This window comes from Caballeronia sp. EK, from assembly GCF_014384845.1.
GTDB classification, from domain to species: domain Bacteria; phylum Pseudomonadota; class Gammaproteobacteria; order Burkholderiales; family Burkholderiaceae; genus Caballeronia; species Caballeronia jiangsuensis.
In genome coordinates this window covers 619,949-676,995 of sequence record NZ_JACSUE010000004.1, presented here as the reverse complement: position 1 = coordinate 676,995, position 57,047 = coordinate 619,949, and the positions used below count along the sequence as shown (strand labels likewise).

At 63.4% G+C, this 57,047-nt stretch carries 51 protein-coding genes, 1 tRNA gene and 1 pseudogene (2 of these 53 running past the window's edge); 15 read left to right on the top strand and 38 right to left on the bottom strand.

The genetic code is table 11. From position 1 onward, the window contains the following. The 14 genes from IAG25_RS15350 to IAG25_RS15285 all read right to left on the bottom strand — a co-directional run. Positions 1–530 carry the 5' portion of a 3-hydroxyacyl-CoA dehydrogenase gene (locus tag IAG25_RS15350; protein ID WP_187605592.1) on the bottom strand. 415 nt of this gene lie to the left of the window's left edge, so 530 of the gene's 945 nt are visible here — the first part of the coding sequence; its start codon is at positions 528–530; its stop codon lies beyond the left edge, outside the window. A gap of 27 nt (positions 531–557) precedes the next feature. Beyond that, positions 558–2,657 carry an ABC transporter permease subunit gene (locus IAG25_RS15345; RefSeq protein WP_035510630.1) on the bottom strand — a complete coding sequence of 700 codons (2,100 nt, stop codon included), beginning with the start codon at positions 2,655–2,657 and terminating at the stop codon, positions 558–560. Positions 2,658–2,667: 10 nt separating this feature from the next. Further along, positions 2,668–4,179, bottom strand: a complete 1,512-nt coding sequence (locus IAG25_RS15340; RefSeq protein ID WP_187605591.1) for a sugar ABC transporter ATP-binding protein — start codon at positions 4,177–4,179, stop codon at positions 2,668–2,670. A 21-nt stretch (positions 4,180–4,200) separates the two neighbouring features. Beyond that, on the bottom strand, positions 4,201–5,328 hold the full coding sequence (locus tag IAG25_RS15335; protein WP_035510627.1) for a sugar ABC transporter substrate-binding protein: 1,128 nt from the start codon (positions 5,326–5,328) through the stop codon (positions 4,201–4,203). A gap of 43 nt (positions 5,329–5,371) precedes the next feature. After that, entirely contained in the window at positions 5,372–6,142 is a 771-nt protein-coding gene (locus tag IAG25_RS15330) for an N-acyl homoserine lactonase family protein (protein ID WP_187605590.1), read from the bottom strand. A 14-nt stretch (positions 6,143–6,156) separates the two neighbouring features. Next, a complete protein-coding gene (locus tag IAG25_RS15325) occupies positions 6,157–7,089 on the bottom strand; it encodes a 3-keto-5-aminohexanoate cleavage protein (protein ID WP_187605589.1) in 933 nt (310 codons plus the stop codon). A gap of 15 nt (positions 7,090–7,104) precedes the next feature. After that, complete coding sequence (locus tag IAG25_RS15320; protein ID WP_187605588.1) at positions 7,105–7,911, bottom strand: SDR family oxidoreductase; 807 nt, start codon at positions 7,909–7,911, stop codon at positions 7,105–7,107. A gap of 36 nt (positions 7,912–7,947) precedes the next feature. Continuing rightward, complete coding sequence (locus tag IAG25_RS15315; RefSeq protein WP_035510615.1) at positions 7,948–8,661, bottom strand: GntR family transcriptional regulator; 714 nt, start codon at positions 8,659–8,661, stop codon at positions 7,948–7,950. A 181-nt stretch (positions 8,662–8,842) separates the two neighbouring features. Further along, positions 8,843–10,762, bottom strand: coding sequence for a hybrid sensor histidine kinase/response regulator (locus IAG25_RS15310; RefSeq protein ID WP_187605587.1), 1,920 nt, complete (start codon positions 10,760–10,762; stop codon positions 8,843–8,845). Next, positions 10,759–12,483, bottom strand: a complete 1,725-nt coding sequence (locus tag IAG25_RS15305) for an ATP-binding protein (protein ID WP_255503718.1) — start codon at positions 12,481–12,483, stop codon at positions 10,759–10,761. The genes IAG25_RS15310 and IAG25_RS15305 overlap by 4 nt, the downstream gene beginning before the upstream one ends. Then, positions 12,480–13,544 carry an anti-sigma regulatory factor gene (locus tag IAG25_RS15300; RefSeq protein WP_187605586.1) on the bottom strand — a complete coding sequence of 355 codons (1,065 nt, stop codon included), beginning with the start codon at positions 13,542–13,544 and terminating at the stop codon, positions 12,480–12,482. The genes IAG25_RS15305 and IAG25_RS15300 overlap by 4 nt, the downstream gene beginning before the upstream one ends. Continuing rightward, positions 13,529–13,969, bottom strand: coding sequence for an anti-sigma regulatory factor (locus IAG25_RS15295; RefSeq protein WP_035510608.1), 441 nt, complete (start codon positions 13,967–13,969; stop codon positions 13,529–13,531). Before IAG25_RS15295 ends, IAG25_RS15300 begins: the two co-directional genes overlap by 16 nt. 21 nt (positions 13,970–13,990) lie before the next feature. Further along, positions 13,991–14,350 carry an STAS domain-containing protein gene (locus IAG25_RS15290; protein WP_035510605.1) on the bottom strand — a complete coding sequence of 120 codons (360 nt, stop codon included), beginning with the start codon at positions 14,348–14,350 and terminating at the stop codon, positions 13,991–13,993. A 62-nt stretch (positions 14,351–14,412) separates the two neighbouring features. Beyond that, positions 14,413–15,330, bottom strand: coding sequence for an STAS domain-containing protein (locus tag IAG25_RS15285; protein ID WP_187605585.1), 918 nt, complete (start codon positions 15,328–15,330; stop codon positions 14,413–14,415). A 377-nt stretch (positions 15,331–15,707) separates the two neighbouring features. On the opposite strand from IAG25_RS15285, the gene IAG25_RS15280 reads away from it, so the two are divergent. Continuing rightward, positions 15,708–17,078, top strand: a complete 1,371-nt coding sequence (locus tag IAG25_RS15280; RefSeq protein WP_187605584.1) for a nucleobase:cation symporter-2 family protein — start codon at positions 15,708–15,710, stop codon at positions 17,076–17,078. 731 nt (positions 17,079–17,809) lie between these two features. Further along, entirely contained in the window at positions 17,810–18,634 is an 825-nt protein-coding gene (locus IAG25_RS15275) for an alpha/beta hydrolase (RefSeq protein WP_187605583.1), read from the top strand. Here IAG25_RS15275 and IAG25_RS15270 read toward each other — a convergent pair. Then, positions 18,631–19,449, bottom strand: a complete 819-nt coding sequence (locus tag IAG25_RS15270; RefSeq protein WP_187605582.1) for an exodeoxyribonuclease III — start codon at positions 19,447–19,449, stop codon at positions 18,631–18,633. The genes IAG25_RS15275 and IAG25_RS15270 overlap by 4 nt on opposite strands. Positions 19,450–19,563: 114 nt before the next feature. Between IAG25_RS15270 and IAG25_RS15265 the strand changes: the two genes are divergently transcribed. Further along, positions 19,564–20,769 (top strand): MFS transporter, encoded by a 1,206-nt coding sequence (locus IAG25_RS15265; protein WP_187605581.1) that lies wholly within the window; start codon positions 19,564–19,566, stop codon positions 20,767–20,769. A gap of 360 nt (positions 20,770–21,129) precedes the next feature. Here IAG25_RS15265 and IAG25_RS15260 read toward each other — a convergent pair whose 3' ends face one another. Next, positions 21,130–21,339 carry a hypothetical protein gene (locus IAG25_RS15260; protein WP_187605580.1) on the bottom strand — a complete coding sequence of 70 codons (210 nt, stop codon included), beginning with the start codon at positions 21,337–21,339 and terminating at the stop codon, positions 21,130–21,132. After that, positions 21,339–21,659: a hypothetical protein gene (locus tag IAG25_RS15255; protein WP_187605579.1), complete on the bottom strand. Its 321-nt coding sequence runs from the start codon at positions 21,657–21,659 to the stop codon at positions 21,339–21,341. The genes IAG25_RS15260 and IAG25_RS15255 overlap by 1 nt, the downstream gene beginning before the upstream one ends. A 223-nt stretch (positions 21,660–21,882) precedes the next feature. Between IAG25_RS15255 and IAG25_RS15250 the strand changes: the two genes are divergently transcribed. After that, positions 21,883–22,764, top strand: coding sequence for a tyrosine-type recombinase/integrase (locus IAG25_RS15250; protein WP_187605578.1), 882 nt, complete (start codon positions 21,883–21,885; stop codon positions 22,762–22,764). 372 nt (positions 22,765–23,136) lie between these two features. Here the strand turns inward: IAG25_RS15250 and IAG25_RS42250 are convergent, their stop codons facing one another. Beyond that, complete coding sequence (locus IAG25_RS42250) at positions 23,137–23,553, bottom strand: fimbrial protein (protein WP_375336524.1); 417 nt, start codon at positions 23,551–23,553, stop codon at positions 23,137–23,139. A 396-nt stretch (positions 23,554–23,949) separates the two neighbouring features. Continuing rightward, a complete protein-coding gene (locus tag IAG25_RS41435; protein WP_255503715.1) occupies positions 23,950–24,171 on the bottom strand; it encodes a hypothetical protein in 222 nt (73 codons plus the stop codon). A gap of 128 nt (positions 24,172–24,299) precedes the next feature. On the opposite strand from IAG25_RS41435, the gene IAG25_RS41430 reads away from it, so the two are divergent. Further along, positions 24,300–25,025 (top strand): hypothetical protein, encoded by a 726-nt coding sequence (locus IAG25_RS41430; protein ID WP_255503714.1) that lies wholly within the window; start codon positions 24,300–24,302, stop codon positions 25,023–25,025. Here IAG25_RS41430 and IAG25_RS41425 read toward each other — a convergent pair. The 3 genes and pseudogenes from IAG25_RS41425 to rpoD form a co-directional block, all read right to left on the bottom strand. Beyond that, positions 24,997–25,694: pseudogene (locus tag IAG25_RS41425) on the bottom strand (hemagglutinin repeat-containing protein). The gene IAG25_RS41430 and the pseudogene IAG25_RS41425 overlap by 29 nt on opposite strands. A gap of 814 nt (positions 25,695–26,508) precedes the next feature. Further along, positions 26,509–26,585, bottom strand: a tRNA-Ile gene (locus tag IAG25_RS15235). Positions 26,586–26,708: 123 nt separating this feature from the next. Beyond that, complete coding sequence (gene rpoD, locus IAG25_RS15230; protein ID WP_187605576.1) at positions 26,709–28,766, bottom strand: RNA polymerase sigma factor RpoD; 2,058 nt, start codon at positions 28,764–28,766, stop codon at positions 26,709–26,711. 49 nt (positions 28,767–28,815) lie between these two features. Between rpoD and IAG25_RS15225 the strand changes: the two genes are divergently transcribed. After that, positions 28,816–29,193, top strand: coding sequence for a hypothetical protein (locus IAG25_RS15225; protein WP_187605575.1), 378 nt, complete (start codon positions 28,816–28,818; stop codon positions 29,191–29,193). 38 nt (positions 29,194–29,231) lie between these two features. On the opposite strand, the gene dnaG is transcribed toward IAG25_RS15225, so the two are convergent. The 3 genes from dnaG to IAG25_RS15210 all read right to left on the bottom strand — a co-directional run bounded on the left by dnaG (position 29,232) and on the right by IAG25_RS15210 (position 33,065). After that, positions 29,232–31,112, bottom strand: coding sequence for a DNA primase (gene dnaG / locus IAG25_RS15220; RefSeq protein WP_187605574.1), 1,881 nt, complete (start codon positions 31,110–31,112; stop codon positions 29,232–29,234). 20 nt (positions 31,113–31,132) lie between these two features. Continuing rightward, positions 31,133–31,579, bottom strand: a complete 447-nt coding sequence (locus IAG25_RS15215) for a GatB/YqeY domain-containing protein (protein ID WP_035502425.1) — start codon at positions 31,577–31,579, stop codon at positions 31,133–31,135. 259 nt (positions 31,580–31,838) lie between these two features. Then, positions 31,839–33,065 (bottom strand): NAD(P)/FAD-dependent oxidoreductase, encoded by a 1,227-nt coding sequence (locus tag IAG25_RS15210; protein ID WP_187605573.1) that lies wholly within the window; start codon positions 33,063–33,065, stop codon positions 31,839–31,841. 76 nt (positions 33,066–33,141) lie between these two features. On the opposite strand from IAG25_RS15210, the gene tsaD reads away from it, so the two are divergent. Further along, positions 33,142–34,170 carry a tRNA (adenosine(37)-N6)-threonylcarbamoyltransferase complex transferase subunit TsaD gene (gene tsaD / locus IAG25_RS15205; protein ID WP_187605572.1) on the top strand — a complete coding sequence of 343 codons (1,029 nt, stop codon included), beginning with the start codon at positions 33,142–33,144 and terminating at the stop codon, positions 34,168–34,170. 4 nt (positions 34,171–34,174) lie between these two features. On the opposite strand, the gene IAG25_RS15200 is transcribed toward tsaD, so the two are convergent. Continuing rightward, positions 34,175–34,798: a glutathione S-transferase family protein gene (locus IAG25_RS15200; protein WP_187605571.1), complete on the bottom strand. Its 624-nt coding sequence runs from the start codon at positions 34,796–34,798 to the stop codon at positions 34,175–34,177. A gap of 35 nt (positions 34,799–34,833) precedes the next feature. Further along, positions 34,834–36,057, bottom strand: a complete 1,224-nt coding sequence (locus tag IAG25_RS15195; RefSeq protein ID WP_375336519.1) for an MFS transporter — start codon at positions 36,055–36,057, stop codon at positions 34,834–34,836. Between the two features lie 102 nt (positions 36,058–36,159). Here IAG25_RS15195 and IAG25_RS15190 point away from each other — a divergent pair, with 102 nt between their 5' ends. Next, positions 36,160–37,077 carry a LysR substrate-binding domain-containing protein gene (locus IAG25_RS15190; protein ID WP_187605569.1) on the top strand — a complete coding sequence of 306 codons (918 nt, stop codon included), beginning with the start codon at positions 36,160–36,162 and terminating at the stop codon, positions 37,075–37,077. An 8-nt stretch (positions 37,078–37,085) separates the two neighbouring features. Here IAG25_RS15190 and folE2 read toward each other — a convergent pair whose 3' ends face one another. From folE2 to IAG25_RS15170, 4 genes are all read right to left on the bottom strand, one after another. Beyond that, complete coding sequence (gene folE2 / locus IAG25_RS15185; RefSeq protein WP_187605568.1) at positions 37,086–37,892, bottom strand: GTP cyclohydrolase FolE2; 807 nt, start codon at positions 37,890–37,892, stop codon at positions 37,086–37,088. Positions 37,893–38,038: 146 nt separating this feature from the next. Beyond that, positions 38,039–39,955 (bottom strand): 1-deoxy-D-xylulose-5-phosphate synthase, encoded by a 1,917-nt coding sequence (dxs, locus tag IAG25_RS15180; protein WP_187605567.1) that lies wholly within the window; start codon positions 39,953–39,955, stop codon positions 38,039–38,041. An 86-nt stretch (positions 39,956–40,041) separates the two neighbouring features. Beyond that, positions 40,042–40,929, bottom strand: a complete 888-nt coding sequence (locus tag IAG25_RS15175; protein ID WP_187605566.1) for a polyprenyl synthetase family protein — start codon at positions 40,927–40,929, stop codon at positions 40,042–40,044. Continuing rightward, positions 40,926–41,258 (bottom strand): exodeoxyribonuclease VII small subunit, encoded by a 333-nt coding sequence (locus IAG25_RS15170; RefSeq protein WP_035502408.1) that lies wholly within the window; start codon positions 41,256–41,258, stop codon positions 40,926–40,928. The genes IAG25_RS15175 and IAG25_RS15170 overlap by 4 nt, the downstream gene beginning before the upstream one ends. 311 nt (positions 41,259–41,569) lie before the next feature. Here IAG25_RS15170 and IAG25_RS15165 point away from each other — a divergent pair, with 311 nt between their 5' ends. Further along, positions 41,570–42,676: an aromatic ring-hydroxylating oxygenase subunit alpha gene (locus IAG25_RS15165; protein ID WP_187605565.1), complete on the top strand. Its 1,107-nt coding sequence runs from the start codon at positions 41,570–41,572 to the stop codon at positions 42,674–42,676. 112 nt (positions 42,677–42,788) lie between these two features. Next, positions 42,789–43,658: a sulfurtransferase gene (locus IAG25_RS15160; RefSeq protein ID WP_187605564.1), complete on the top strand. Its 870-nt coding sequence runs from the start codon at positions 42,789–42,791 to the stop codon at positions 43,656–43,658. A gap of 6 nt (positions 43,659–43,664) precedes the next feature. Here the strand turns inward: IAG25_RS15160 and IAG25_RS15155 are convergent, their stop codons facing one another. The 3 genes from IAG25_RS15155 to polA all read right to left on the bottom strand — a co-directional run bounded on the left by IAG25_RS15155 (position 43,665) and on the right by polA (position 48,999). Continuing rightward, on the bottom strand, positions 43,665–44,540 hold the full coding sequence (locus IAG25_RS15155) for a dienelactone hydrolase family protein (RefSeq protein ID WP_035502403.1): 876 nt from the start codon (positions 44,538–44,540) through the stop codon (positions 43,665–43,667). A 192-nt stretch (positions 44,541–44,732) separates the two neighbouring features. Beyond that, complete coding sequence (locus IAG25_RS15150) at positions 44,733–46,097, bottom strand: NAD(P)/FAD-dependent oxidoreductase (protein ID WP_187605563.1); 1,365 nt, start codon at positions 46,095–46,097, stop codon at positions 44,733–44,735. A gap of 163 nt (positions 46,098–46,260) precedes the next feature. Then, on the bottom strand, positions 46,261–48,999 hold the full coding sequence (gene polA / locus IAG25_RS15145; RefSeq protein ID WP_187605636.1) for a DNA polymerase I: 2,739 nt from the start codon (positions 48,997–48,999) through the stop codon (positions 46,261–46,263). 1 nt (position 49,000) lies between these two features. Between polA and IAG25_RS15140 the strand changes: the two genes are divergently transcribed. Continuing rightward, entirely contained in the window at positions 49,001–49,750 is a 750-nt protein-coding gene (locus IAG25_RS15140) for an LOG family protein (RefSeq protein WP_035502399.1), read from the top strand. Positions 49,751–49,930: 180 nt separating this feature from the next. Here the strand turns inward: IAG25_RS15140 and IAG25_RS15135 are convergent, their stop codons facing one another. Further along, entirely contained in the window at positions 49,931–51,457 is a 1,527-nt protein-coding gene (locus IAG25_RS15135) for an AMP nucleosidase (protein WP_187605562.1), read from the bottom strand. A gap of 231 nt (positions 51,458–51,688) precedes the next feature. Between IAG25_RS15135 and IAG25_RS15130 the strand changes: the two genes are divergently transcribed. The 3 genes from IAG25_RS15130 (at position 51,689) to IAG25_RS15120 (ending at position 54,017) form a co-directional block, all read left to right on the top strand. Further along, positions 51,689–52,099 (top strand): hypothetical protein, encoded by a 411-nt coding sequence (locus IAG25_RS15130; RefSeq protein ID WP_187605561.1) that lies wholly within the window; start codon positions 51,689–51,691, stop codon positions 52,097–52,099. Between the two features lie 118 nt (positions 52,100–52,217). After that, positions 52,218–53,186: a homoserine kinase gene (locus IAG25_RS15125; protein WP_187605560.1), complete on the top strand. Its 969-nt coding sequence runs from the start codon at positions 52,218–52,220 to the stop codon at positions 53,184–53,186. 9 nt (positions 53,187–53,195) lie between these two features. Beyond that, on the top strand, positions 53,196–54,017 hold the full coding sequence (locus IAG25_RS15120; RefSeq protein ID WP_187605559.1) for a BPSS1780 family membrane protein: 822 nt from the start codon (positions 53,196–53,198) through the stop codon (positions 54,015–54,017). A gap of 115 nt (positions 54,018–54,132) precedes the next feature. Here the strand turns inward: IAG25_RS15120 and IAG25_RS15115 are convergent, their stop codons facing one another. Together IAG25_RS15115 and IAG25_RS15110 are read right to left on the bottom strand one after the other, a co-directional pair. Next, positions 54,133–54,306: a DUF3563 family protein gene (locus IAG25_RS15115; protein WP_187605558.1), complete on the bottom strand. Its 174-nt coding sequence runs from the start codon at positions 54,304–54,306 to the stop codon at positions 54,133–54,135. A 139-nt stretch (positions 54,307–54,445) separates the two neighbouring features. Then, the gene (locus tag IAG25_RS15110; protein ID WP_187605557.1) at positions 54,446–55,603 is read right to left on the bottom strand and encodes an extracellular catalytic domain type 1 short-chain-length polyhydroxyalkanoate depolymerase; all 1,158 of its coding nucleotides are present in this window, start codon (positions 55,601–55,603) and stop codon (positions 54,446–54,448) included. A 332-nt stretch (positions 55,604–55,935) separates the two neighbouring features. Between IAG25_RS15110 and IAG25_RS15105 the strand changes: the two genes are divergently transcribed. Continuing rightward, entirely contained in the window at positions 55,936–56,622 is a 687-nt protein-coding gene (locus IAG25_RS15105; protein WP_187605556.1) for a phosphatase PAP2 family protein, read from the top strand. Between the two features lie 28 nt (positions 56,623–56,650). Here the strand turns inward: IAG25_RS15105 and IAG25_RS15100 are convergent, their stop codons facing one another. Beyond that, positions 56,651–57,047, bottom strand: the end of a protein-coding gene (locus IAG25_RS15100; RefSeq protein WP_187605555.1) for a TOBE domain-containing protein. The gene runs 428 nt beyond the window's last position; the window shows 397 of its 825 coding nt (coding positions 429–825); the start codon falls outside the window, past its right edge; its stop codon occupies positions 56,651–56,653.

Here is a 57,047-nt window from a genome sequence, read left to right as displayed (position 1 = left end):
TTTTGTCCCGCTCGTTCGTAGATGGCGCGGGCGCGTTCCACCGTGTCATGCGAAGTCCACGGCGCACCGCACAACTCGACGAGCGGCACGAGCGACGGCGGATTGACCGGATGCGCGACGAGACAGCGCGCGCGGCCTTCGATACTTTCCGTGAAGGTCGATGCGGGCAAGCCCGACGTCGAACTCGCGAGCAGCGCATCGGGCTTCGTCAGGCGGTCCAGTTCGATGAACAACGCGCGCTTCGCCCCAACCACTTCCGCGATGTTCTCCTGCACGAGATCCGCATCGGCGACGGCATCGGCGAGGCTTTCGCATGTGGTGATGCGCGCGACGATCGCATCGACGGGTTCATCGATCAGATCGAAGGACGCGAGATCGTCCAGGCTTTCGCGGATCGACGGAATCGCACCGCCGAGCATCTCCTTCGATGCATCGTGAATCTTCACGTCGAAGCCGCTCTTCGCGAACACGATCGCCCACGCGCGGCCGATGCGGCCCGAGCCGATCACCGCAATGTTCTTCGCTTGCATCTGTGTGTGATCCTCATTCGAGTTGGTTCAGCCTTTCTTGTCCCGCAACGTGATGACAGCGGCCAGCACGACGAGCCCGTTGATGATGTCCCGCACCGCGGGCGGCACGGTGGTGCCCGCGAGCAAGGTCCCGAGCGCCGTGAGCAGCAGCGCGCCGCCGAACACGCCGAGATAGTGCCCGCGACCGCCCGTGATGAGCGCGCCGCCGACCACGACCACGGCAATCGAAGGCAACAGATAAGGGTCGCCCATGCCGAGAAACGCCTGCGAGCTGAACCCCGCGAGCAGCAGACCGACGATCGCCGAGCAAAGACCGGAGAGGCAATAGACCGCGATCAACGTCGTGCCCACGCGCACGCCCGAGAGCTTCGCGGCGACAGGCGAATTGCCGACCGCATACACACGACGCCCGAACGGCGTGCGATGCAGCAGCACCAGCGCGATGACGAGAAACACCGGCACGCTCCACGCCGCGAGCGACAGCGGCCCGACTCGTCCGTTGGTGAATTCGCTGATCGCCGAGGGCGACCATCCTTGCGGCGAACCGTTGCAATAGATCAGCGTGAGACCCTGCAGCAAGCCGTTCGCGGCAAGCGTGACGACGATGGGCGGCAAGCCGAGCATCACGACGCCCACGCCGTTGAACACGCCGACGAGCAGGCCGACGAGCAGCACCACCGGCACCGCCCACGCGGCCGCGCCGTTCATGCCGTGCGTGAGCCCCGTCAACAGCACGCCGGATAGCGTGATGAGCCAGGGCATCGAAAGATCGAGTCCGCCCGTCAGAATCACCGCGCCCTGCCCCAGGCCGAGAATCGCGAGAAACAAGGTCAGCGTGAGCAGGCTCGTGTAGAAGTTCGCGCTGACGAGCACGCCGGGGCCGTAGACGAAGCCCGTGATGATCACCACCGCGAAGAACAGCAGATACGCCGGAACGACATACTTGACCCATTCGCGATTGCGTTCGATCCAGTCCGCAATCGGGCGGCCCTTCAACTCCGTATTCTCGACCGGACGAAAGTCATCGACCTCGAACGTGACGCGTCGCGCGTGAGTGTCGTCGCGCGCGCGTGTTCCGGTTCGTATCGCCTTGAACCACTGCGCGGCGTGACGCGCGCATTCGTTCGCCGCCGATTGCTTGCCGATCGACGAACCGAGCACCGCGAGCATCAGGATCACGGCTTCCGCGATCGTCGTGAAAAACGCCGACACGTTCAGCACGAGCAGGATGTTCACGGTGATCATGAGCGTCATCGCGGCGAACACGGTGCCGACGCAGCCGCCGCGCCCGCCGCCGAGCAGCGTGCCGCCGAGCACGACGGCGGTGAACATCGAAAGCAGCAAGGGACGGCCGACGAGCGGATCGGCGGAACCTGTCTGCGCCGATACATACAGGCCCGCCGCCGCGTAGAACATGCCCGCGAGCGCGTAGGTAGAGATGCGATAGCGCGTGACCGGCATGCCGTTCGCGTATGCGCCGTCCGGATCGCTGCCGAGCGCATAGAGACCCACGCCGAAGCGGGTGCGCTTGATGAACGACCAGATCAGCAACGCGAGAATCAGCAGGGCCGCGGACATCGGCATCTTGTCGGGGATCAGATCGGCCGTGAGCACCGCGCCGAACTGGTCGCCGACGCTGCCGCCCGGCTTGTTCTGGATCAGCAGCGTGAGGCCCTGCACCATGAACATCGTCGCGAGCGTGACGACGATCGATTGCAGCCGAAACCATGCGATCAGCGCGCCGTTCACGAGGCCGATGCCGCCGCCTATCGCGAGAATCAGCGCGGCGCCCGCCCATTGCTCGACGGGCGATCCCTGCACGAAGCGCACCGCGAGCACGTTGGCGAGCGACACGACCGCCGACGCCGACAGATCGAAACCGCCCGACAACACGACGATCGTCTGACCGATCGCCGCGAGCGCGAGCGTGGTCGCGCTCGAAATCACCGAGCCGATGTCGTAGAGCCCGACGGGCGTCGCGGACAGCGCGACCCATCCGGCGAGCATCGCGAGCAACGCGCTGATCGCGATGATGAGCCCGCGATGATGATCGATGCGCGCGCCCCAACCCACGCGCGCGCCCGGCCGCACGACCTCGCTATCGGGCGACGCAACGGCTATCTTCATGAGCAACCTCTCAACTGGAAAGCATCTTGCGCATCACGTTCTCTTCGGTGAGCGCGTCGCCGGTCAGTTCGCCGACATTGCGGCCGCGATACATCACCGCGACGCGGTCGCATACGTTGACGAGTTCGGGCACATCGGTCGAATAGAACAGCACGGAGCCGCCCGCCGCCGCGAACGCGCGCATCAACACGAAGATCTGATGCTTGGTGCCGACGTCGATGCCGCGCGTCGGATCGAACATGAGCCACACGCGGCTTTGCGTGAGCAGCCACTTCGCCATCGCGATCTTCTGCTGATTGCCGCCCGAGAACGACAGACAAGGCTTGTAGAGCGCGCGCGGATTCACCTCCATCTGCGCGAGCGAGCGGCGTATCGCGGTCTGCTCGCGCTTTCGATCGATGAGGCCGAAGCGCGAATAGCGGCCGATCACCGGCAGCGACACGTTCTCGCCGCCGGGCAGGCGCAGAAACAGCCCTTCGGTCTTGCGATCCTCCGGCAGGAAGCTCGTCGATACGCCGGCCTTCAGCGAATCCGCCGTGCAGGTGAGCGTGACCGGCTTGCCGTCGATGCGTATTTCGCCATCGTCGATATAGGTCGCGCCGAAAAGCGCCTCGAACAATTCGCGCTGCCCCATGCCCTGCAGTGCCGCGATGCCGTGCACTTCGCCGGGCTTTACGGCGAGATCGAAATCGGTCACCACACCATCGACGCGAACATTGCGCGTCTCGATCGCCGGCGTCGCGTCGCTTATCGCGGATGCGACCTTCGGCGGATACTTCGCCTCCATCGAGCGGCCGATGACGAGGCGGATCACTTCGTCATCGGAGATATCGGCGGCGTCGAATGCGCCCACGTCGCGGCCATTGCGATACACCGTGAGGCTGTCGCAGAACTCGCGCACTTCCTGCATGCGATGCGAGATGAACACGAAGGTCACGTCGCTCGCCTTCAGTTCGTCGATGCGCCTCGAAAGCCACGCGACATCGCGGCCCGACAGCGCCGAAGTCGGTTCGTCGAGCAGCAGCACTTTCGGGCGGCGCACGATCGCCTTCGCAATCTCGATCTTCTGCCGCACCGGCAAGGAAAGATCGCGGATATACGCGCCCGGACGCACATCCGGCAGTTCGAGCCTGTCGAGCCATTCCGCCGCCTGCCGCTGCGCGTCGCGCTGTTTGATGCGCCCGAGAAAGCCCGTCGGCTCATACGACATCAACAGGTTTTGCGCGACCGTGAGATCGCGCACGAGCGTCATCTCCTGAAACGCCGTCTGCACGCCCGCGCGATGCGCGTCCTTCGGGCTCTTCATCGTTACATCGTTGCCCATTACGCGGATGCTGCCCGCGTCGGGCTGCATCAACCCCGACAACAGCTTGACCGTAGTGGACTTGCCCGCGCCGTTCTCGCCGAGCAGCGCATGCACCGCGCCGCGTTTCACCGAGAACGACGCGCCATCGAGCGCGACGGTCGCTCCGAAGCGCTTCGTCACCTTCGACAGATCGATCGCCAATGATGCGTCGTTCATCGTCATGCCTCGATCCCGGTCTCAGTCCTGATTACCCGTCAGCGCCGCGTTGAAGCCCACTTCCTTCGTGTCTTCCGAGTAGATGTCCGCGAACCAGCCCGGCGGCACCTTATCCGGCGGGAACGCGGTGCAGCCCGCCTTCAGTTCGTCGATGCTGCCGGTCTTGCAAAGCTTCGACTCCGAGGTCAGCACGAGCGGAAGCTTCAGTGTCACGCGCGCCGGAAAGTCGCCGCCGTCGAGCTTCTTCACGGCCATCTTGAGCGCCATCGCGCCGGAGTACGGCGGCGCGCCGTAAGAGATCGAGCGATAGCCGATCGAGCGATAGCCGCCCTGTCCCTTCACCTCACCCGGCGGCAGCATCTGCACGCGATGCCCGTTCGACGATTCGCCCGCGCACGGCTTGATCTTGTCGTCGGCGATACCGGCTTCGAGCTGCATCGACGCCGCCGTGAAGCAGCCCACCTGCATCCACAGGCCGTCGATCTTGTCCCAGCTATTCGTCGCGAGAATCTTCGAAAGCTCGGTCTTCGCGGTCGCCTGGCTCCACATGCCCGTGCCTTCCGCGACGATCTTGATGCCGGGGAACTTCGCGAACACGGCCTTCGCCGCTTCGGTGCGCGCGCGGTCCACGGACGTGCCCGGCACGCCCGTGATCATCACCACGTTGCCTTTGCCGTTGAGCGTCTTGGCGAGCCATTCGGCGGTAACGGTGCCGGCCTGATGCTGATCGATCGTCACGTTGTGCGCGCACGGCTCGGTCACCTCGCCGTCATACGCCGCGACGACGACGCCCTTCGAACACGCATTCTTGATCGCGCGATTGAGCGCCGTCGGCGAGATCGGATAGATGACGATGGCCTTCGCTCCGGCCTGCACCATCGAGTTGATCTGCTGGATCTGCTTCTGCGCATCGGTGCCCGCGACCTGCACTTCGAGATCGACCTTGTCCTTGAGGGCGGGCGTATTGGCCATCGCCTTGACCATGTTCGCGGCTTCCGTCTGCCAGTCGTTGCCGACATAGCTCATCGACAAGAAGATCTTGTACTTGCCGGCCGCGTGCGCCTGGCCCGAGACGGCGAGCGCCGCCGCGAACGCGAGGCCGAGCGCGGCCCGTCCCGCATGACGAATCGACTGCGTCAATGCTTTCATGTCTTCCTCCGGTCTTCGTATGGTTATGAAGCGGGCGCTTCCATCAACGGACGTGCGGCAGACGAGCGCTCGCGGGCAAGGCAATGCCTGCACTGCCGGGCACGACGTTCGGGTCGTGTCCGGGTATGACGAAATCGGCGATCTGGCGAATGCGCGAAAGCGAGCCGATCTCCGCGAGCGTTTCGTGCACGATGCCCACCGGCACGAGATCGACGATGTTCTCCATGCAGTTCGCGCAATCGCCCGCGATCAGCACGACGCCGTATTCCGTATCGACCGCGACGGACTGATGTCCCGGCGTATGGCCCGGGGTCGGCACGACGCGCACGCCGGGCACGATATCGGTCACGCCATTCACGAACTGCCAGCGAAAATACGCGAGCGGCTCGCGGCCGATCAGGAACTCCTGGTAATACGTGGCCTGCGTCGGCAGCGGATGGCCCGCGTATTCCCACTCCGCCGCCTGCACGATGAAGCGCGCATTCTTGAAGAGCGTATTGCCGCCGGAATGGTCGTAATGCAGATGCGTGTTGATGACGATATCGACGTCGTCCGCGCTCCAGCCGACATACTCCTTCAATGCGCGTTCGAGCTTTTCTTCCGGCGCCTGATCGCATGGGCACACGAAGTTCGAGACCCAGCCCGGATCGTGAATGCCGGTATCGACGACTATCTTCTTCTGCGCGCCGACGATCGCCGTCGACCACACGGGCACCTTAATCTGCTGGCCGAAGTAGCGGCCATACACCTGCGACGAGCGATCGACGGTGAGCCAGCCCGTCGGCATCGCGACTACTTTCAGCCTCGCGTTCACGATGCCCTCCGTCGTCAGAAGTTGGTGTCGCTCGCGCCTTTCAGCTTGAGCATCTCGCGCGCTTCGGCGGGCGTTGCGATATCGAGCGACAACCCTTCGATCACCTGGCGAATCTTCTTCACTTGCGCCGCGCTCGATTCGGCGAGTTTGCCGGGCTCGATCCACAGCGAGTCTTCGAGACCGACACGCACGTTCGATCCCTGCGCCACGCCGATCGAACCGAGCGGAATCTGGTTGCGGCCCGCGCCGAGAATCGACCACACGTAGTCCTTGCCGAAGAGTCGATCCGCGGTGCGTCTCATATGCGCGAGGTCTTCGGGATGCGGCCCGATGCCGCCCAGCAGGCCGAACACGCTCTGCACGAAGAACGGCGGCTTCGCGAGCCCGCGATCGACGAAGTGCGCGAGGTTGTAGAGATGCGAGATGTCGTAGCACTCGTACTCGAAGCGCGTGCCGTTCGCGCTGCACGACGTCAGGATGTACTCGATATCCGCGAACGTGTTCTTGAACACGAGATCGCGGCTGTTCTCCAGATGCTTGCGTTCCCACTCGTGCTTGAGGTCCTTGAAGCGCTCCAGCATCGGATAGAGGCCGAAGTTCATCGAGCCCATGTTGAGCGACGCGACTTCCGGTTTGAAGTGATGCGCGGGCTTCAGTCTCTCCGCGACCGTCATATGCGGACTGCCGCCCGTCGTGATGTTGATGACCGCATCGGTATTCGCCTTGATGCGCGGCAGGAACTCCTGAAACACGGCGGGATCTTGCGTCGGATGACCGTCGTTCGGATCGCGTGCGTGCAGATGCAGGATCGCGGCGCCTTCCTTCGCGGCCGCGAGCGCCGCATCGCCGATCTGTTGCGGCGTGACCGGAAGATGCGGCGACATCGACGGCGTATGGATCGCGCCCGTCGGTGCGCACGTGATGATGACCTTGCGTTTCGTTGCCATGTGATCCTCGTTGTTTTAAAGGACTTCCACGTTGCCGCACACCGAGATCGCCTGCCCCGAGATGCCACTGCCCGCGGGCGAGCACAGAAAGAGCGCGGTGGCCGCGATTTCCTCGGGCGTGGTCATGCGGCGCAGCGAAATCTTCGCGAGATACTGCTTCTCCATCTCTTCATACGGCAGGTTCAATTGCTTCGCGCGCGCGGCGATCACGCGCTCGATGCGCGGTCCTTTCACGATGCCCGGCTGTATCGCATTGACGCGTATGTTCGACGGCCCCAGTTCGATCGCGAGGCTCTTGGTCATGCCGACGACCGCCCACTTCGTCGCGGCATAAGGCGTGCGAAACGCGTAGCCGAGCCGTCCCGCGACGGACGACAGCGCGATGATCGTGCCGCCGCCATGTGCGTCGCGCAGCATCGGCACCGCGCGGCGCGCGAAGTAGAACTGCGCGTTCAGATTCACGTCGATGGTCTCTTCCCACTCATTCACGTCGAGTTCTTCGATGCCGCCCGTCGGCCCCGCGATGCCCGCGTTGTTCACGAGCACGTCGAGCCCGCCGAGTCCGCTCTGCACATCGGCGAACACGCGCTCGACTGCTTCCTTGTCCGATACATCCGCGAGCGTCGACGTGATCGCGTTGCACTCCGCGCTCGCTTCGGCTTTCGTCAGCGCATCGATCGCGTCGGGGCTCGCATCGCAGACGTGCACACGCGCGCCCGCATCGATGAACGCGCGCGCGATCACGAGGCCGATGCCCGATGCGCCGCCCGTAATGAGCACGCGCAGGCCCGCGTGCGGTTTCAGCATCTGAAGAACCGTCATGCATGTCTCCTTTTCTTGTCGTCGTTGCCGTGCAGATCAGGCGCTTGCTTCGTTCGACATGTCGCCGCCTTGCAGGCGTTCCTGCAAATCGGCGGCGGCATCGCCGATGTCTTCCTCGATGCCCGCGCGCGCGCCTTCGCCGTCGCCTTTCCAGAGCGCTTCGACGATATGGCGATGCGCGGCCATCGAGCGGCGCATATGAGGAATGTCGGGTGCGACGAGATTCAGGAACGGACCGATGCGCATCCAGAGGTTCTGGATCGTCGCAAGCGTGAGATCGCTCGCGCCATGCGTGTAGATGGCGATATGAAATTCGAAGTTGCTGCGCAGATACGCGGGCACGTCGCCGGCTTCGACATGCGCGTCCATCGTGTCGAAGATCGACTGCAAGGCTTCGAGATGCGCGCGGGTCATGCGCGACGCCGCGCGCTTCGCGACCGCCCCTTCCAGCGCGATGCGCACGTCGCGCAATTCATCGAGCAATTCGAGCGTCATCGGCGGGACCATCAGCGCGCGGCCGGGGCCATCGATCAATGCGCCTTCGGCCTGCAAACGCGTGAGCGCGGCGCGCACCGGCATGGTGGAAGAGCCGACCGCCTCCGCGACGCTGCGCAAGCTCAGCAACTGTCCGGGCGCGAAGCGGCCCGTCATGATCGCCTGCCTCAGTTGCGCATAGACGCGGCCGGCCATCGTTTCGCGTGCAACCAATTCGAGCGCGGGTAAATCCGTCGTCGAGCGTGTCGCCACCATCTTGCCTCCGTACTTTCGTTCGGCTGCCGTAAGGGTTCGGTCCGTGTGACCTGTGATCACACCGGTATGGCTAAAGTTTCGGACGCGCGACCGCGTGAGTCAACCTCGAATTGCTAGGTGAAAACGCTGATGCCGGAATCGGCAGCGCGGTGCGGCGGTGCAAGATACTTCGATATCCTGATTATGCGAACTTCGCGGACACCGCGCGCTGAATCTCCGCGAACGCGACCGGCTTCACGAGATGATGATCGAAGCCCGCTTCTTTCGAGCGCTGGCGATCGTGCGCCTGGCCGTATCCCGTCACCGCGATCAGCAAGGCGTCGGCGGTTGCGGGGCGCATGCGCATCTCGGCCGCGAGGCTATAGCCGTCCATCCCCGGCAAGCCGATGTCGAGCAGCACGATCTGCGGCACGAAGACATCGGAGAGCGCGAGCGCTTCGATCGCATCGTGGGCCGTGCGCACATCGAAGCCGTCCGCTTCGAGCAGCAGCGCCATCGCCGTGGCGGCGTCCACGCTGTCGTCGACGAGCAGCACGCGCTTGCCGCTCGCCACGCTCACCGGCGCATCGCCTACGCCCTGCACGGCCACTTGCGCATCCAGCGCGAGCGGCAGCCACACGACGAACTCGCTGCCCGTCTGCGGTCCCGCCGAGAACGCCTCGATGCGCCCGCCCTGCAATTCGACGAGCGTCTCCGCCAACGGCAGGCCGATGCCGAGCCCGCCTTCCGACCGTTCGAGCGAGGTCTCCGACTGCACGAAGAGATCGAAGATATGCGGCAGCATGTCGGGCGCGATGCCGATGCCCTTGTCGCGCACGACGATGCGCACCTCATCGCCGAACTGCTCGGTCTCGATCGCGATCTCGCCCTCTTCGGGACTGTACTTCGACGCATTCGACAGCAGATTGGCGAACACCTGCGAGAGCCGCACGTTGTCGCCGAGGATATAGAGCGGCGCATCCGGCTGCTTCACGGTCAGCGTATGGCGCTTGCGTTCGAGCGCGGGCTGCACGGTCTCGATGGCCGCCGCGATCGCCACCGCGAGATCGACCGCTTCCTGACGCAGCGTGATCTTGCCCTGCGTGATGCGCGCGACGTCGAGCAGATCGTCGACGAGACGGCTCAGATGCCGCACCTGCCTGTCGATGATCGCGCGCACGGTCGCGAAGTGCTGCACGGACGGCTCGCGATGCGGATCGAGCAAGTCCACCGCATTGCGGATCGGCGCGAGCGGATTGCGCAGTTCGTGCGCGAGCATCGCGAGAAATTCGTCCTTGCGGCGGTCCGCTTCGCGCAGCAGCAGTTCGGCGGCCTTGCGCTCGGAGATGTCGTTGACGATGCCCGCGATGCGATACGGCCGCGCCGGATGCCCCGCCGCGCCGCGCACCTGAAACGCGCGCTCCGCCACCCAGCGCGGCCCGCCGCTCGCGCGCACGATGCGATATTCGACCTGGTACGGCGTGCCGTTCGCGAGCAGTTGCCGATACGCATCGGCGACATGATCGCGGTCCAGCGGAAGAATATCGCCCGACCAGTGATCCGGTCCCGGCACGGGCGCGGGCGCGCCGCCGCCCGTATCGAAAAGATGCGTGTAGGCGGGGCTCACATACAGCAGTTCGCCGGATGCGGGATCGAGCATCCAGAACACATCGTCGATATTTTCGGCAAGCTGACGAAAGCGCTCCTCGCTTTCACGCAGCGCGTTTTCCGCGAGCCGCGCGCGCAACAAGGCGCGCACGTGCGCGATCAGCTCGGCCGGTTCCACGGGTTCGGTCAGATAGCTGTCCGCGCCGCCTTCGAGACCGCGAATGCGATCGAGGCTATGCACCGCCGCCGCCGAAGTCTGCAACACGAGCGTGCTCGCGGTATCCGCCGACGCCTTGATCTGCCGGCAGACTTCGAGCCCGTTGATGTCGGGCAGCTTCACGTCGAGCAGCACGAGATCGGGCGCATCGGCGCGCACGCGTTCCAGCGCGGCGGTGCCCGTCGCCGCTTCGATCACGTGAAAGCCCGCGCGCGACAGGATGCGCGTTTTCGCATAGCGGGCGCCGTCGTTGTCATCGACGTTGAGGATCAGCACCTCGCTCCAGTCGCTTCTCATGATGGTCCCTTGCCCGTCACCGCGTCCAGCACGCCCGGCAGCGCTCGGCCGCCGACCGGCTTTTCGATGAACACGGTCGCGCCGAGCGCCTGCGCTTCGTTGCGATCATTGGCATCGCCGAGCACGAGGATCGGAATGCTGCGCGTCGCGGCCTGCGCGCGCAGCGCGGCGAGCCAGATCCACGCTTCCGATGGCGCGGGGCGCACGGCGAGCAGGAGCGCGGCGGGCTGCGTGCGCGCGAGCAGGCGGCCGGCTTCGTCGAGCGTCGCGGCGCTCATCGCACGATACGACGAATCGCGCAGCGCGGCCTCGCAGTCGAGGCGCTCGACCGGATTGCTCGCGACGATCAGCACGGCGGGCCGCGTATCGCTTGCCGCATGATGCGCGGCGTCGAAGTCCGCGCCGTAGTGAGCGGGAATCGTCGCGCTGAAGGTCGAGCCGCGCCCGACTTCGCTCTCGAGCGAAACGTCGCCGCCGAGCAGCTTGCAGAGCTTGCGGCACAGCGGCAGGCCGAGCCCCGTGCCTTTCACGTATTGCTGAAGCCGGTTCTCGACTTGCCCGAACTCCTCGAACACCACTTGCTGATGCTCCGGCGCGATGCCGATGCCCGTATCGCTGACGGCAAACGTGATGAGGCGGCGCGCCTCGTCGTAGCTCGCGGCGACGCGCACTTCGCCGCGCTCGGTGAACTTGAGCGCGTTCGACACGAAGTTGCGCACCACCTGCGCGACCTTGGCTTCATCGGTGCGGATGGGCGGCAGGCCTTCGCACGATTCGAACACCAGCTCCACCGCGCCGCCCGGCGACAGCGGCCGCAACATGCCGCGCAGCGCCGAAAACAGCGTATCGACTTCGAACTCGGCCGGACGCACTTCGATCTTGCCCGCCTCGATCTTCGCGAGATCGAGCAGATCGTCGACCGTCTCCGACAAATCCTCCGCGGCCTTGCGGATGAAGCGCACCTGCTTTTCCTGCTCTTCCGTCAGTTCGCCGTCGATACGGTCGAGCAGGAGCTTCGACAGCGCGCGGATCGACGAGAGCGGCGTGCGGAACTCGTGGCTCATGTTCGACAGAAAGCGCGACTTCGATTCATCCGCGCGCCGCAGATGATCCGCGCGCGCATCGAGTTCCGCGTAGAGCGCGACGACGCCGCGATTGGTGTCTTCGAGTTCGCGCGTGAGACGCGTCAATTCTTCCTGACGCTCGCGCAGATCGGCGAGCGCGGCGATCAGCTCGCGATTCTGGCGCTGCAATTCCGCCGCCGTGTCCGCGCCCGAATGACGCGAGAGCGCCTGGCCGACCGCCTGCATGTCGCACGCCACGCCATCGGGCAAGGCCTTCGCGAGTGAGATCGACGTGACGCCGTCCGCTTCGTCGGCGATCGCGCATTGATCCATCAGACGCTGCGCCGCGAGCAGGCCGAGCGCGGCTTGCGAGTCGTCGCTGCGCATCGCGCGCAGACGCTCGCCCGCGCCGGCGCCCGCCAGAAAACGCACGACGAAGCGGCGCGGGCGCGTGGCGTGATCGATCAGGAATTCGGCGCGCGCCGGCTGCCCCGCGGTCAGCACCGTGCGCGCCGCTTCGAGCACGGAGGTCGAGATGCGCGTCTGGTCCTGCGGCGAGAAGCCGAGCGCCGCGCTCGCATCGCGCGCCTTCACGCGGGCCGCGACCATGTCGCGCTCGTCTTCGATATGCATCGCGTAGAGCGGCTGCGTCATCATGCGCCTCCGTTCACGCGGGCAACGAACACGGTGACATCGTCGCTGCCGCGCGAGAAGTCGCGATACAGCACCGCCGCGACGAGCGCCGGATGCCGCATGGCGAGACCCGGATAGCGCGCGAGATCCCAGCGCGACGCGAGCCCGTCCGAATGCAGCACGACGAGCGCGTCCGGCGGATACGGCACGTCGAACAACTGCGCGCGCCGCGCCGCATGGCCGACGATGCCGCTGTGCGACACGAGATGCCTGTGCGAGCTTTCCGTCCACACGCTCGCCGAGATATTGCCGATGCCCGCGAATGAAACCGGCATGCCCGCCATCGACGCGAGCGCCGGCATGCGCGCGATGCCGACCGCCGCGCCGCGCGTCGGACGCAGCGCGCCGTTAGCAACCTCCATGATGCGGTCGAGCGGCTGATCGCCGTTTGCGGCGAGCGCTTTCGCCGCTTCGATCGCCGCGACATTGGCGAGCGGACCGTGACCGAGACCATCGGCGACGAGCACGGTGAATTCGCCCTGATTCGTATGGCATGCCCACGCATCGCCGCTGACGGTTTCTGTTTGCAGCGGCAGATTCACGACGCCATAGGTCAGTTGCGCGGCAGGCACATTCACCGCGCCCGGCGCATTCCAGAACACGACGCGCAGCACGGTGCCGCGTCCCGGCGCGCTCCAGATGTCGAGCTCGTCGGACAGGCGCTCGATCGCGCCCATGCCGGTGCCGGGGCTGCCGGCGGTCGTGTAGCCGTCCTCGAAACAGCGATGCAGATCGTGGATGCCCGGCCCATTGTCGATGCACAGCACTTCGATGCCGTAGCGCTGGGGCGCGCCCGCGCCTGCATCGACGAGCGGCCGCATCAGCAGCTCGCCGCGCTCTGCGTGCTTCAGCAGATTCGTGCCGCATTCGGTGACGACGATCGCGAGCTCGCCCGCGGTCGTCTCGTCGAAGGCGAGGCCGCGCGCGAGTTCACCGATCGAGCGCCGCGCATAGGCGATCTGGCTCGCCTCGGCGATCTCGAAGCGCTGCTGCGCGGCCATCGATTCCTTCAGAACGGTTTCCATTTGGTGATCGAGACGTGCGTGCCCTCGCCTGGTGCCGAGCGGATGTCGAATTCGTCGCACAGGCGTTTCGCGCCGCCGAGACCGAGGCCCAGGCCGCTGCCCGACGTGAAGCCATCGGACAGCGCGCGCTGGATATCCGGAATGCCCGGGCCGTTGTCGACGAATTCGAGTGTGAGGCCGCGGCGGCCGTTGCGCTCGACTAAATAGCAATGCACGTCCCCGCCGCCGCCATAGATGAGCGTGTTGCGTGCCAGCTCGCTCGCCGCCGTCACGAATTTGGTCTGATCGATGAGAGACAGGCCTTGCGCGACCGCTTTTTCCCGCACGAACTGGCGCAGCCGCACGATCTGCTCGTCAGACCGGATCGGCAGCGTGTCGGGCGGCGAAGTGGAGATCGGCGCGGCTGTGGAGTTATAGATCGTCATGGCGTCGTTCGCATGGGGCCGTCAGACCGTGCCATTCCTTGCAAGGAGCGCCATGCCCTTCTCCACGTCGAGCGCGGTGCGCACGCCCGACAGCGTGAGCCCGAGCTCGACCAGCGTGATCGCGACCGACGGCTGCATGCCGACGACGACCGTCTCCGCATCGAGCACGCGCGCCATCGCGGCCGTATTGCCGATCATGCGTCCGATAAACGAATCGACCACGTCGAGCGAGGAAATGTCGATCAGCACGCCGCGCGCGCCGTCCTTCACGATGCGGCTCGTCAGATCGTCCTGCAGCGTGAGCGCGAGCCGGTCGTGCATGTCCACCTGAATGGTGACGAGCAAGAGCTTGCCCATCCTGAGAATCGGAATGCGTTCCATCGCTTGGGACCCCGTTCAGTCGCGTTGCGTTCGATGCGTGCTTCGAATGGCGAGACGCGGCGTCATTCCGGTTGCAGCGAATCGAGGCCGTCGCCCGAGCGGACCGCGCGCCCGGCGTCCTGTGCGTACGCCCCCGTCACCGACTTGCCGGTGCGCTGCAGCGCGACGATGAAGGCCGCCGCGAGCGTCGCCTTGGTCGTGACGTTCGAAAGGTTCACGCCCAGATGCACGATGGTCTGCGCGATCTGCGGACGAATGCCGCTGATGATGCAGTCCGCGCCCATCAGCCGCGCCGCCGCGACGGTCTTGAGCAAGTGCTGCGCGACGAGCGTATCGACGGTCGGCACGCCGGTGATGTCGATGATCGCGATCGCCGCGCCCGTCTCGACGATCTTCTGCAGCAGATTCTCCATCACGACCTGCGTGCGCGCGGAATCGAGCGTTCCGATGAGCGGCAGCGCGAGAATGCCGTCCCACAACTGCACGACGGGCGTCGACAGTTCGAGCAGTTCCTGCTGCTGACGCACGATGACCTGCTCGCGGCTCGTCTGAAAGACTTCGGTCGTGAAGAGACCGAGTTCGTCGAAGAGCGTACTGATGGTCCAGGTGAGATCGGCGAGCGTCGCGGCATCGTTGCCGAGCGAATCGCGCAGACGCGCGAAGAGCGGCTGCTTGAGCGAGAACACGAACATCGCGGTCTCGACCGGCGTGAAGCCCTGACGCGCGCGCTGAGCGGACATCTCCGTGAGAAACGCGCGCACTTCCTGCCACGCGGTCGTCCTGAAATCGACGCGCTCGGATGAAGCGAGCGCCGCCATCAGCAGCGAGACGAACTGCGTGAACTGATTGCGCAACTCGGCTTCCCCGACGAGTCCGCGCCGCGAAGCGATGGCGTGCTGTTGCGCGAACCACTCCGTGAGCAGTTGCTCCTGATTGCTGGTGAACAATTGGGCAAGCCGCGTTCCGCCGACCATTTCCATGCCGAGATCCTGTGCGATTGATGTTATTTGGGCGCCTAGCCCCGGGCGTTGGTTGTTGCGTCGCGGCGAACATGATCGCAATAAACGCGGCGCAAGGCGCTCGGAATGTAGCACGTCATCTCAAAATTCGACAGTCCGGAAAGCCTTGTAGCGCGAAGGATTCGACGGCGCCGGGGTCAATCGGCAATTGCTTCCGGTCGTTCGCGGCCGGGTGGACGAAGGGCGGTCAAATATCCTGCGGCGGCGTGCGCGTCCATAGAACGATACGAAGGTCCGACATGCGATGCCGTGTATAGCAGCGCGAATATTTTTTCCGCTATGGCCCGATGCAATACTCGGGCGACCGACTCAAACGTCCCTGACCTGCCGGAGCGCACATGGCCCAAACGATTCATCCCGTCGACGAAGTGCTGCCCATCGGTCAGATGCTCGCGGTCGGCATCCAGCACGTGCTCGTGATGTACGCGGGCGCAATCGCCGTGCCGCTCATCATCGGCGCGGCGTTGAAGCTGCCGAAGGATCAGATCGCGTTCCTGATCAGCTCGGACCTTTTCGCGTGCGGGCTCGTCACGCTGGTGCAGTGCATCGGCGTATGGAAGTTCGGCATCCGCTTGCCGGTGATCATGGGCGTGAGCTTCGCGCCGGTGGGGCCGATGGTCGCGATGGCGTCATCCGGCGCGGGGCTCACGACGATCTTCGGCGCGACGATCGCGGCGGGCGTGTTCGCGATTCTGATCGCGCCGTTCTTCGGCCGGCTGATGCGCTTCTTTCCGCCGATCGTCACGGGCACGATCATTCTGACGATCGGCATGACGCTCTTTCCGGTGGCGATCAACTGGGCGGGCGGCGGACGCGGCGCGGCGAATTTCGGCGAGCCCAGGAACCTGATGATCGCGGCTGTGGTGCTGCTCGCGATTCTGCTCATCAACAAGTATCTGAAGGGCTTCATCGCGAATATTTCGGTGTTGCTCGGCATGGCGATCGGCTTCGTGATCGCGCTGCCGCTCGGCTTCGTCGATTTCGCGGGTGTCGGTCAGGCCGCGTGGTTCGCGCCGGTGCGGCCGTTCGCGTTCGGCATGCCGACCTTCGATCTCGCGGCGATTGCGTCGCTGTGTCTCGTGATGGTCGTCATCATGGTGGAATCGCTCGGCATGTTTCTCGCGCTCGGCGATCTCGCGATGCGGCCTGTTTCTCGCGTCGATGCGACGCGCGGGCTGCGCACCGATGGTCTCGGCACGGTGATCGGCGGGATCTTCAATACGTTTCCGCATTCGTCGTTTTCGCAGAATATCGGGCTTGTCGGGATTACGGGTGTGAAGAGCCGCTGGGTCGTCGCGGTGTCGGGTGTGATTTTGATTTTGCTGGGGCTGTTGCCGAAGCTTTCGAATCTGATTGCTTCGATACCGGTTGTCGTGCTCGGCGGCGCGGGAATCGCGATGTTCGGGATGGTCGCGGCGACCGGCGTGAAGATCCTCGGCAAGGTGGATTTCGATAGCAAGAACAACTTGCTCATTATCGCGATCAGTTTGGGCGTGGGGGTGATTCCGCTTGTCGCGCCGACGTTTTTTGCGCATATGCCGGGGTGGGCGGGGCCGCTTACGCATAGCGGGATTACGCTTGCCGCCGTGTTTGCGATTCTGCTCAATGCGCTTTTTAATCGCGAGCGCGATTCGGGGGATATCGAGAGGGAAATCGCCGCGGAGATGCCGATGAGTTTGCGGCATGGGGAGGGGGATGTTCGGGAGTGAGTAGGGGTTTTTTTTGGGGTTTGGTTTCGCCGGATCCCGTTTTCTTATCGGTCTATTAGCACTGCCCCTCCCCGGGGCGGGGGTCACTTTCTTTGCTGCTGCAAAGAAAGTAACCAAAGAAAGCAGCTTCTCACCGCCCGCGGTCACACGCACGTTGGCCATGCTTGCCAGCCCACGGTGGCCCTCGCCTAAGTGTCGCCCTCACAGGCCCAATCGGGCTTGGCTCGCGCACGGTCTGACAAGCTAGTTGTTTTAGGTTGCTGGTTCAGCACCAAATAGCTTCGGCACAGCGCTACGCGCTGCCGTCGGGTATGCGAGGGAAACCATCGAAGAAGAAGCACACGCAGACCCGATTGACCGGTCGGCCGCGAAGCGGGCCGGAGCTATTTGGTGCTGAACCAGTGAGGCAAAAACATTTGGTGGCGCAGACCGTGCGCGGTCCAAGCCCCGCGAGACCTTCGAGGGCACTCGCTACTGCCGGGCCATTCAGCCAATCGCCTGTGCCGCGGCCGGTGTGAAGTGCTTAGGCTGGGGATAGCTGTTTCTTTGGTTACTTTCTTTGCAGCAGCAAAGAAAGTGACTGCCGCCCCGCACAGGGGCAGTGCTAATAAACCGACGCGAAACCGGGATCCGGCGAAACCAAGACCAAAACCCCACAGCAATCCAGCGAACAAACGAAAAAAACCAAACCCACTAACATATAGGAGCCTGCAAACCCGCTCCGTGAACCTATGCGCGAAGTCCTCTGGATCCTCCTGACAGCGATCGCGCTGATCTACGCCATCGCTCTGACGGGGCTCTATTGGCTGCAAGGCCGCCTCGTCTATCCGCTGGAACAGATCGAAGCCTTCAAAAACGCGGAACTGGAAGCACATACAGAAGCCATCAGCATAAAAACCGAAGACGACCTCACCCTGACCATCCGCTACAAAGCACCAAAGCACAAGACCGACGCAACGGTCATCCTCTTCCACGGCAATGGCGAAGACCTCACCCAACGCGGCCATATCGCGCTCGAAATGATCGAAGCCGGCTACGGCGTGCTGCTCGCCGAATATCGCGGCTACGGCGGGAACCCCGGCACGCCGCACGAAGCCGGCCTCTACGCCGATGCCCGCGCCGCCCACGCTTATGCATCCGCGCGGTCATCGAACATCGTGCTGCATGGCTATTCGCTCGGCTCGGGCGTCGCCGTGCAACTCGCCAGCGAAGTGAAAATCAACGCGCTGATGCTCGAAGCCCCGTTCACGAGCATCGTCGATGTGGCGGCCAGGCGCTTCTGGCTCTTCCCCGTCCGTCTGCTCGCACGCGACCGCTACGAAAGCCTGTCGAAAATCGCATCGGTGCGCGCGCCGCTCCTCATCTATGGCGGCACGAAAGACGGCGTGATCCCGCCCGCGCACTTCCAGCGCCTTTTCGATGCCGCCCGTGGCGACAAGCGCCTCGCGCTCATCGAAGACGCCGATCACCTCAATGTCTGGACGATGGGCGGCCGCGAGCACGTCATGCAATTCCTCGCCTCGCTGCAACCCGCACGCGATACGCTCCAGGCCTAAGCGCCCGCCGCTTTCTTTCGCGTGCGCCCGAGCTTGAGCGTGACCCACGTCGGCGCATGATCGCTCGCATGCGGCTCGCCGCGCACCCATTTATCGACGCCCGCGCTCTCCAGCTTCTTCGCGAGATCCTTGCTGAGCAAAAGATGATCGATGCGCAAGCCCGAGTTCGTCTGCCAGTGATTGCGAAAGTAATCCCAGAACGTATAGATGCGCTCATCGGGAAAGGTCTTGCGCAACGCATCCGTCCAGCCTTGCGCGAGAAGGTCCGCATAGGCCGCGCGGCTTTCGGGCTGCAGGAGCGCGTCCTTCAGCCATGAGCGCGTGTTGTAGATATCCTCGTCGGTGGGCACGACGTTGTAATCGCCCGCGAGCACGACAGGATGGCCGCTATCGAACAACGCCTTCGCATGTGCATTGAAACGCTCGAACCACGCGAGCTTGTAATCGAACTTCGGGCCCGGCTGCGGATTGCCGTTCGGAAGATACAGACAACCGATCAGCAGACCGCCCACGGCCGCTTCGATATAACGGCTATGCGTATCGTCTTCGAAACCCGGCAGACCGCGCCGGCTCAGCACCGGCTCGGCATCCTTCGCGAGAATCGCCACGCCGTTCCACGATTGCTGTCCGTGCCATAGCGCGCCATAACCCGCGTTCGCGATTGCATCGGCGGGAAACTGCGCGTCCGTCGCCTTCAGTTCCTGCAGACAGACGATATCGGGCGATTCGCGTTCGAGCCATTTCAACAAGGCGTCGAGACGCGGACGGATGCCGTTGATGTTGAAGGTCGCGATTTTCACTCGGCGTCTCTCCATCGGTGGACCGGAATCGATCGTACACGCGTCGCAGTTTGCGTGCCGCGGCGTGGGCGAGCGCATCGGCGGAAAATCTGCCAAAGTCACGCAGACTCCGCCACCCTCCTCGCATCCATGTCCGAAGGCTCCGTTCACTGGCAACGCAATCTCTACGTCTGCGTATTCGGCTCGTTCACCACCATCATGGCGATGACGCTGCTCCTGCCCTTCCTGCCGCTCTACGTGCAGCAACTCGGGGCGTCGTCGGTGGAGGCGGCGGTGCAATGGTCGGGCGTCGCGTTCGGCGCGACCTTTCTCGCGGCGGGGCTCGTTGCGCCGCTATGGGGACGTCTCGCCGACCGCTACGGCCGCAAGCCGATCCTGATCCGCGCGAGCCTCGGCATGGCGATCACGATGTCTCTCCTCGGCGTCGTGCAGACGGTCTGGCAACTCGTGGCGATGCGCTTTCTCGCGGGGCTCGTCGGCGGCTATGCGAGCGGCGCCATCGTGATGATCGCGACGCAGACGCCCAAGCACCGCACCGCATGGGCGCTCGGCACGCACGCGGCGGGCATGATGGCGGGCAATCTCGTCGGGCCGCTCGTCGGCGGGCTGCTGCCGGGACTGATCGGCATACGCGCGACGTTCTTTCTCGCGGGCGGCCTCATCTTCTGCTCGTTCATCATGACGACGTTGCTCGTCAAGGAAGAGCGCCGCGCGCCGGATCACGCGAAAACAAGGCCGCGCGGCGGCTGGCGCGACGTGCCGGTCCTCACGCCCGTCATCGCGATGCTCGTGAGCGCGATGCTGCTCATGTTCGCGAACATGTCGATCGAGCCGATCATCACGGTGTACGTGTCGCAGCTCGTGAAAGACCCGAAGCAGGTCACGCTCGTCGCGGGCTTCGTGATGTCCGCCGCCGCGCTCGGCAGCGTGCTCGCGGCGCCGCGCGTCGGACGGCTTGCGGATCGCATCGGCGCGCCGAAGGTGATCGTCGCGTGTCTCGCTTTCTGCGGCGTGCTGCTGATTCCGCAGATGTTCGTCACCGACGGCACGCAGCTCGTCGTGCTGCGCTTTCTGATGGGCCTCGCATTGGGCGGCCTCTTGCCCGCGATCACGAGCGTCGTGCGTCACAACGTGCCCGATCATGCAGCCGGATACATCCTCGGCTACGCGACGTCGGCGCAATACATCGGCCAGGTGACGGGGCCGCTCGCGGGCGGCTTTATCGCCGCACATTCGGGCATGCACTCGGTCTTCGCGATGACGAGCGTGCTGATGTTCGCGGGCGCGGCGTTCAATGCGTGGACGTTTCTGCGCGCGCTGTCGAGAACACCGTAGTTAAAGTTTGAAATCAAATTCTGATTAAATCCCACGCCCTGTTGCGCAGTAAGATCTGCCAAGCGGTCAGGATTTTTCTCCAAAGCATTGTTCTTTTAAAACCTGAGAGCTGCTCAGCATTAAACGCTTTGCAAGCAACTTCGCCGCCCGTGCAGTGTCTCGACATTGAATCAGGTGCTCGCGATGCTGCGTTCTGCAGGGCGAGGTTTCGACCATCCGCGACACGCATGGGTCAACGTTGGTTGCGTCCTGGTCGCATGCTTTCATCTTCGATCGCGACAGCCGCCCGCACGGTTTCCTTCCAGCGTGCGCGGCACTTTGAGCCGGAAAATTGCCGCGATTGTGTCGACGTCGGTGGCCTCAAAGCGACTGCGCGACATTGTTGTTGGTGCGCACCGTGCCCTTCAGCGACTCCTGCGCGAACCGCGCACGCAAGATCTGCTCGCACACGGGCCGCCCGCGTGCATCCATGCCAAGCGTGCAGATCTCCGACCCCGAAGTGCCGCAAGCGGCCAGCTTCAACACGAGCTGGCGCTGTGCCACCGAGGGCGTGAACTGGCTGCGTGACATCACTCAATCCCTTCGTCGATCAGCATGCCCGTTCGCCTTTTCACTCGAACGTTGCTCACGATCATGGGGTGTCGATCGCTTGCGACGATCTCGGCGATTGACTCGCTGTCGCGCGCGAGCCGAGCGTAAATGCATTCACCCCAACCCACGGAATCAAAAGAATGAACGCGCCAGCGAACACCACAAAGCCTTCCGACATCCACCGCGTCGAGCACGCGAGCCTGACAGTCGGCGACGCGCTTTTCGCCCCGCTCGGTCGCAAGGTCGACGAAGTGCTGCTTGTCACCTACGGCATGAAGCAGAGCGAGCGCGTCATTCACACCCGCGCCGGCTACGCGTACGCGACCTACGACGGCCACTTGTTGAGTATTTCCCCGAAGAGGTGGCACCCGTGCCCGCGTCACCGCCGGCAAAGGCGACACAGGCACACTTAGCGGCGCAGCAGCTCTCCGAAAAGACCAGACCACACTAAAGAAGCGGCGGGCGAAGGCGCACACGCGTGCTGAACTCACTGTCGAAGCCTGGCTCACGCAGTGGCTCGACATGACGCGCATCGAGACCTCCACGCGCATCGGCTACGACGCCGCCGTCAAGTTCTGGACCCGTTCGCCCTCCGATAATCGAGGCCGGAAGATGGGCACGCTACCGCTCGCCTCGCTCAAACTCTTGCACATCTTGACGGTCATCGCCAGCCGCCGCGAACTCTCCGGCAAGACGATCAACAACTACGTGTCGGTGTTGCGACTGGCGCTGTACGTCGCCGTCGCCGATCAGTTGATGACGACCAACATCGCCGAAGCCGTCTCACGCGCCAAGCATCAGCGCCAGCCTACCGATACGTTCTCGCGCGAGGAGTCGGAAGCGATCATCACCGAAGACGGCAGCGTTGATGCGCAGATTCACAACTACATCGAACTGTGGTTCTGGACCGGGCTGCGCACTTCGGAGATCAACGGGCTCGAATGGCGTTACGTCGACTTCAAAGACAGCACGATCGCCATCGAGCGCGTGCTGGTGGCGGGTGAAGAGAAGAACCGCACCAAGACGGCCGAAGCGCGGCTCGTGCGACTCAACAGCCGCTCGTTTGCTGCCCTTCAACGCCAGCGTGCTTTCACGCAAGTCGCAGGCGGACGCGTGTTTCAGGATCCGCGCACGGGTAAGCCTTGGCATAGCGAGAAGGCGTTTCAGCGTGTGTATTGGGCGCGCATCCTCAAGCGCCTCGGCATCCGCTACCGCCGTCCCTACAACATGCGGCACAGCTACGCCACGAGCATGCTGATGGCCGGCATGACGCCCGCGTTCTGCGCGAGGCAGCTCGGTCACACCGTTGAGATGTTCCTCCGCACTTACGCCAAGTGGATCGACGGCAGCCAGAACGATCTCGAGATGGCGCGACTGGAGAACGCGCTCGCCGCCACCGCCTGAGTCTACATCGGCAAAATTCGGTTTAGACAGACTTGCGACAATGATCAGGATGGTCGTCGCAGCGTGGCTGGCGGCGAGTCTGCGCTCGCGCTTTTTTCGATACCGAGACACCGGGTCCGCCCGCGCGATAAAGCTGTCGATCATGACCGGATCGATAACCTTCCCCAGCGTCAATTGGCACGGTCAGCAGTCTGACAAGTGCCTCACGCTGGGCATCGTAGTCGGCGACCTGTCGATCGTCTCGGACGCATTCCGCGTCTGCTGCGGAACGAGACTTGGCATCTTGGCCGCCGGCCATGATCAGTTTGCCGCGTGCGTCAGAAGCGTTCCGAACAGCTTATTGATAGGACATCGTGAAAGTGGCCAACGCTTTCACTGACCGGGAGAAACGGTACCCGTGCGCACGTAGCGCGCTGTCATCGGTATTTGCAGCGTGCCATTTGGCGACGCGCCGACCGTCCACTGATTCGTGTTGCCAGGCGTCGCTGAGTCCGGGCCAAACGCGATGGGAGCCCCGCTGCTGTTTAATAGTTGCACGCCAACTCCCTGTGCGGTGGACCCCGATGCCAGCTGCAATGTGCTGCCATGATTCGCAGGATCAACGCTATCGGTCACCGTAATGGACACCGTAATGGACACCGTGGCCCCCGTTGAACAGGTAAGCAGAAGGGAAAACGCCCGGGCTCCTGCGACGGCTCCCGTGCCCGACGAAAACGCCACCGTATTGACTTGTGGTAAGTCGACCGCGACATTCGTATTGATCACTCGGCACGTCGAATGAACCAGCATTCCCGTTGCACCGCCCGAGTAGAGCGGCGTCTGATTCCACAGGCGCAACTTGGCTCGTAAAAGCTTCAGGACTGGTTCCCGGCAGAGGCTTCATTGAATACACGTCGAAACCAAGCTGCGAACCACGAACCGCCTGCTCAGCAGGCAAGCCAAGCTTCGTCGCAATCTGATTAGCCGGTAGCTTGGATAACGAATCATATTCCGCCTTTGTCATGAAATAGGGTGAATATGCCGAAACCGAATCTCCCCAAAATGTTCCCTTGGGCACTACTTTAATCAGTTCAGTGTCTGCGTTTACGGTAAGAGTCGTGGGCAATGATGTACCGGATTCGATTAGTCCGGCAGCATACCTCTGCGCATCTTTCGACGACACTCCCGCTGATATGTATCCGTCCATCACTGCTTGTTGATCGCGTCCTGTTCAGCCTTGTAACCCTGCCCGTCATTCTGCATCTGCTGCAACACGGCCTTGTTCGAATCGCTGTTAGGCACGCCATCCGCGCAATGCACCAGCGCACAGTCCGCCGCCGCATATCTGTACCGCTCTTCCGGACTCTTGCCCTCTTGCAACTCCTTGAGCTTTTGCTCTTCGCTATGCGTGAGCTGGCGATTAAACATGTCCGCATTCGACGCCTCATCGCGCCAGTTGCGCCGCCCACCGCCGCGCCCGCAATCACATTCGCAAGGATATTGCTCAACGCCTTGTCCGCATCCGCATTGCCCGTTGGACTCGACGCCGCGATGTCATGACTCAGCTCCTTCAAGCCGCCTGCAAGGCTCGCCGATATCCCCGCACCCGCAGCGCCCGCCGCAACATCACCGCCACCCAGCCCCGCAATCGCTGCTCCGCCCGCAACATGCATCGCGATCCGATACTTCCCCCCTTCATCCCAACTCGCGGCGTCCTTCCTGTACTGCGCCCCCAGTTCCAGGTCGCCGCTTTTCTCAGCCGCGTCTGCCGCCTTGTCCGCTGCGTCCTTCTTGCCTTGAGCATAGTTCCCGATCTGCGTGGCCACCGTCTGCGCCACGATCGCCGTCGCTTGCTGCGTGCTCGCCTGCTGATTCAGCAGATTCTGCAAGTCCGGCAGCTTGCTTACCGTCCCGTTCAGATCGCTCGTATCACGGTTCAGCGTAGCAATGTCCTGCTTCTGGTTCGCGCCATCCGTGATGGTGATCGTCCCCGCTCCGATCGCGCTTTTCGTCGTCGCATTCTCGTTGCCGTGATCGTTCTGCGAGATCATCGGCGACGGGCCACCACCATTCGAGACCGACCTCACCCCATTGGCCTCTGCGCTCTCCTTATTGCCCATCGAGCCGCCCACGCTGATCCCGCGGCTCTTCGCGCTGTAGTCCAAGAGTGGTTCTCGATGTCCGAGAACGCCAGCGTGCCCGTGTTCAGCGTGTTCTTCGCAGCATCCGCATCGCTTGCGATCATCGCACCCTTCAGATCCGTATTCCCCTTTTCACGTTGATATCAAAGCCGCATTTGCCCGACTGCTCCGTCACGCCGGCATCGCTGCCGCTCGCATCGCCGTGCTGCGAACTGTACGATCCGCCGCCACCGCTTTGACCGACGCTCACCCCACCGCTCGAACTCTGCTGATTCCCCTCGCTCGTCTGCGTATCCTGCACGCTCGCGATGTTGAGGTTTCCGCCAATCTCAGCGCTCACCTCACGGCCGTTCACATTCGCGCCGACGATGTTCGTATCGCCGGCCGAGATGATCGTCGCGTTGTTGCTCGCGTTGATATGCGTATTATCTGTGCGGCGCTGTCGCTGTTGGCGTAACCGTGCACCTTCGAGAACGATGCGTCCGCGCCATAGCCTTGCGTGCCATATGACACGCTGAAGCTCGCACTGCCCGAATCGTTCGTGCTGCGCGTCGAATCGGTATCCGTGTTATTGACGAGATAGACCTGATTCTTTGCCGCGAGCACCACATCGGTCGCGTTCACGTCCGAGCCCGCAATCGTCACGTTGCCGCTGCCCTGCGTGCCATTGCCCGTCGCGGTAAAGCTCGCCGCGCCACCCGCTCTGACGCTCGACCTGCTTTGCGTGGTCGTGTCTTCGCTCGCCGTGCTCTTGCTGTGGCTGCTGCCGAAGCTCAATTCGATCTTCACATCGGGCTTGCCGCTCGCCATGGCCTCGCCAGCGGCCGCGGCCTTGCCCACCGATGCCATCTTGTGCAAGGCGTAAGCGCGCGAATCCTGACTCTGTCCGGACGCGTGCGCCCGATCGATGGCACCCTGAATCTGATCGACCCGTACCATGCGCATGCGCGAACTCCACAACCGGGACCATCAAACCTCGGAGGCGGCAAAAAATTAGCTTGTAGCAGTTTTTGTTCATTTTTATGGCGATAAAACTTTACACATAGCGTGTACTCCTAATTAATGGAGACCGCTAATAGGCCACGTGGGCCTAGCGTCACTGCTCGGGCAGATGTGGACGCATGAGCGTGCAATCTGGCACGCTCAAATTTCGCAACAGCTGCGAGCCGTTACATCCTCTTTCCGGCGAACGCGCTAGAACATTGCGGCGAATGGAACCGAGTTTAGAAGCTGCCAACAGTCAGACGAATCGGAGCGCTCCTAAACGCAGCACGATGCGCGTGAGCACTCTTCGGGTGGACGGGCGATGAAGGCCGACGCGTCCGGCGCGGCCATCTCTGGCCCTGTCAAGCGGCCGTCGTGATTGCCTTAGTCGACGATGCTGTTCGAGTTGCCTTCGAACCTGATGTCACGAAAATGTTTTCAAGTTTGGGAACAGCGAAGGGTTCACCCACAAGGCGGCGCCGCGAACAGGAGGAGACAGGGAAGTTGGACGGCACAAACGCAGGCTAGGCAAGGCGGCAACGTCACAGGCCTAGTGGGACACGTGACCCAACCGCGCCCCTGAATTGTCCCCTAGTCAGGGACACAAACCGCTAACCGTTTGATATGACGAAGAAATAAATGGTGGGCCGGGTGGGGCTCGAACCCACTATCGGTCGATTATGAGTCGACAGCTTATACCAGTTAAGCTTCCGGCCCTCTGCACTAAAAGGGCAAAAAGAAAGCGCCGATAGCGGCGCTTTCTGTTACTCCCGAACATTGCGCGAGGCGACTACGAAGGGTTGCGAGTGTGCCTCACAACGCCTCTCAAAACAAGTCCCGTCAGTTGCCTTCGAGGAAAGATTTCAGCTTGTCCGACCGGCTCGGATGCCGCAACTTGCGCAGCGCCTTCGCCTCGATCTGGCGGATCCGTTCACGAGTCACATCGAACTGCTTGCCCACTTCCTCGAGCGTGTGATCCGTGCTCATCTCGATACCAAAGCGCATCCGCAGCACCTTCGCCTCACGCGGCGTCAGCGAGTCGAGCACGTCCTTCACGACATCGCGCATCGATGCATGCAACGCGGCATCGGACGGCGCCACCGTGTTCGTATCCTCGATGAAATCTCCGAGATGCGAATCGTCGTCGTCGCCGATAGGCGTTTCCATGGAGATCGGTTCCTTCGCGATCTTCATGATCTTGCGGATCTTGTCCTCCGGCATCTCCATCTTCTCGGCAAGCGTCGCCGGATCCGGTTCGAGGCCGGTTTCCTGCAAAATCTGCCGCGAGATGCGGTTCATCTTGTTGATCGTCTCGATCATGTGAACCGGAATGCGGATCGTGCGCGCCTGGTCCGCGATCGAGCGAGTGATGGCCTGCCGGATCCACCACGTCGCGTAAGTCGAGAACTTGTAGCCGCGACGATATTCGAACTTGTCCACCGCCTTCATCAGACCGATGTTGCCTTCCTGAATCAGGTCGAGGAACTGCAGACCGCGATTCGTGTACTTCTTCGCGATGGAAATCACGAGACGCAGGTTCGCCTCGGTCATTTCGCGCTTCGCCTGACGCGCCTTCAATTCGCCCGCCGCCATCTGACGGTTGGTTTCCTTCAGGTCCTTCAGCGGCAGCACGACCCGCGCCTGAAGATCCAGGAGACGCTGCTGCTGCTCGCGGATAGCCGGAATATTGCGCTCCAGCACCGCGCTGTATTCGTGACCTTCCGCGACGACCTTGTCGGACCATTCGAGATCCGTCTCGCTGCCGGGGAAACGCGTGATGAATTCGGCGCGCGGCATGCCGCACTTGTCGACGACCGTATGCAGAATCTGCCGCTCGACCTGACGCACCTCATCGACCTGCGCGCGCAACGTATCGCACAGGCGCTCGACGGTGCGCGCCGTGAAACGGATGTTCATCAGCTCCGTCTGGATGGCTTCCTGCGCCTTGAGATAAGCCTTCGACTTGTAGCCTTCCTTCTCATAGGCGCGGCGCATCTTGTCGAACCATTCGCTGATGAGCGCGAACTTCTCGAGCGACTGTGCCTTGAGGGCTTCGAGTTGCGCGGCATTGGCGCTGGCTTGCGCGCTGCCGTCGTCCTCTTCTTCCTCTTCCTCGTCGCTCTCTTCCTCGGTTTCCTCTTCTTCGGATTCGATCGCCTCGGCTTCCTGCTCGGAGAAACCGTCGGTGTCCTGCGCATTCGGATCGATCAGGCCGTCGACGAGTTCATCGACACGGATCTCTTCGTTCTGCACACGCTCCGCCATTGCGAGGATGTCGGCGATGGTCGTCGGGCACGCGGAGATCGCCATGACCATGTGCTTCAGGCCATCCTCGATGCGCTTCGCAATCTCGATTTCGCCTTCGCGCGTCAGCAACTCGACCGTGCCCATCTCGCGCATGTACATGCGGACCGGGTCGGTGGTGCGTCCGAATTCTGAATCGACGGTGGAAAGCGCGACTTCGGCTTCTTCCTCGACTTCGTCGTCGGAGGAGGCGTTCGGCGCGTTGTCGTTCAGAAGCAGGGTCTCGGCATCCGGCGCTTGCTCGTACACCGCCACGCCCATGTCATTGAACGTGCTGATGATGCCTTCGATCGCCTCTGTCTCCGTGAAGTTGTCCGGGAGGTGATCGTTGATCTCGCCGTAGGTCAGGAAACCGCGCTCCTTGCCGAGCTTGATGAGCGCGCGCAGCTTCGAGCGCCGCTCCTCGAGTTCCTCTACGGTGCCAGGCGCGCTCGACGAGAACGCGTCCTTCAGCAGTGCTTTTTCCTTCGCGCGGCGATCGCGAGCCTTGGCCTTTTCGACCTTCGCCGCAGGAGCGGCAACAGACTCCGCGTTTTGCGTTGCGTCGTCTTCGACGGATACATCGTTCAGCTTTTTCGTCATGGAGTTCGCCATACCGGCCTTAGTCTCGACTCGCGGCTGCTGGACAACAGCCGATGGAACCGTGAATACCCAATACGCGCACGCTGCTTCGTCCTGCGTGCCCTGCCCGGGGCGCCATCGCGGTTCGAACGAGTGTGAATCGTCTCCTCGCCCTACCCTCAATAGCAGCCGCTTCCCTTATGCCCGTCTGTTCGTCGGCGTGCTTATCGGCCTCTTTTGTAAGATTTATGCGGCGTGCACCACGTATGACCGTGCCGCATTCCCGAGAACCGATTCAGCCAGCCTTCCTGCTTTCTTCCCGCTTCTTTCCTGCTGCTCTCCCGCACCGGACAACCACGCCGGCATTACCGCCAAAACCATCCAAATGCTCTTTGCCCGTTGCCCGGGGCGCCGCCGCCAAACCACGTTTCAGAACGATGAAAAACGCCTGAACAGTTGACAAAAAACATTCATTTTGAACTTTTTATTATAGCATTCTCACTTTCCGGCATCCGGGCTCGCGCCCCGCCCAGCCTTGATCTGTGCGACTCTCGCGGACAGATCCGAAAACTCCGCCACCTCTTCCGCCGACAGGCTGCTTTGCCTCGCCAGTTGATCGAGCCGCGCCCGATAGCTGTCGTGCCGCAACTTCACCACCGTCGCCTGCAACTCTTCCGCGAGCAGACGCTTCTGTTCCTCGACTCGCTGCGCCGCGTCCTCGTCGGCCGGGTCGCGCATCAGCAAATCGCGAACGTTTTCATCATAGGCGAGAATTTCCTGGAAGATATCGTCGTACGTGGGCGCGTTTGCGGCATTTCTCAAGATCTCGGACAGCAACTGGAATTCCGCTGCGTCGCCCAGTTCGCGCGCGTGCGACACCACCTCGCTGAACAGTTCGCCATGCTCGGTCATCGTCACGAGGGTGCGCTCGCTGTCCTGATCGAGCGCAGCCGCGATGCCCGGGTACATCACCAGATTACGCAGCGCGCGCTGTTCCTGCCCGGTCACACGCCGGCGTTCGCTCTTCGGCACGTTCGCACGCGCCACGGCCGCCGCGCGCGAATCGATGTCGCACAACGCCGCGATCTCGGTAAACGGCGTGTCGAGCCGATCTGCGAGCATATGCAGGATCTGCACCCGCAACGCATTCGCGGGCAGCGCCTGAAGCAGCGGCTTGGCGTCGAAGAGCGCCTTCGCGCGGCCTTCGGGCTGCTCCAGTTCCTTGTCGTTCAGCACCTCGTTCAGGAGAAACTGCGACAGCGGCATCGCGCGATCGACCTGCTCGCCGAATCCGTCCGTGCCGAATTCGCGCACGTAGCTGTCCGGATCGTGCTCTTTCGGCAGAAAGAGGAACTTGACCGTCCGGTTGTCCGCCGCGTGCGGCAGCGCCGCTTCCAGCGCCCGGCGCGCGGCGCGGCGGCCCGCCGAATCGCCGTCGAAGCTGAACACCACGGTGTCCGTCTGGCGAAAGAGCTTCTGTACGTGGATCGGCGTGCAGGCCGTGCCTAGCGTCGCCACGGCGTTCGCAAAGCCGAGTTGCGCGAGCGCGACGACATCCATATACCCTTCGACGACGAGCACGTAGCCCAGTTCACGAATCGCGAGACGCGCTTCGAACAGTCCGTAAAGCTCGCTGCCCTTGCTGAACAGCGGCGTCTCCGGCGAATTCAGGTACTTGGGCTCGCCGCCGTCGAGCACGCGCCCGCCGAAGCCGATCACGCTGCCCTTCACATTGCGGATCGGGAACATCACGCGCTCGCGGAAGCGATCGTAGCGCCGCGCCTGTCCCTGCGAATCGGTCTTCTCGCTGACGATCACGAGACCCGATTCGACCAGGTTGTCATCCCGATAATCGGGAAACGCCGATTCGAGGTTCTGCCAGCCATCCGGCGCGTAGCCGAGCCCGAAACGCGCGGCGATTTCGCCGGTCAGGCCGCGTTTCTTCAAATACGCGATGGCCTCGGGCGCGCCGCGCAGTTGCTTGCGATAGAAATCGCAAGCGGTCTGCATGACTTCCGTCAGTGCGACGCTGACCGCCTTGCTCGGCGCGCTCTCGCCGCCGCTGCCGCCACGGAAACCGTTCGATGGCTCTTGGGGAACCGTAAGGCCCGCGCCTTGCGCGAGGTCCTTCACGGCCTCGGGAAACGTGAGGCCGGTGTGCTCCATCAGAAAGCCGATCGCGGTGCCGTGCGCGCCGCAGCCGAAGCAGTGATAGAACTGTTTGGTCGGACTGACCGTGAACGAAGGGCTTTTCTCGTTGTGGAACGGGCAGAGGCCCATGAAGTTCGCGCCGCCCTTTTTCAACTGGACGTAGCGGCCCACCACGTCGACGATATCGACGCGGTTGAGCAAATCCTGCAGGAAAGCGTGCGGAATCACCGAATCAGAAGCAGTGCAAGTTACTTGGCGAGTGCGGCTTTCACCTGCGCGGAGACAGCGGTCATGTCGGCCTTGCCTGCGAGCTTCGGCTTCAGCACGCCCATGACCTTGCCCATGTCCTGCGGGCCGGCGGCGCCGGTCGCGGCGACGGCGGCCTGAACTTCGGCGGCGATCGCATCGGCGGAAAGCTGTTCGGGCATATACGCCGACAACACCGCCAGCTCCGCTTTTTCCTTGTCAGCGAGATCGGTGCGGCCCGCGGCTTCGAACTGGCTGATCGAATCCTTGCGCTGCTTGATCATCTTGTCGATGACGGCGGTGATGCCCGCGTCGTCGAGCGTGACGCGATCGTCGACTTCACGCTGCTTGATTCCCGCGAGCAGCAGTCGAATCGTGCCGAGGCGCTCGGTTTCCTTGGCGCGCATGGCAGTCTTCATGTCGTCGCTGATCTGGTCTTTAAGGCTCATCGTTCACCCGGTGCAATTGCGAAAGTATGGATTCCGGCCGGCGCCCGGCTGTCCCGCGAAAGCAAAAACCCGCTTGGGAACACTTCCTCAAGCGGGACTTTTAGCGGGCCGTTTTGAGGCGCGGCAAAGCGGTGCAACGACCCTTGCCGCGCTAACCGTTTTAGCGCCTGCCAGAGCGGAGAGAATCCTCCGATGACCGTCTGAGTATAGCAAACGGGTTCGCGTTTCGAGACTCGCCAAAACCCCCGGCCAGGCACGCTCAGGCGGCCGTCGACGCGTTCCGCGCGAACTCGCCCGCGGCCTTGCCCGCCGCCACGCCCGACGCCCACGCCCATTGAAAGTTATAGCCGCCGAGCCAGCCCGTGACGTCGACGGCTTCGCCGATGAAATAGAGCCCGGCGACGCGTTCGCTCATCATCGTCGCGGACGAAAGCTCGCGCGTATCGACGCCGCCACGCGTGACTTCCGCCTTGCGATAGCCTTCGGTGCCGCTCGGCGTGAGCGTCCAGTTGGACAGCGACGCACCGATCGCCTTCAGCGTGCGGTCGGGCAAATCGGCGAGGCGCGCATCAACGGGCACGCGCTGCGCTTCCAGCCACGCGTGCGCGAGACGCGCCGGCACGTGCTCCGCCAGAAAATTGCCGATCTGCTTCTTCGAGCCGGCCTTGGCTTCGAGCAGCGTTTCGGTGGCGTCGGCATCGGGAAGCAGGTCGACGTGAATCGGCTCCGACGTATTCCAATAGCTCGAAATCTGCAGCACGCCCGGTCCCGATACGCCGCGATGCGTCAGCAGCAGGTCTTCGTCGAACTCGCCGCGCGTCTTGCCGCGCCCCGTGCTGATACGCACCGGCAACGAGAGCCCCGAGAGCGCGGCGAACGGCGCCCAGTCGGCCGACGTGAACGTGAGCGGCACCAGCGCCGGACGCGTGTCGACGAGCTTGTGGCCGAACTGCTTCGCGACGCGATAGCCGAACTCCGTCGCGCCGATCTTCGGAATCGACAGGCCGCCGGTCGCGATCACGAGCGCCGCCGTGTCGATCGCGCCCGCGGTCGAATCGAGCGTGAAGCGCGCGCCGTCATGGCGGATTTCATGCACGACGACCGGACGCCGCCACGCGACGCCGCCCGCATCGCACTCGCTTTTCAGCACGTCGATGATGGTTTCGCTTGAGTCGTCGCAAAAGAGCTGGCCCTTGTGCTTCTCGTGCCACTTGACGCGGTATTGCTTGAGCAGCGCGAGAAAATCGCGAGGCGTATAGCGGGCGAGCGCGGAGCGGCAGAAATGCGGATTCGCCGACAAGAAATTGGCCGGCTGCGCGTTGATGTTGGTGAAGTTGCAGCGTCCGCCGCCGGAGATGCGGATTTTTTCGGCGAGACGCTCGGCGTGGTCGATGAGCACGACGCGGCGCCCGGATTGAGCGGCCACGGCCGCGCACATCATGCCGGCCGCGCCCGCGCCGATGACGGCGATATCGAAGGATTCCATGGCGCGCATTTTACCTTCGACACGCTCATCGAAGCCCGCTGCTATACTTTTCTGTTACCTCTGACGCATTGAATCCATGCTCGTTCTCGGCATCGAAAGCTCCTGCGACGAAACCGGCCTCGCCCTCTACGACACCGAGCGCGGTCTGCTTTCGCACGCCCTTCACTCGCAGATCGCGATGCATCGCGAATACGGCGGGGTCGTGCCGGAACTGGCTTCGCGCGATCACATCCGGCGCGCGCTGCCATTGCTGGAAGAGGTGCTCGAACAATCCGGCGCGCAACGCGCCGACATCGACGCCATCGCGTTCACGCAGGGGCCGGGACTCGCGGGCGCGCTGCTCGTGGGCGCGAGCATCGCGAATTCGCTGGCGATGGCGTGGGACAAGCCGACCGTCGGCATTCATCACCTGGAAGGGCATCTGCTGTCGCCGCTGCTCGTCGATGCGCCGCCGCCGTTTCCGTTCATCGCGCTGCTCGTGTCGGGCGGACATACGCAACTCATGCGCGTAACCGATGTAGGCGTCTACGAGACGCTCGGCGAAACCCTCGACGACGCCGCCGGCGAAGCCTTCGACAAGACCGCGAAACTGCTCGGCCTCGGCTATCCCGGCGGGCCGGAAGTGTCGAGGCTGGCGGAATTCGGCACGCCGGGCGCGGTCGCGCTGCCCCGTCCGATGCTGCATTCCGGCGACCTCGATTTCAGCTTCAGCGGCCTGAAAACGGCCGTGCTCACGCAGAGCCGCAAGCTCGGCACCAACGTCTGCGAACAGGCGAAGGCCGATCTCGCGCGCGGTTTCGTCGATGCTGCGGTGGATGTGCTCGTCGCGAAATCGCTCGCCGCGCTGAAGAAAACGGGCTTGAAGCGGCTCGTCGTGGCGGGCGGCGTCGGCGCGAACCGGCAGTTGCGCGAAGCGCTGTCTGCGGCCGCGAAGAAGCGCCGCTTCGACGTGCATTACCCCGATCTCTCGCTCTGCACCGACAACGGCGCGATGATCGCGCTCGCCGGCGCGCTGCGGCTGTCGCGCTGGCCCGAGCAGGCCGTGCGCGACTACGCGTTCACCGTGAAGCCGCGCTGGGATCTCACGTCGCTCGCACGCGCCTGAGCGTTCATCGCGGCGGATTGAACGGCTGCACGATCGCCTTGAAGACAGGCAGCGTTTCGCAGCGATCACTATGGCCGATGAGCGTAGGCCAGCGCGTCGAGCTGAAAATCTCCGGATGCGCCTCGCGCGCGAAGCGCAGCGCGCAGGCCACGGCGATGTCCGCGTGACCGATCGCATCGCCGAACCAGTACGGCGACGCGCGCGCGGCGCGGTCCGCTTCCAGTGCGTTCAGCACGCGCTCGACCTGCCCCGTGCAGCGATCGAGCCACGCCTGCGATTTCTCCCTGTGCAGCACGCGTTCGTACACGAGCGCGACGGCCTTGTCGGCGAGACCCGTCGCGAGCGCGCAGACCTTCAGCGCCTGGCGCCGCTCCGGGCCGCCCGATGCGATCATCGCGCGCTCGCCCGCCTGTTCGTCGAGATAGTCGAGGATCATCGCGCTTTCGACGAGCACGTCGCCGGAATCGAGCACGAGCGTCGGCACGCGGATCAGCGGATTGAAGGGCGCGATCTTGTCGGCATCGCCGAAGACGGACCACGGGCGATGCTCGTACGCCATGCCGTAAAGATTCAGCGCGATGGCGACGCGCCGCACGAACGGGGAATCGAATTGGCCGATGAGAATCAAGATGCGCTCCGTGGTCGATTTCTCGGACGGCCAGTTTAAGGTCGCGCGTGCCTCGGAAACAACAGCAACGCCAACGATGCGCACACGCCCGCCGCCAGCCATACGACCGGCCACGAACCCACCGCGAGCACGTGCGGAATGACGAGCGGCGTCACGAAGAACCCGGCGTACACGGCCGTATTCGCCATTCCGAGCGCGGTGCCGGCGCGTTCGGTGCCGGCGAGCGTCGCCAGTTCCGTGTACGCGACGCCGTGCCACGCCGACACGCAAATCCCCGCGAAAATGAGTATCGCCGAGAGCAATAAAGGCGCTTGCGCCGCGCCGCCCGCGACCGCCGCCGCGAGCACGACGAAGGACGCCGACGCCACGATCACCGAGCCGCGCAAGTACGCACGCCGGTTGCGGTGACGATCCGTGTGACGGCCGCTCCAGACCCGCATGACCATCGCGCCGAGCTGGATCGCGCCCATCGTCGCGCTGATCGCGGTTACGCCGAAATGACCTGCATCGTGAAGGAAGACGGTCGCGAAGGTCAGAATCGCGAATTGCGGCACGCACAGGATGCCGATGCCGAGCACGACGCGCCAGACCAGCGCGTTCTTCAACGGCGGGACGCCTTTGCCCGTAACCGCGCGATGCACGGCGTGCGGCGCTTCATGCAGCCAGCGCCAGGCGAACGCGCCGGAGACCGCGCACATCGCCGCCAGCGCGCCGTAGACCGCCGCAAAGCCATGCGACGACGCCAGCCACGGCAGCAATGCCGCGCCGATGCCGCCGCCGAGCGGCACCGCGGTTTGCCGGATGCTCATCGCGAGGCCGCGCTCGCCGTCGGCGAACCACGCCATCACCGCCCGCCCGCTCGATCCGTTGACGCTGCCGCCCAAGAGACCCAGCACGCACATCGCGAAAACGAGCCAGCCGAGCGTCGCCGACGATGGCACCGCGAACAGACTCATCGCGACGAGCATCGCGGCCGTCGAAAGCAGGCCGGTCAGCAGAACCGGACGGTCGCCCCAGCGATCCGTCAGCACGCCCCACGGCAGTTCCGACAGCGCGACGCCCAGTCCCAGCGCGCCGAGCGCGAGTCCCAGTTCGCCGTTGCTCAGGTGATAACCGCTGCGCATCCACACAGCCGTGGTCGGAATGCCCGCCGCCGCGGCCGAAAAGCTCGCGTTGGCCGCCACGCCGACGCCCAGCACTTTCCAGCGATGCGCGTCGCCGAATGCGTAAGCGCCTTTTACGAGAGAAGTGGCCATCATGCAATCCATTTCGAATTTGACTGCGGCCAGTTTGAAGGCTTAGGATCGTCCTGAAAATCACAAAGTTTTTCATCGATCATTCAGAAAATCAGGACGATTGCCATGAGCCAGACGACATTCGATCTCGCGGTGCTGCGCAGCTTCGTCGCGGGGATGGATCTGGGCAGCTTCGCGAAGGCGGCGGACCGTGTCGGGCGCTCGACATCGGCGGTGAGCGCGCAGTTACGCAAGCTGGAGGAACAGGCGGGCGCGACGCTTTTCCGCAAATCCGGACGCGGGCTCGCGCTCACCGATGCGGGCGAGGTGATGCTCGGCTACGCGCGGCGGCTCGTCGAACTGAACGACGAAGCCGCCGTTGCGATTCGCGGCGTCGATCTGGAGGGCTGGATACGGCTCGGTTTGCAGGAGGATTTTGGCGAAGTCGTGCTTCCGGATGTGCTCGGCCGCTTCGCGCGGGCGCATCCGAAAGTGCGGATCGAAGCGCGCGTGGCGCGCAATACCGAACTGCTGGAGCGCATCGATACCGGGCAGCTCGATCTCGCGCTCGTGTGGGGCGCGCCCGGCGTCACCGACGACAGCAACGCCGCGATGATCGCCGAGCCGATCGCCGCGCCGTCGATGCGCTGGATCGCTTCGTCGACGGTTCCGTGGCAGTTCGATCCCGACGAACCATTACCGCTCATCGCGTTCGATCGTCCGTGTCTCTTTCACAGCGCGGCGGCCGCGGCGCTGGATCGCGCGGGCATCAAATGGCGTGTGGCGTTCACGAGCCCGAGTCTGTCGGGATTGTGGGCGGCAGCGGCAGCGGGTCTGGGCGTCACCGTGCGAACGAGCTACGGATTGCCGTCGACGGTACGTGCGCTCGATGCCGGCGAAGCCGAATTGCCCGCGTTGCCCTCGATTCCTCTTGCGCTGCATCGCGCATCGGGAAGCGCATCGCCGCCGGTCGAGCGGCTCGCGGCGCTGGTGATGGCTTCAGTGCGGGCGGCGCACATTCCTGCGGAAACGGCGCTCGCCTGAAGACGCGCTCAGGCGTCGCGGCGCTTGTCCCGCTCGATCACCGCATACGCGCTGTGATTGTGGATCGACTCGAAGTTCTCGGCTTCGAGCACATACGCGACGATGCGCTCGTCGGCGTTCAGGCGCGTCGCGACATCTCGCACGAGATCCTCGACGAACTTCGGGTTTTCATACGCGCGCTCGGTCACGAACTTCTCGTCGGGGCGCTTCAGCAAACCCCACAGTTCGCACGACGCTTCTTCCTCCGCGATGCGAATGAGTTCCTCGACCGCGACTTCCCCCGCGAGCTGCGCCGCGATCGTCACGTGCGAGCGCTGATTGTGCGCGCCGTATTGCGAAATCTTCTTCGAGCACGGGCACAGGCTCGTCACGGGCACGAGCACTTTCATCGACAGATGCGTTTCGCCGTCGCGCTTCTCTGCGATGAAGGTCGCTTCGTAGTCCAAGAGGCTTTGCACGCCGGAGACCGGCGCCGTCTTCATCACGAAGTACGGCAAGGTCACTTCGATGCGCCCCGAATGCGCTTCGAGCTTCGTCAGCATCGAAGCGAGCAGCGTGCGCAGCGCGACCTGATCGAGCGGCTCGCGATTCTCCTCGAGCAGCGCGACGAAGCGCGACATGTGCGTGCCCTTCTGATCGGCAGGCAGATGCACATCGAGATTCCACACGCCGACGCTCGGCTGCACGCCGTTCGCCGTGCGCACCGACAACGGATGCCGCACACCCTTCACACCGACGCGCTGAATCGCGATCTGACGCGTGTCGGGCGTGCTCTGAACATCGGGCATCACGAAGGCGGGATTCATCTGATTCATTTGTTTTGTCCTTATGCGCCGCGCGTCACTGGGGACGCGAGCGGATCGAAACGTTCAAGCGCACACGGCGCGGGACGATGCCCGCGCCGTGTGCCAAAGCGTTGATACGCGGCGCACCCCGAGCGCGCCGTTCGAGCGATGCGTCGTCAGGCGACGCGCTTGGTCAGCTTGCCGGCGTGCGCGCTTTCGACAGCGTCGATAAAGCGCTCGCGAATCGACTTGACGATGCCAGCCGAGTCCAGGCCGACGCTCGACAGCAGCTTGGCCGGATCGCCGTGATCGATGAAGGCGTCGGGCAGCCCGAGTTGCAGCACGGGCTTCACGATCGAGCTGGCCAGCAACGCTTCGACGCACGCGGAACCCGCGCCGCCCATGATCGCGCCTTCTTCGATCGTCACGATGGCGTCGTGCGTCGCGGCGAGTTCGCGCAGCAAATCGGCGTCGACTGGCTTCACGAAACGCATGTTGGCGACCGTCAGATCCAGTTCTTCCGCGGCGGCGAGCGACGGCGCGACCATCGTGCCGAACGCGCAGATCGCGATGCGCTTGCCCGAACCGAACTTCTGCGACGACTCGCGGCGAATCTCGCCACGGCCGACGGGAATCGCGGTCATTTGCTTGACCGTCGCGACACCGGTGCCCGCGCCGCGCGGATAGCGCACGGCCGTCGGGTTCGGTTGCTGCAGCGCCGTGTAGAGCATCTGGCGGCACTCGTTTTCGTCCGACGCGGCCATCACCGTCATGTTCGGGATGCAGCGCAGGAACGCGAGGTCGTAGTTGCCCGCGTGCGTCGCGCCGTCCGCGCCGACGAGGCCCGCGCGATCGATCGCGAACACCACCGGCAGGTTCTGCAGCGCGACGTCGTGGATCAGCTGGTCGTACCCGCGTTGCAGGAAGGTCGAATAAATGGCGACGACGGGCTTCATGCCGTCCGCGGCCATGCCGCCGGCGAAGGTGACCGCGTGCTGCTCGGCGATGCCGACATCGAAATAACGCTCCGGGAAGCGCTTCTCGAACTCGACCATGCCAGAACCTTCGCGCATTGCCGGCGTGATGCCGACCACACGCGAATCCTGCGCCGCGGCATCGCACAACCACTCGCCGAACACTTGCGTGTAGGTCTTCTTCGACGGCGCCGTCGACGGCTTGATGCCTTCTGCCGGATTGAACTTGCCCGGACCGTGGTAGAGCACCGGATCGGCTTCGGCGAGCTTGTAGCCCTGGCCTTTCTTCGTGACGACGTGCAGGAATTGCGGGCCGCGCAGTTCCTTGATGTTCTGGAGCGTCGGAATCAGCGAATCGAGATCGTGACCGTCGATCGGCCCGATGTAGTTGAAGCCGAACTCTTCGAACAGCGTGGCCGGCACGATCATGCCCTTCGCGTGCTCTTCGAGCTTGCGGGCGAGATCGAGCACCGGCGGCGCATGGCGCAGCACGCGTTCGACGCCCGCGCGCGCGGCCGCGTAGAAACGCCCCGACATCAGACGCGCGAGATGGCGATTCAGCGCGCCGACCGGCGGCGAAATCGACATGTCGTTGTCGTTGAGAATGACGAGCAGCGGCACGTCGTCGGCGACGCCCGCGTTGTTCATCGCCTCGAAGGCCATGCCCGCGGTCATCGCGCCGTCGCCGATCACGGCGATCGAATAGCGGTTGTCGCCCTGCAGCTTGTTGGCGATCGCCATGCCGAGCGCCGCCGAAATCGACGTGCTCGAATGCGCGGTGCCGAAGGTGTCGTATTCGGACTCGGCGCGGCGCGGGAAGCCGGAAATGCCGCCCAGCTGGCGCAGGCCCGGCATCTGATCGCGACGGCCCGTGAGGATCTTGTGCGGATACGTCTGATGACCGACATCCCAGACGATGCGGTCATTAGGCGTATCGAACACATAGTGCAACGCGATCGTCAGCTCGACCGTGCCCAGATTGGACGACAGATGGCCGCCCGTCTGTGACACGCTGTCGAGCACATAGGCTCGCAGCTCGTCGGCCAGCGGTTGCAGTTGGCGGCGATCGAGGGCGCGCAAATCGGCCGGATCGTCGATGGTTTTCAGCAAGTCGTACATCGTCGTCCCATTTTAGGAAAACTGGCGTGATTCGTTCGGCGCGATTATGTCTCTTCCCGCCGTGGGGTTCGTCACGCGTTCAACAATCAATTCACCCGGTTCACGACCAGGTCGGCAAGTTCCGCCAGGCGCTGGCCGCGTGCGCCGAACGGCTGGATCGCGGCGTGCGCGTCGCGGCCGAGCTGCGCGGCGAGTTCGCGCGACGCGTCGAGCCCGATGATCGACACGTAAGTGGGCTTGTCGTGCTGCGCGTCCTTGCCGGCGGTCTTGCCGAGCGTGGCGGAATCGGCGGTGACATCCAGGATGTCGTCGACGACCTGGAATGCGAGGCCGATCGCGGCGGCGTAATCATCCAGCGACGCGAGCGCCTCCGCACCCGGATGCGTGCCCGCAAGCGCGCCCATGCGCACCGACGCGCGCAACAGCGCACCCGTTTTCTTGCGATGCATCGTCTCGAGCTCGGGGCGCGACAGCTTGCGGCCGACGCTTCCGAGGTCGATCGCCTGTCCGCCCGCCATGCCGAGCGAACCGCTCGCGAGTGCCAGCTCGCGCACGAGCGCGGCTTGCTGGCCATCGGCCAGACCATTGCCTTCGGTCGTCAACGCGACGAACGCCTGCGATTGCAGCGCGTCGCCGACGAGCAGTGCCGTCGCTTCGTCATATTGGATGTGTACCGTGGGCTTACCCCGGCGCAATGCGTCGTCGTCCATGGCGGGCATGTCGTCATGCACCAGCGAATAGACGTGGATCATCTCGAGCGCCGCGCTCGCCGCTTCCACGGCCGGCGCGCTTGCGCCGGTCAGTTCGCCGGCCGCGTGGACGAGCAGCGGGCGAACGCGCTTGCCGCCGCCCAGCACTGCATAGCGCATGGCCTCATGCAGACGCGCCGGCGCGACGTCCGTGCCCGGCAGATAGTGTTCGAGCGCCGTCTCGACGCGATCGAGCGTCGCGCGCATCCATTGTTCGAAGTTCATAGGTCGTCGTCCCCGTTGTCGTTTGTCGCTCCGGCACCCTGGGTGGCGCGCTGTACCTCGGCGGGCAGCGGCTTGAGCGTCTCGCCATCGAGAACGCGTACCTGCTGCTCGACTTTTTCGAGTTGCTGTTGGCAAAAGCCCACAAGCGCCGCGCCGCGGCGATAGGCCGCGAGCGATTCCTCGAGACTCAGCGCGCCCTCTTCCATGCGCGCGACAAGCGATTCGAGTTCCTCCAGCGCCGACTCGTAATTCTCCGGAAGCTGCGCGGCGTCCGCGCCTTGCGCGTCGCCGGTTTGCTCGACTGTTTCCTGGACAGCGGTCTTCGCCATGAATCGTGGATGTGCAATTGAATTTTTGGAACCAAGTCGCACATTCTACGGCAAAAGACAATTTTTCGACCCGCATCCCGTCCGCGCGAAACGGCCAAGAGTGCTTTGCCGGATTGTCCGCCAATCGTCGCCGAGCGTGCCATCCACGTTCGTCCGCGTGGCGATTGCGAGGAACTCTCGCGACAATTTATACCCAAATCAAGACCTTAAGTACCCCAAGGAGGGGGATTTCGGTATAATCGCGGGCTCCCTAAATCGAATCTTCGATGGTTGGGTTGTTCACTGCTTTCACGTTTTCATCGGGAGTGGGAATGTCCAATCTGAGCAATGCATTGCAGCTGAATGCCATTCACAGTCAGCTGCCAGTCACGGCTTACTTTGACGAAGCGCTTCTTACGCGCGAACTCGACACACTTTTCAGGCAAGGTCCACGCTACGTCGGGCACGAACTCATGGTCCCCGAAGCGGGAAACTATTTCGCGCTTCCGGGCGAAGGCGAAGGGCGCGTGCTCGTTCGTAATCAGCAGAACAATATCGAGCTGCTGTCGAACGTGTGCCGTCATCGCCAGGCGATCATGCTCAATGGCCGCGGCAGCACGGAGAACATCGTCTGCCCGCTGCATCGCTGGACTTACGATCTCGACGGTCAACTGCTCGGCGCACCGCATTTCGCGGACAAGCCCTGCCTGAACCTCGGCAAGACTTCGCTGCAGAACTGGCAAGGCCTGCTCTTCGAATCGGAGGGCCGCAATGTCGCCGCGGATCTCGCGAGACTTGGCACGGCGCGTCATTTCGACTTTTCGGGCTTCATGTTCGATCACGTCGAAGTGCACGAGTGCAACTACAACTGGAAGACCTTCATCGAGGTCTATCTGGAGGATTATCACGTCGCGCCGTTCCATCCGGGCCTCGGCAGCTTCGTGTCGTGCGACAACCTCGAGTGGGAATTCGGCGACTGGTACAGCGTCCAGACCGTCGGCGTCCACAAGAATCTGGAGAAGCCGGGCAGCCCGACGTACCGCAAGTGGCACGACGAGGTCCTGCGCTTCCGCAACGGCACGCCGCCCGAATTCGGCGCGATCTGGATGGTGTATTACCCCGGTCTGATGATCGAGTGGTATCCGCACGTGCTGGTCGTATCGTGGCTCATTCCGCACGGCACGCAGAAGACGACGAACATCGTCGAGTTCTATTACCCCGAGGAAATCGCGCTTTTCGAGCGTGAGTTCATCGAGGCGGAACGCGCCGCATACATGGAAACCGCGCGCGAGGACGACGAAATCGCCGAGCGCATGGACGCCGGCCGTCGCGCGCTGATGTCGCGCGGCGAGAATCAGGTCGGCCCGTATCAGAGCCCGATGGAATCCGGCATGCAGCACTTCCACGAGTTCTTGCGGCATCAACTCGGGACCATCTGATGGCGGTTCCGGGTTTGCGTCGGACGTCGGCAAAAGACGGGCTTTCGAGCCCGTTTTTTCTTTTAGACTATTGGCTCATCCCCGCATTACAAGCGCCGCTTGAGGAGCCGTCATGCCGCACACCCACTACACCACGCTCATCTCGGCGACGAATCTCGCCGAACGGCTCGCCGCCGCGCCCGGCAGCATCCTCGTCTTCGATTGCCGCTTCGATCTCGCCGCGCCGGAATCGGGCGAAGCGGCCTATGCGCAAGGGCATATTCCCGGCGCGCACTATCTTCATCTGGATCGCGATTTGTCCGGCGTCAAGACCGGCACGAACGGGCGTCATCCGCTGCCAGAACGAGCCGCGCTCGTCACGAAGCTGGCGAGCTTCGGCCTGAACGAAGGCCAGCAGGTGGTTGCGTACGATGCGCAAGGTGGCATGTACGCCGCGCGTCTCTGGTGGCTCTTGCGCTGGCTCGGCCACGACTCCGTCGCGCTGCTCGATGGCGGCCTGCAGGCGTGGGAAGCCGCGGGCAATCCGCTCGACAGCGCCGTGCCGCCAAAAACGCAAGGCACGTTCAAGGCCGGCGCGCCGCTCCAGGTGACCATCGACGCACAGGCGATCGAGCGCGGCATCGGCACGCGTGATCATCTGCTGATCGACGCCCGCGCCGCCGACCGTTATCGCGGCGAGAATGAAACGATCGATCCCGTCGGCGGGCATATCCCCGGCGCGCTCAATCATTTCTTCAAGAACAATCTGACGGCGGAAGGCCGCTTCAAGACCGCGCACGAGCTGCGCGAGGCATTCGGCTCGCTGGTCGGCACAACGCCGGCGGACCGCATCGTGCTGCAATGCGGATCGGGCGTGACGGCGTGCCATAACGTGCTCGCGATGGAAATCGCGGGTCTGCACGGCGCGGCGCTTTATCCGGGCTCGTGGAGCGAGTGGAGCGCCGATCCGGGCCGACCGGTCGCGACCGGCCCGAATCCCTGAACGCCGTTATTTGACGCCGTGCTCGCGGAACCACGCGAGCGCGCGCTTCCAGCCGTCTTCCGCGTCGGCCTTGCGATAACTCGGACGATAATCCGCGAAGAACGCGTGCGGCGCGTCGTCGTAGACGACGAACTGCGAATTCTTCGCGGGCGGCGGGTCATTCGCAAGCGCCTGCTTCATCTGCTCGATGGTGTCCTGCGGGATGCTCTGATCCTGCCGGCCATACAGGCCCAGCACCGGCACTTTGAGCTGGCTCGCGAGGTCGATGGGATTGCTCGGCGTGTTCTCGGTCTTGTTGCCGACGAGCCGCCCGTACCACGCCACCGCCGCCTTCAGGTTGGGATTGTGCTCGGCATAGAGCCAGGCGATGCGCCCGCCCCAGCAGAATCCGGTGATGCCGATGCGCTTCGGATCGCCGCCGTGCTCGCCCGCCCATTTGACGGTCTGGTCGATGTCGGAGATCACCTGCGAATCGGGCACCTTCGACACCAGTTGCTCGTTCAGTTGCTGCATCGACTTGTACGCCGATGCGTCGCCCTGACGCGTATAGAGATCCGGCGCGATGGCGAGATAACCCTGCTTCGCGAAGCGCCGGCAGACATCGGCGATATGCTCGTGGACCCCGAAAATCTCGTGAATCACGATGATCACCGGCAGATGCGTCTTGCCCTTCGGCTGCGCGCGATACGCGGGCACGAGCGTGCCGTCCGCACCGCGTATGCCGATGGCGCCCGCCTCGAGCCCGTCGGAATCGGTATGAATGGTTTGCGCCGACACCGGCAGCACGGCGGCCGCGAAGCCGGTGCCGAAGGTCGCCTTGATGAACGTGCGCCGATTGAACGGAACGTGCGGAATGAGGCTGTCGACTTCAGGGTCTAGCATGAATAGCTCCCGCGGCGGGGCCGTCGCGTCACTTTCGCGATCGAGCGCGACGGCGTGGATCCTTGAAACCGCGCGACGTGCTCGAGGCTGCACGCGGCGCGGCGCTGCACGACGAAGAACGCGCGCCCTCGATCGGGCGCGCCGCCCATTCTAAACAGCTTTGAACGAATGACGCAGGCGTTCTATTCCGTGTCAGTGCAGTTTCACGCGTGGTGCGGTGGAGCGGCGCAGCCAGTGCGCGACGGTATCGAGCACCATGCGCGCATAGCCGTGCAGCGCGGCGACGTGCAGCCGGTAGAGAGACATGTACATGAAGCGCGCGAAGAGCCCTTCGATCAGCATGTTGCCGCCGATCAGCCCGCCCATCAGATTGCCGACCGCGCTGTAATGCCCGAGCGACACGAGCGAGCCGAAATCGCGATACGTGTATTCGGGCAGCGGCTTGCCCTGCAACATCCGCTCGAACGACTTGAACAGAAAACTCGCCTGCTGATGCGCGGCCTGCGCGCGCGGCGGCACGTTGCGCTCGTTGCCGGGCCACGGACACGCGGCGCAATCGCCGAGCGCGAAGACGTTGTCGTCGGTTTCGGTTTGCAGCGTGCGGCGCACGATCAGCTGACCGAGGCGGTTCGTCGGCAGACCTTCGAGATTGGTGAGGATCGCGGGGGCCTTGATGCCCGCCGCCCAGACCGTGAGATCCGCGCGAATCATCTTGCCGCTCGCGGTGCGGATCGTGTCGCGCGAAACCTGTGCGACCGTTTCGCCGGTCATCAGCTTCACGCCGACCTTGGTGAGCAGTTCCGCCGTCGCGCTGGACACGCGTTCCTGCAGCGCGGGCAGAATGCGCGGCCCGGCTTCGATCAGCACGATGCCGATATCGTGTTTCGGATCGAGCTTGTGCAATCCGTATGCGGAAAGCACCTGCGCGGTATTGCGCAGTTCCGCCGACAATTCGACGCCCGTCGCGCCGGCGCCGACGATCGCCACCTGGATGCGCGGCACGGGATCGACCCCGGGTTCGTCCTCGCCGTCCTCCACGCCCGCCGCGACCGGTTCCGGCGCGAAGTGCTCGGCGCGCATGCAGGCCGCGATCAGGCGCTTGCGGAAGAGCTCCGCCTGACCGACGGTATCGAGCGCGATCGAGTTCTGCTGCGCACCCTCGACGCCGAAAAAATGCGTCGTACTGCCGATAGCGATGACGAGCGTGTCGTATTCCAGCTCGCGCTCGGGCAGCAGCTCGCCGGCTTCTTCATCGCGCAACGCACCGATCGTGATGCGCTTTGCCGCGCGATCCAGTCCGACGAGGTCGCCCTGCTGGAATTCGAAGCCATGCCACAGCGCTTGCGCCGCGTATTCGAGTTCCTGCGTGAAAGGGTCCATGCTGCCCGCTGCGACTTCATGCAGGAGCGGCTTCCAGATATGCGTCGGATTGCGGTCGACGAGCGTGACTTGCGCTTTCGGCGGGGTCTTGCTGTCCGTCGAGCCGAAACGGTCGCCGAGACGAGTCGCGAGTTCGAGGCCGCCAGCCCCTCCGCCGACGATGATGAAGCGATGCATGGATCTCTCCCTGTGCTTTTATATTGGATCGGCCTTCGTGCTGTTCTTCCTCGACTGACTTATTGTGCGTGAGCTTCGATGACAGTCACAAGCGTGTCACCAACATGTCGGGCATATGCGACATCCGCCGCATATGCCTTGCGCAAAGAATTTCAGTGCGCCTTCAGTGCGCCTCTTCCCAGTTGTTGCCGACACCCACTTCCGCGACGAGCGGCACCTTCAGCTTCGCGACGCCGCACATCAGTTCAGGTAAGCGCTTCCTGACCTCGGGCAGCGCTTCCTCGGGCACTTCGAGCACGAGTTCATCGTGCACCTGCATGATCATCTTCGCGCCGATGCCCGACGCTTCCAGCCAGTCCTGCACCGCGATCATGGACAGCTTGATGAGATCGGCGGCGGTGCCCTGCATCGGCGCGTTGATTGCGGCGCGCTCCGCCGCCTGACGGCGTGGCCCGCTGCCGCCGTTGATCTCGGGCAGCCACAGACGCCGGCCGAACACGGTCTCGACGAAGCCATTCGCCTTCGCGCTCACGCGCGTGTTCTCCATGTACGCCGCTACGCCCGGATAACGCGCGAAATAGCGGTCGATATAAAGCTTGGCCGCATCGCGCGTGATGCCGAGATTCGACGCGAGGCCGAACGAACTCATGCCGTAGATCAGACCGAAGTTGATGACTTTCGCGATGCGACGCTGATCGTTATCGACTTCGAGCGGCGTGACGCTGAACACTTCCGACGCCGTCGCGCGATGCACGTCTTCGCCTTCCTTGAACGCGCGCATCAGCGATTCATCGCCGGAAATATGCGCCATGATGCGCAGTTCGATTTGCGAGTAATCCGCCGACACGATCTTCCTGCCCGGCGGCGCGATGAACGCTTCGCGAATGCGCCGCCCTTCGCCCGTGCGCACCGGAATGTTCTGCAGGTTCGGCTCGTTCGACGACAGGCGCCCCGTCACCGCGACGGCCTGCGCATAGTTCGTATGCACCCGTCCCGTCGATGCATTCACCATGCGCGGCAGCTTGTCCGTGTACGTGGACTTGAGCTTCGACAGCCCGCGATGCTCGAGCAGCACCTTTGGCAACGGAAAGTCTTCGGCGAGCTTTTGCAGCACTTCTTCATCGGTGGAAGGCGCGCCGCTCGGCGTCTTCTTCACGACCGGCAATTGCAGCTTCTCGAAGAAGATCTGGCCGATCTGCTTCGGCGAACCGAGATTGAATTCGCCGCCCGCGAGTTCATACGCTTGCGCCTGCAAGTCGATGAGACGCTTCGCGATCTCGTTGCTCTGCGTATCGAGCCGCGCGCGATCGATCAGTACACCGTTACGTTCCATCTTGCGCAGCACGCGCGAGGTCGGCAATTCGATGTCGCGATACACATGCAACAGCCCTTCCTCACGCGCCACTTGCGGATAGAGCGCCTGATGCAGACGCAGCGTGATATCGGCATCTTCGGCCGCATAGGCGGCGGCCTTGTCGAGCGGCACTTCGTCGAAACCGATCTGCGACGCGCCCTTGCCCGCGACGTCCTCGTACTTGATCGTCTTCACGCCGAGATGGCGCAACGCGAGGTTGTCCATGTCGTGCGGACGATGCGACTCCAGCACGTACGATTGCAGCAGCGTGTCGTGCTCGACCCCGCGCATTTCGATGCCGTAGTTCGCGAGCACCTGCTCGTCGTACTTCAGGTGCTGACCGACTTTTTTCTTCGATGCGTCTTCGAGCCAGGGCTTGAGCTTCGCGAGCACTTCGTCGCGCGGCAATTGCTCGGGCGCATCCGGCCCGCGATGCGCGACCGGAATGTAGGCCGCGTGGCCGGGCTCGGTCGACACCGACATGCCGACGATCTGCGCGGTCATCGGATCGAGCGACGTGGTCTCGCTGTCGAAGGACGTGAGCTCCGCTTCATTGATGCGCTTAAGCCATGCGTCGAACTGCTCCCAGGTCTGCACCGTCTCGTAGTGATGCACGATTTCGGTGACTTCGGCGGGCGGCGTGTCGGTCGGACCTTCGACGGCATCGGCGATTTCGACTTCGCGCAGCCATGTCTTGAAGCCGTGACGCATGAACACGTCGCGCAACTCGTCGCGCGCTTCGGGACGCGCCAGAAGCGTGCCTTCGATCGACTCGATCTGCGAAGCGAGGTCGCATTCCGTGTGCACGGTGACGAGCTTTCGCGCCATCGGCAGGAAGTCCAGAGCCTTGCGCAGATTGTCTCCTACCGCACCCTTGATCTCGCCGGCATGTTCTACGATGCCATCAAGGGTTTCGTATTGCGTGAGCCATTTGAGCGCTGTCTTGGGACCGCACTTCTCGACGCCCGGCACGTTATCGACGGTATCGCCGATGAGCGACAGATAATCGACGATCCGCTCCGGCGGCACGCCGAACTTCGCGAGCACGCCGGCACGGTCGAGCGTTTCGTTGGTCATCGTATTGATGAGGGTGACATGATCCGTCACGAGCTGAGCCAGATCCTTGTCGCCCGTCGACACGATCACCTTCATGCCGCGCTTCTCGGCCTCGACGGCGAGCGTGCCGATGACGTCGTCGGCCTCGACGCCCTCGATCATCACGAGCGGCCAGCCGAGCGCGCGCACGGCGACGTGAATGGGCTCGATCTGTCTGGAGAGGTCTTCCGGCATCGAGGGCCGGTTGGCTTTGTATTCGGCGTACCAGTCGTCGCGGAAAGTCTTGCCTTTGGCATCAAATACGCACGCGCTATACTCTGCATTGATTTCGCGCCGCAAGCGCCGCAGCATGTTGATCATGCCATACAGAGCGCCGGTGGGCCCGCCGTCGGGGCCTCGCAAGTCCGGCATCGCATGGTAGGCCCGGTACAAGTAGCTAGAACCGTCGACCAATAGCAGGGTCTTACCTTCAAGACTTAGTTCTTCAGGCATTATGAACAAGAGAAAAGTGATTCCGAGTCTGCGATCACTCGCAGATCAAGAGCGCGCGACGGCCAAGAAGGCTCGCGCATCGTGGCAGATGTTCACGATTATGGCAGAGTTTATCGAGGCGACCGAGTACCTCTCGGAGATTCGCCCTGCCATCAGCATCTATGGTTCGGCGCGTCTGAAACCGGAGTCGCCGTACTATCAGCTCACGATCGAAATCGCGCAGAAATTCTCCGACGCGGGCTTCGCCGTCATATCCGGCGGCGGGCCGGGCATCATGGAAGCGGCCAATAAAGGCGCGCACGCGGGCAAGTCGCCTTCGGTCGGCCTCAATATCGAACTGCCGCACGAGCAATCGGGCAATCAGTGGCAGGACATCTCGCTACGCTTCCGTCACTTCTTCACGCGCAAGGTGACGTTCGTGAAGAACTCGGATGCGGTCGTGGTGATGCCGGGCGGCTTCGGTACGCTGGATGAGCTCGCCGAAGTGCTGACGCTCATTCAGACGAAGAAGTCACGTCATGTGCCGATCGTGCTCGTCGGCGCGGAGTTCTGGGCCGGACTGCTCGACTGGTTCAAGAACACGCTTCTGACCAACGGCGTGATCAGCCCGAAGGATCTCGATCTGATGCAGGTGATCGACGATCCGGATCAGGTGCTCGATGCCGTGCTGCGGTTCTATGAAGACCGCGAAGATTCGGTCGAACAGCCGGCGGAAGGTAAGTCGGATGAGGATCGGATGTTTTATCTATAAGGTGTCGATGCAGTGGCCGCTTTCGATGGACGTATTTCTGGTACGGCATGACGGGACGTACGTCATGCCGTAGTTGTCCAAAATAGTTGCCATTGCTTGATTTGCTAAACGCCCCGCGCGTGCAGCAATAAATGCTTCGCGGGCGGCATCCTGCGCCGCCCTCCTGTCAGTTCAGCCGCGTCACTGAAACGCCACTTCCGCAAAGCTCCGCAACTTGCGCGAATGCAACTTCGACAACCCGTTTTCGCGCAGCAACTCCATAGCCTTCACCCCGATCTGCAAATGCTGATCCACCTGCGCGCGATAAAACTGATCGGCCATGCCGGGCAGCTTCAGTTCGCCATGCAGCGGCTTGTCCGACACGCATAGCAGCGTCCCATAGGGCACGCGGAAACGGAACCCGTTCGCCGCGATCGTCGCACTTTCCATGTCGAGCGCGACCGCCCTGCTCTGCGACAGCCGACGCACCGGCTCGCGGTGATCGCGCAATTCCCAGTTGCGGTTATCGACGCTCGCGACCGTGCCCGTGCGCATCACGCGCTTCAAGTCGACGCCTTCGAGTTTCGTCACTTGCGCGACCGCGCGCTCCAGCGCAACCTGCACTTCCGCGAGCGCCGGCACCGGCACCCACAGCGGCAGATCGTCATCGAGCACGTGATCCTCACGCACATAGCCGTGAGCGAGCACGTAATCGCCCAGACGCTGCGTGTTGCGCAAGCCCGCGCAGTGCCCGAGCATGATCCACGCATGCGGCCGCAACACCGCGATGTGATCCGTGATCGTCTTCGCGTTCGACGGCCCCACGCCGATATTCACCATCGTGATGCCGCTGCCGTCCGCCCGCTTCAGGTGATACGCGGGCATCTGCGGCAGACGCGCGGACGCCGTGCCCTCCTCCGGCTGCTCGCCGAGGTTCGCGTTATACGTGACGACATCGCCGGGTTCGACAAACGACGAATACTCGCTGCGATACGCGCGCGTTTCCTCGTCATCGGCGCGCGACATCATCGTGCGGCCGAGCTTCACGAATTCATCGATATAAAACTGGTAGTTCGTGTACAGCACGTAGTTCTGAAAGTGCGTGGGCGACGTCGCCGTGTAGTGTCTCAGCCGATGCAGCGAGAAATCGACGCGCGCTGCCGTGAACAGCGCAAGCGGATGCGGCTCGCCCGGACCCGGCTCGTACGTGCCGTTGACGATGCGATCGTCGAGCAGCGCGAGATCGGGCGTATCGAAGATGTTTCGCATCGCGAGGAGCCGGTCGCGATCGAGATCGCCTTCGAGATGAATGCCTTCGGCAAACGCGAAGTGAATCGGAATCGGATGCGCGGACACACCCACTTCGAGGCCAACATGATGGTTCTTCGTGAGCAGTCGCAATTGCTCGCGATAGTAATCGCCGAAGAGATCGGGACGCGTGAGCGTCGTTTCATAGATGCCCGGGCCCGCCACGAAACCATACGAGCGCCGCGAATCGATCTGCGTGTTCAGTTCGGTACGCACGCGCACGAACGGATAGCACGCGCGCACGCGATGCGTGAAGCGCTCGTTGCGGCGATAGCGCGCGAACGCATCGCGCAAAAATGCGGTATTCGCTTCATAGATCGACGAAAGGCGCGTGACGGCCGCAGCGGGATCATCGAAGGATTCGGTCGGAAAATCGTTGGCGGGTGTGCCTTGTGTGCTTTGAGTCCGGTCGTTTGTCATGATCTTGTGTGTTCTTCAAATGCCCTCGTAGTGAATCGACATTAACACGGAAGAATGCGCGAACCATGAAGTCCCTCTTTGTGTGAGTGCGTGCGATCACACCTCGCAACACCTTTTTGGTTTCCGAAGTCAAAATTCGCGAAACCAGCGCAAAATAAGGCGTTGACCTAGCGCGAGTCACTGAGTCCGCAACCGTTTTGTTAGAATCCGGCCATCGCCTGGAGAACCATCATGAAGCCGCACCTTTGCGCCGCCGCCGCGGCAGTCCTCGCCGCAACAAGCTTCGGCGCATTCGCGCAGCCGGCACAGCAGGCCGGCAGCACGGCACCCCAACCGGCGACCCAGAAAATGTCGCCGGAAGAAGCCGCTGGCCTTCCGGATCTGAAAGCCATCAATCGCCCGCCCGCGAATGTCAGCTCGAAAGTCGAGATTTCGCCGCCGCGCACGCCGAGCTATCACGAACTGAGCACGAACGGCACCGAAATCACCGAATTCCGCGACAAGGGCAAACCCGTCGAAATCGATGTGCATTCCAATTTCGGCACGCGCTATCAGATGAGCGCACCGGCCGACACATCGCCGCAAGTGCGCGACAACGGCAAGGCGAGCACGCGCCTGCCATCGATCAACCTGCATTACTGATCCCGTATCGCTCTCGGACCCGCTCTTTCCGGGCGGGTCGCGGCACTGTGGCTCCTTGCCCGGCGCCTCCGTTCACAGGCCTCTTCCCGGCCGTCCAACCTGACCGACGCTTTCCCGCATGGCCGTCTTCACTCCCGTCACCAACGCCGATCTCGGCGACTGGCTGCAAGACTACGATCTCGGCGATGTCGTCGAATTTCGCGGCATCCAGTCGGGCATCGAGAACAGCAACTTTTTTCTCACGACGACGCACGGCGAGTACGTGCTCACGATCTTCGAGAACCTCACGGCGACGCAGCTACCGTTCTATCTCGATCTGATGCGGCATCTGGCGTCGCATCGCGTGCCCGTTCCCGATCCGATGCCGCGCCGCGACGGCTCGCTCTTCGGCATGCTGCACGGCAAGCCCGCGAGCATCGTGACGAAGCTCGAAGGCGCGCCCGAACTTGCGCCGACGCCCGCGCATTGCATCGAAGTCGGGCAGATGCTCGCGCGCATGCATCTGGCGGGCCGCGATTTTCCGCTGCATCAGCCGAATTTGCGCAGTCTTTCGTGGTGGCAGGAGAAGGCGCCCTCGATCGTCGATTTCCTGAGCCGCGAACAGCGCGAGCTGTTCGAGAGCGAACTTGCGCATCAGGCGGCGTTCTTCGGCTCGGCGGATTACGCGTCGCTGCCCGATGGCCCGTGTCATTGCGATCTGTTCCGCGACAACGTGCTGTTCGCCCACGGCCGCGAGCACGCGCGGCTCGGCGGTTTCTTCGATTTCTACTTCGCGGGCGTCGACAAATGGCTCTTCGACGTCGCCGTGACCGTGAACGACTGGTGCATCGACCTCGCCACGGGCACGCTCGATTCGGCGCGCGTCGATGCGATGCTGCGCGCATATCAGACCGTGCGCCCGTTCACGCCCGCGGAGGAGCGTCACTGGAACGACATGTTGCGCGCCGGCGCGATGCGCTTCTGGGTTTCGCGCCTTTTCGACTTTCATCGCCCGCGCGAAGCACAGATGCTGAACGCGCACGATCCCGGCCACTTCGAACGCATTCTGCGCGAACGCGTCAAAGCCGCTTCTCCCGTAAATCGATAACCTAGCCACATGCGACTGATCGAAGTTCCCGCCAAGACCGGCTACGTGTGGTTCCGTCAGGGCATCTGGCTGTTCCGCCGCAACCCGTTTGCGTTTCTCACGGTGTTCTTCGCCTACTTGTTCGTGATGACGCTGATCTCGCGCGTGCCGCTCCTCGGCCCGCTCCTGCCGTTGCTCTTTATTCCGGGCATCGCGGTCGGCTTCATGGCGGCGTGCCGCAACACGATCGCGGGCAAGCCCGTCTGGCCGACCATACTCGTCGACGGCTTCCGTTCGTACGGCAGCGTCGTCGCGCGGCGGCTGCTCGCGCTGGGCGCGCTGTATATCGTCGCGATGGCGGTGATCTTCACGGCATCGGCTCTCGTCGATGGCGGCACACTGCTCAGCATCATGATGGGCGACGGCCCGAGCGGCGATCCGGAAACGGTCGCGGCGAACTTCAGCCCGTTCGCAGTGCTCGTCGCGATGGGCTGCTATGTCCCGGTCGCGATGCTGTTCTGGTTCGCGCCGATCTTGGTCGCATGGCACGACGTGCCGCCCGCGAAGGCGCTGTTCTTCAGTCTCGTGTCGTGCTGGCGCAACCGCGGCGCGTTTATTTACTACGGCGTGCTGTGGATCGCTATCGCGCTCGCGGTGTCGTTCGGCCTGACCGCGCTGATGCAGGCGCTCGGCGCGGGTCAGGAAATGGCGCTGGCGGTGCTCATGCCTGCTTCGATCATCGTCACGACCGCGCTGTATTGCTCGTTCTACGCGACTTATCGCGGCTGTTTCGGCGTGCAGTCGTCGGACTCGCCGGACATTCCGGACGCGACCGGCACGCCCAACGCCTGACTGTGTGCCGCATCTGGCGGCGTCGCAAACGAAAATGCCGGCTCGAAAGCCGGCATTTTGCATTTACATCCCGCAGTGACGCCGAAACCGACTGGCGCACTTCAAACCGAAAAACTTAGTTCGACATCCACGACGGGTGACGAGCGATCGCACGCCGATCCAGCTTTTTCATACGATATTCGAGATCGTAGATGTCCGTGGCTTCGGCCAGATAGGCGTCGTCGCGCGCACGATCGCGCTCGTCAGCGGATTTGGTAAGGAACAGGAAAATGCGGCTAATCAGGAACATGGTGGACCTCGCTTGAATACTGGGGTTACTACCTATGAAACCGATTATAGGGTAATCCCTTATCAAACACCAGCCCTAACCGCTAGAAGATTGATACGAAAGACTAATTTGCAACACCTGAAACGCTGGGCGGCGACCTTCAGGCGACATACGCATCGCGCGCAGCCTCGCCGGGACGCCGCTGGTGCTTGAAGAACTCCCACATGACCGCGGCCGAATCCGGCCCCTTGGACGAATGGAACGCAACGGTATCGTCGCCACCGGCCCATGAATGCCCGAGGCCGCGCACGATCGACGTCTTCACGACGCGCCGGCTGTTCTTGAAGTAATCGGTCACGACGCCGTCCGGATGCTTTTCCTCGCGCGCCTCGCCCGCGCGGCGATTGCCCGCCGCATCGATGAAACCGTTCAGCCGCAGAAACTGTTTCGCCAGTTGTGCGGCATTCGCTGCCGTCACCACGGAATCCAGCTCACCGTGCACGATGATCGCGGGCATGCCCGGATAGTCGCGGACGTCGACAGCAGCGTCGATCAGCGCGACGGGATCGCTGCGCGCGCCACGACGCATCACGTCCATCGCACCGATGGCCGAGCGCGCCTCGCCGAACACCACGCCCGAATGCAAGCCGACGGCGGCGAACATGTGCGGATAGCGCACGGCGAGCAGCGCCGCGAGCCCGGCACCGGCGGACATCCCCGCGACATACACCCGCTCCGCATCCAGATCGTGCTGCTCGACGACCGCATTCACCAGCGATACGACCGACGCCGCCTCGCCGCCGCCGCTTCCGGCATCGTCATACCAGCGCCAGCAGCGATGCGCGTGATCGTGCTTCGACTGCTCGGGAAACAGCACGGCGAAACCGTATCTGTCGGCGAGCAGATTGATGCGCGTGCCTTGCGCGAATTCGTCGGCGTTCTGCTTGCAGCCGTGCAGCATCACGACGAGCGGCATCGGCTCGGACCCGGCTTTGGGCGGCATATAGAGCGCGTACGACATGTGATTCACAAAGCGCCCGGCCGTGGGCGGCGCCGAGTGGTACGAGCGCGCCCACTTACCGCGCGCCCACGCCGACGCACGCGGACGAACGCGCGATTCACGCACCGCCGGTCGCGCGGCGGCACTGGGCGCGACCGTCGCTTTCGCGGCCGTGCGTGGCTTGAGTTTCGATTTGGTGGTCTTCACGCGCGCGGGCTTGGCCGCCGCGCGGGGCTTCGGTGAGCGAATTGCATCCACCTGGCCGGCGACCAGGCGTCTCAAGCCGCGCAACCAGAGCTTGGTAAGGCTTTTTGACATTGGGCTGGGTCCTCCACAAACGTGCAATCGGATGACGCGTCGAAACGCGTCGGGTTGTGCAGTGCACAATAGCACTAAACCGCGTTGACGACGCGCGCCCCGAACTCACATATCGGGATGAATTAACAGCAATTCAACAAAAAAGCCAAAATTAAACGAAAGTTACGCGATGTAACGGGCAGACTGCTCGGGCGATTGGCGCATAATTCAGCATGATCCCAAGCGTTATACTGCTATAAATTTGCGGCGTCGCATTTGACGTGCTTCCGAAGTCGCGGGCCATTTCTGGCGTGGCTGCCGCACTGCAGCAACCCTCATTCCCAAGAGTAGCAATGAACGTGGATTTATCTTTTTCCGCCTGGATTTTCGTGACCGCGCTCGGCAGCGTCGGCGTGATGGGACCGGTGGCGCTCATCGTCGCCGCGTGGCTCGCGCTCGGCTATCGCTGGAAATACGCCGGCGCGTGGCTCGCGCTGCTCGGCGCGGCAAGCGGCCTCGTCGCGTTAAGCAAAATCGCTTTCATCGGCTGGGGAATCGGCGTGCGTCATCTCGATTTCACCGGCATCAGCGGACACGCGTTGATGTCGACGGCGGTTCTGCCCGTCGCGATCTTCGTCGCGCTCTTGCCCGCGCGTGGTGCAGTGCGCGCCATCGGCGTCGCGCTCGGTCTGATGCTGGGAATCTGGGTCGGCGTGTCACGCGTCGTGCTCGACGCGCATTCGGTCTCGGAAGTGGTCGCGGGCTGCGCGCTCGGCGCGGTGGTCGCGCTCGCGTTCGTGTGGATCGCGTGGCGGGCCGAGTCCGGCAAGCTCGCGCCCGCGCCCGTCGCCGCGAGTCTCGCGGCCGTCGTCGTGGCCCTGCATGGCGTGCCCGTGCCGACGCAGCACTGGATCACGGAAATCGCGCTCGGGCTGTCGGGCCACGAGCGTCCCTATGTGCGGGCGAGCTGGAAGGCGAAGACCTTTCGCGCGCCGGATCGCCGCACCGAACTGCCGCCGGAGCAACGCGCGGCCGCCTGATTCGGCCGCCGCGTTCAGTGCGCGCTGCTTAGTCGTTCACGCCGATGATCACGCTCGACGCCTTGATCACCGCCACGGCCTTCTGACCTTGCGCGAGGCCGAGCGTATCGGCGCTCTGGTTCGTGATGATCGCGGTGATGGTCGTGCCGCCGTCGAGCGAGAGCGACACTTCCGCATTGACCGCGCCCTTCGTCACGCTGGCAACCGTGCCACGCAATTGATTGCGCGCCGACAGCTTCGCGTTCGTGTCTTCCATCAGCATGACCCACGACGCCTTGATGAGCGCGAACGCATCGCTGCCTTCCTTCAGCCCGAGCGATTGCGTGCTCTCGTGCGTCACGACCGCGACGATCGTCTGACCGCCCGGCAAGCCGAGTTCGATTTCATCGTTGACCGCGCCGCGCGTGACTTTCGTTACCTTGCCG

Bases quoted from the DNA above. Each gene is read 5' to 3' on its own strand.
- IAG25_RS15120 (WP_187605559.1), top strand. From the start codon at position 53,196: ATGCGACTGATCGAAGTTCCCGCCAAGACCGGCTACGTGTGGTTCCGT.
- IAG25_RS15210 (WP_187605573.1), bottom strand. From the start codon at position 33,065: ATGGAATCCTTCGATATCGCCGTCATCGGCGCGGGCGCGGCCGGCATG.
- IAG25_RS15335 (WP_035510627.1), bottom strand. From the start codon at position 5,328: ATGAAAGCATTGACGCAGTCGATTCGTCATGCGGGACGGGCCGCGCTC.
- IAG25_RS15175 (WP_187605566.1), bottom strand. From the start codon at position 40,929: ATGAACTTCGAACAATGGATGCGCGCGACGCTCGATCGCGTCGAGACG.
- IAG25_RS15195 (WP_375336519.1), bottom strand. From the start codon at position 36,057: ATGATGGCCACTTCTCTCGTAAAAGGCGCTTACGCATTCGGCGACGCG.
- IAG25_RS15300 (WP_187605586.1), bottom strand. From the start codon at position 13,544: ATGGAAACCGTTCTGAAGGAATCGATGGCCGCGCAGCAGCGCTTCGAG.
- IAG25_RS41435 (WP_255503715.1), bottom strand. From the start codon at position 24,171: ATGTTTAATCGCCAGCTCACGCATAGCGAAGAGCAAAAGCTCAAGGAG.
- IAG25_RS15305 (WP_255503718.1), bottom strand. From the start codon at position 12,483: ATGATGACGCAGCCGCTCTACGCGATGCATATCGAAGACGAGCGCGAC.
- IAG25_RS15115 (WP_187605558.1), bottom strand. From the start codon at position 54,306: ATGTTCCTGATTAGCCGCATTTTCCTGTTCCTTACCAAATCCGCTGAC.
- IAG25_RS15125 (WP_187605560.1), top strand. From the start codon at position 52,218: ATGGCCGTCTTCACTCCCGTCACCAACGCCGATCTCGGCGACTGGCTG.
- IAG25_RS15160 (WP_187605564.1), top strand. From the start codon at position 42,789: ATGCCGCACACCCACTACACCACGCTCATCTCGGCGACGAATCTCGCC.
- IAG25_RS15325 (WP_187605589.1), bottom strand. From the start codon at position 7,089: ATGGCAACGAAACGCAAGGTCATCATCACGTGCGCACCGACGGGCGCG.
- IAG25_RS15275 (WP_187605583.1), top strand. From the start codon at position 17,810: ATGCGCGAAGTCCTCTGGATCCTCCTGACAGCGATCGCGCTGATCTAC.
- IAG25_RS15280 (WP_187605584.1), top strand. From the start codon at position 15,708: ATGGCCCAAACGATTCATCCCGTCGACGAAGTGCTGCCCATCGGTCAG.
- IAG25_RS15215 (WP_035502425.1), bottom strand. From the start codon at position 31,579: ATGAGCCTTAAAGACCAGATCAGCGACGACATGAAGACTGCCATGCGC.
- IAG25_RS41430 (WP_255503714.1), top strand. From the start codon at position 24,300: ATGACTCAGCTCCTTCAAGCCGCCTGCAAGGCTCGCCGATATCCCCGC.
- folE2 (WP_187605568.1), bottom strand. From the start codon at position 37,892: ATGAATCAGATGAATCCCGCCTTCGTGATGCCCGATGTTCAGAGCACG.
- IAG25_RS15150 (WP_187605563.1), bottom strand. From the start codon at position 46,097: ATGCATCGCTTCATCATCGTCGGCGGAGGGGCTGGCGGCCTCGAACTC.
- IAG25_RS15320 (WP_187605588.1), bottom strand. From the start codon at position 7,911: ATGACGGTTCTTCAGATGCTGAAACCGCACGCGGGCCTGCGCGTGCTC.
- IAG25_RS15165 (WP_187605565.1), top strand. From the start codon at position 41,570: ATGTCCAATCTGAGCAATGCATTGCAGCTGAATGCCATTCACAGTCAG.
- IAG25_RS15110 (WP_187605557.1), bottom strand. From the start codon at position 55,603: ATGTCAAAAAGCCTTACCAAGCTCTGGTTGCGCGGCTTGAGACGCCTG.
- IAG25_RS15295 (WP_035510608.1), bottom strand. From the start codon at position 13,969: ATGACGATCTATAACTCCACAGCCGCGCCGATCTCCACTTCGCCGCCC.
- IAG25_RS15105 (WP_187605556.1), top strand. From the start codon at position 55,936: ATGAACGTGGATTTATCTTTTTCCGCCTGGATTTTCGTGACCGCGCTC.
- IAG25_RS15290 (WP_035510605.1), bottom strand. From the start codon at position 14,350: ATGGAACGCATTCCGATTCTCAGGATGGGCAAGCTCTTGCTCGTCACC.
- IAG25_RS15130 (WP_187605561.1), top strand. From the start codon at position 51,689: ATGAAGCCGCACCTTTGCGCCGCCGCCGCGGCAGTCCTCGCCGCAACA.
- IAG25_RS15260 (WP_187605580.1), bottom strand. From the start codon at position 21,339: ATGTCACGCAGCCAGTTCACGCCCTCGGTGGCACAGCGCCAGCTCGTG.
- IAG25_RS15135 (WP_187605562.1), bottom strand. From the start codon at position 51,457: ATGACAAACGACCGGACTCAAAGCACACAAGGCACACCCGCCAACGAT.
- IAG25_RS15340 (WP_187605591.1), bottom strand. From the start codon at position 4,179: ATGAACGACGCATCATTGGCGATCGATCTGTCGAAGGTGACGAAGCGC.
- dxs (WP_187605567.1), bottom strand. From the start codon at position 39,955: ATGTACGACTTGCTGAAAACCATCGACGATCCGGCCGATTTGCGCGCC.
- IAG25_RS15345 (WP_035510630.1), bottom strand. From the start codon at position 2,657: ATGAAGATAGCCGTTGCGTCGCCCGATAGCGAGGTCGTGCGGCCGGGC.
- IAG25_RS15250 (WP_187605578.1), top strand. From the start codon at position 21,883: ATGACGCGCATCGAGACCTCCACGCGCATCGGCTACGACGCCGCCGTC.
- IAG25_RS15270 (WP_187605582.1), bottom strand. From the start codon at position 19,449: ATGGAGAGACGCCGAGTGAAAATCGCGACCTTCAACATCAACGGCATC.
- IAG25_RS15310 (WP_187605587.1), bottom strand. From the start codon at position 10,762: ATGAGAAGCGACTGGAGCGAGGTGCTGATCCTCAACGTCGATGACAAC.
- IAG25_RS15265 (WP_187605581.1), top strand. From the start codon at position 19,564: ATGTCCGAAGGCTCCGTTCACTGGCAACGCAATCTCTACGTCTGCGTA.
- IAG25_RS15155 (WP_035502403.1), bottom strand. From the start codon at position 44,540: ATGCTAGACCCTGAAGTCGACAGCCTCATTCCGCACGTTCCGTTCAAT.
- IAG25_RS15190 (WP_187605569.1), top strand. From the start codon at position 36,160: ATGAGCCAGACGACATTCGATCTCGCGGTGCTGCGCAGCTTCGTCGCG.
- tsaD (WP_187605572.1), top strand. From the start codon at position 33,142: ATGCTCGTTCTCGGCATCGAAAGCTCCTGCGACGAAACCGGCCTCGCC.
- rpoD (WP_187605576.1), bottom strand. From the start codon at position 28,766: ATGGCGAACTCCATGACGAAAAAGCTGAACGATGTATCCGTCGAAGAC.
- IAG25_RS15285 (WP_187605585.1), bottom strand. From the start codon at position 15,330: ATGGAAATGGTCGGCGGAACGCGGCTTGCCCAATTGTTCACCAGCAAT.
- IAG25_RS15140 (WP_035502399.1), top strand. From the start codon at position 49,001: ATGAACAAGAGAAAAGTGATTCCGAGTCTGCGATCACTCGCAGATCAA.
- polA (WP_187605636.1), bottom strand. From the start codon at position 48,999: ATGCCTGAAGAACTAAGTCTTGAAGGTAAGACCCTGCTATTGGTCGAC.
- IAG25_RS42250 (WP_375336524.1), bottom strand. From the start codon at position 23,553: ATGCTGGTTCATTCGACGTGCCGAGTGATCAATACGAATGTCGCGGTC.
- IAG25_RS15170 (WP_035502408.1), bottom strand. From the start codon at position 41,258: ATGGCGAAGACCGCTGTCCAGGAAACAGTCGAGCAAACCGGCGACGCG.
- IAG25_RS15315 (WP_035510615.1), bottom strand. From the start codon at position 8,661: ATGGTGGCGACACGCTCGACGACGGATTTACCCGCGCTCGAATTGGTT.